The sequence below is a fragment of the Inquilinus sp. 2KB_23 genome (genome assembly GCF_052115705.1).
GTDB classification, from domain to species: domain Bacteria; phylum Pseudomonadota; class Alphaproteobacteria; order DSM-16000; family Inquilinaceae; genus Inquilinus; species Inquilinus ginsengisoli_A.
Map to the genome: position 1 here is coordinate 166983 of NZ_JBFRHF010000010.1, position 55324 is coordinate 222306.

53 protein-coding genes (2 of these 53 only partly in view) are annotated in these 55324 nt (G+C 70.4%); 28 read left to right on the top strand and 25 right to left on the bottom strand.

The annotated features are described in order from the left end of the window. Nucleotides 1-205, top strand: the final stretch of a protein-coding gene (gene asnB / locus AB4112_RS15040) for an asparagine synthase (glutamine-hydrolyzing) (RefSeq protein ID WP_441720706.1). It extends 1565 nt beyond the left edge of the window; only the last 205 of its 1770 coding nucleotides appear in the window; the start codon falls outside the window, past its left edge; the stop codon is at nt 203-205. 102 nt (nt 206-307) lie between these two features. Beyond that, on the top strand, nt 308-1321 hold the full coding sequence (locus tag AB4112_RS15045; RefSeq protein ID WP_441720707.1) for a lysophospholipid acyltransferase family protein: 1014 nt from the start codon (nt 308-310) through the stop codon (nt 1319-1321). A 16-nt stretch (nt 1322-1337) separates the two neighbouring features. Here AB4112_RS15045 and AB4112_RS15050 read toward each other — a convergent pair whose 3' ends face one another. Beyond that, the gene (locus AB4112_RS15050) at nt 1338-2390 is read right to left on the bottom strand and encodes a hypothetical protein (protein WP_441720709.1); all 1053 of its coding nucleotides are present in this window, start codon (nt 2388-2390) and stop codon (nt 1338-1340) included. A 151-nt stretch (nt 2391-2541) separates the two neighbouring features. Between AB4112_RS15050 and AB4112_RS15055 the strand changes: the two genes are divergently transcribed. Continuing rightward, on the top strand, nt 2542-4158 hold the full coding sequence (locus AB4112_RS15055; protein WP_441720711.1) for a calcium-binding protein: 1617 nt from the start codon (nt 2542-2544) through the stop codon (nt 4156-4158). 23 nt (nt 4159-4181) lie between these two features. Here the strand turns inward: AB4112_RS15055 and AB4112_RS15060 are convergent, their stop codons facing one another. The 5 genes from AB4112_RS15060 to lgt all read right to left on the bottom strand — a co-directional run bounded on the left by AB4112_RS15060 (nt 4182) and on the right by lgt (nt 9433). Further along, nucleotides 4182-5114, bottom strand: coding sequence for a ribose-phosphate pyrophosphokinase (locus tag AB4112_RS15060; RefSeq protein ID WP_309794292.1), 933 nt, complete (start codon nt 5112-5114; stop codon nt 4182-4184). Nucleotides 5115-5303: 189 nt separating this feature from the next. Beyond that, complete coding sequence (gene pgeF, locus AB4112_RS15065; protein WP_441720713.1) at nt 5304-6080, bottom strand: peptidoglycan editing factor PgeF; 777 nt, start codon at nt 6078-6080, stop codon at nt 5304-5306. Nucleotides 6081-6136: 56 nt separating this feature from the next. Continuing rightward, a complete protein-coding gene (locus tag AB4112_RS15070; RefSeq protein WP_441720715.1) occupies nt 6137-7465 on the bottom strand; it encodes an NAD(P)/FAD-dependent oxidoreductase in 1329 nt (442 codons plus the stop codon). A 47-nt stretch (nt 7466-7512) separates the two neighbouring features. Further along, nucleotides 7513-8595 (bottom strand): class I SAM-dependent methyltransferase, encoded by a 1083-nt coding sequence (locus AB4112_RS15075; protein ID WP_309794288.1) that lies wholly within the window; start codon nt 8593-8595, stop codon nt 7513-7515. Nucleotides 8596-8605: 10 nt separating this feature from the next. Further along, entirely contained in the window at nt 8606-9433 is an 828-nt protein-coding gene (gene lgt, locus AB4112_RS15080; RefSeq protein WP_309794286.1) for a prolipoprotein diacylglyceryl transferase, read from the bottom strand. A gap of 129 nt (nt 9434-9562) precedes the next feature. On the opposite strand from lgt, the gene AB4112_RS15085 reads away from it, so the two are divergent. Further along, nucleotides 9563-9964 (top strand): accessory factor UbiK family protein, encoded by a 402-nt coding sequence (locus AB4112_RS15085; RefSeq protein WP_309794284.1) that lies wholly within the window; start codon nt 9563-9565, stop codon nt 9962-9964. 181 nt (nt 9965-10145) lie between these two features. Then, nucleotides 10146-10655, top strand: coding sequence for a YbjN domain-containing protein (locus AB4112_RS15090; protein ID WP_309794283.1), 510 nt, complete (start codon nt 10146-10148; stop codon nt 10653-10655). A 72-nt stretch (nt 10656-10727) separates the two neighbouring features. Here the strand turns inward: AB4112_RS15090 and AB4112_RS15095 are convergent, their stop codons facing one another. Further along, complete coding sequence (locus tag AB4112_RS15095; protein ID WP_309794282.1) at nt 10728-11651, bottom strand: LysR substrate-binding domain-containing protein; 924 nt, start codon at nt 11649-11651, stop codon at nt 10728-10730. Between the two features lie 176 nt (nt 11652-11827). Here AB4112_RS15095 and AB4112_RS15100 point away from each other — a divergent pair, with 176 nt between their 5' ends. The 5 genes from AB4112_RS15100 to AB4112_RS15120 all read left to right on the top strand — a co-directional run bounded on the left by AB4112_RS15100 (nt 11828) and on the right by AB4112_RS15120 (nt 18667). Beyond that, complete coding sequence (locus AB4112_RS15100; protein WP_309794280.1) at nt 11828-13126, top strand: aspartate aminotransferase family protein; 1299 nt, start codon at nt 11828-11830, stop codon at nt 13124-13126. Nucleotides 13127-13414: 288 nt separating this feature from the next. After that, a complete protein-coding gene (locus AB4112_RS15105) occupies nt 13415-14230 on the top strand; it encodes a response regulator transcription factor (RefSeq protein ID WP_309794278.1) in 816 nt (271 codons plus the stop codon). Next, on the top strand, nt 14223-15149 hold the full coding sequence (locus AB4112_RS15110; RefSeq protein WP_441720719.1) for a LuxR C-terminal-related transcriptional regulator: 927 nt from the start codon (nt 14223-14225) through the stop codon (nt 15147-15149). Before AB4112_RS15105 ends, AB4112_RS15110 begins: the two co-directional genes overlap by 8 nt. 359 nt (nt 15150-15508) lie before the next feature. Then, entirely contained in the window at nt 15509-16138 is a 630-nt protein-coding gene (locus tag AB4112_RS15115) for a sugar transferase (RefSeq protein ID WP_309794275.1), read from the top strand. A gap of 255 nt (nt 16139-16393) precedes the next feature. Then, nucleotides 16394-18667: a beta strand repeat-containing protein gene (locus AB4112_RS15120; RefSeq protein WP_309794274.1), complete on the top strand. Its 2274-nt coding sequence runs from the start codon at nt 16394-16396 to the stop codon at nt 18665-18667. 33 nt (nt 18668-18700) lie between these two features. Here AB4112_RS15120 and AB4112_RS15125 read toward each other — a convergent pair whose 3' ends face one another. Beyond that, entirely contained in the window at nt 18701-19165 is a 465-nt protein-coding gene (locus tag AB4112_RS15125) for a GNAT family N-acetyltransferase (RefSeq protein ID WP_309794272.1), read from the bottom strand. A gap of 89 nt (nt 19166-19254) precedes the next feature. On the opposite strand from AB4112_RS15125, the gene AB4112_RS15130 reads away from it, so the two are divergent. The 3 genes from AB4112_RS15130 (at nt 19255) to pseH (ending at nt 23405) form a co-directional block, all read left to right on the top strand. Further along, nucleotides 19255-20541: an amidohydrolase family protein gene (locus AB4112_RS15130; protein WP_309794271.1), complete on the top strand. Its 1287-nt coding sequence runs from the start codon at nt 19255-19257 to the stop codon at nt 20539-20541. Between the two features lie 139 nt (nt 20542-20680). Then, entirely contained in the window at nt 20681-22720 is a 2040-nt protein-coding gene (locus AB4112_RS15135; protein WP_309794270.1) for an elongation factor G, read from the top strand. A 130-nt stretch (nt 22721-22850) separates the two neighbouring features. Continuing rightward, the gene (gene pseH / locus AB4112_RS15140; protein WP_309794269.1) at nt 22851-23405 is read left to right on the top strand and encodes a UDP-4-amino-4,6-dideoxy-N-acetyl-beta-L-altrosamine N-acetyltransferase; all 555 of its coding nucleotides are present in this window, start codon (nt 22851-22853) and stop codon (nt 23403-23405) included. A gap of 4 nt (nt 23406-23409) precedes the next feature. Here pseH and AB4112_RS15145 read toward each other — a convergent pair whose 3' ends face one another. Continuing rightward, complete coding sequence (locus AB4112_RS15145; RefSeq protein ID WP_309794268.1) at nt 23410-24258, bottom strand: hypothetical protein; 849 nt, start codon at nt 24256-24258, stop codon at nt 23410-23412. A 119-nt stretch (nt 24259-24377) separates the two neighbouring features. Next, nucleotides 24378-25508 carry a serine hydrolase domain-containing protein gene (locus tag AB4112_RS15150; protein ID WP_441720722.1) on the bottom strand — a complete coding sequence of 377 codons (1131 nt, stop codon included), beginning with the start codon at nt 25506-25508 and terminating at the stop codon, nt 24378-24380. A gap of 181 nt (nt 25509-25689) precedes the next feature. Between AB4112_RS15150 and AB4112_RS15155 the strand changes: the two genes are divergently transcribed. Genes AB4112_RS15155 through AB4112_RS15165 form a run of 3 tightly spaced genes read left to right on the top strand, consistent with a single transcriptional unit; the run spans nt 25690 to nt 27728 of the window. Then, nucleotides 25690-26550, top strand: coding sequence for a hypothetical protein (locus AB4112_RS15155; protein WP_441720724.1), 861 nt, complete (start codon nt 25690-25692; stop codon nt 26548-26550). A 42-nt stretch (nt 26551-26592) separates the two neighbouring features. After that, nucleotides 26593-27174, top strand: a complete 582-nt coding sequence (locus tag AB4112_RS15160; protein WP_441720726.1) for a helix-turn-helix domain-containing protein — start codon at nt 26593-26595, stop codon at nt 27172-27174. 8 nt (nt 27175-27182) lie between these two features. After that, nucleotides 27183-27728: a GNAT family N-acetyltransferase gene (locus tag AB4112_RS15165; protein ID WP_309794262.1), complete on the top strand. Its 546-nt coding sequence runs from the start codon at nt 27183-27185 to the stop codon at nt 27726-27728. On the opposite strand, the gene AB4112_RS15170 is transcribed toward AB4112_RS15165, so the two are convergent. Continuing rightward, nucleotides 27712-28599, bottom strand: coding sequence for a LysR family transcriptional regulator (locus AB4112_RS15170; protein ID WP_441720728.1), 888 nt, complete (start codon nt 28597-28599; stop codon nt 27712-27714). The two genes, AB4112_RS15165 and AB4112_RS15170, sit on opposite strands and share 17 nt — an antisense overlap. A 103-nt stretch (nt 28600-28702) precedes the next feature. On the opposite strand from AB4112_RS15170, the gene AB4112_RS15175 reads away from it, so the two are divergent. The 3 genes from AB4112_RS15175 to AB4112_RS15185 all read left to right on the top strand — a co-directional run bounded on the left by AB4112_RS15175 (nt 28703) and on the right by AB4112_RS15185 (nt 32544). Beyond that, a complete protein-coding gene (locus AB4112_RS15175) occupies nt 28703-29164 on the top strand; it encodes a DUF3237 domain-containing protein (RefSeq protein ID WP_441720730.1) in 462 nt (153 codons plus the stop codon). A gap of 64 nt (nt 29165-29228) precedes the next feature. Then, the gene (locus tag AB4112_RS15180; RefSeq protein WP_441720732.1) at nt 29229-31103 is read left to right on the top strand and encodes an adenine deaminase; all 1875 of its coding nucleotides are present in this window, start codon (nt 29229-29231) and stop codon (nt 31101-31103) included. 64 nt (nt 31104-31167) lie between these two features. Beyond that, a complete protein-coding gene (locus AB4112_RS15185; RefSeq protein WP_441720734.1) occupies nt 31168-32544 on the top strand; it encodes an NCS2 family permease in 1377 nt (458 codons plus the stop codon). Nucleotides 32545-32595: 51 nt separating this feature from the next. On the opposite strand, the gene AB4112_RS15190 is transcribed toward AB4112_RS15185, so the two are convergent. Both AB4112_RS15190 and AB4112_RS15195 read right to left on the bottom strand, forming a co-directional pair. Beyond that, complete coding sequence (locus tag AB4112_RS15190; protein ID WP_441720736.1) at nt 32596-34173, bottom strand: alkaline phosphatase PhoX; 1578 nt, start codon at nt 34171-34173, stop codon at nt 32596-32598. Nucleotides 34174-34480: 307 nt separating this feature from the next. Continuing rightward, nucleotides 34481-36481 (bottom strand): hydantoinase/oxoprolinase N-terminal domain-containing protein, encoded by a 2001-nt coding sequence (locus AB4112_RS15195; RefSeq protein WP_441720738.1) that lies wholly within the window; start codon nt 36479-36481, stop codon nt 34481-34483. A 161-nt stretch (nt 36482-36642) separates the two neighbouring features. On the opposite strand from AB4112_RS15195, the gene AB4112_RS15200 reads away from it, so the two are divergent. Beyond that, nucleotides 36643-37647, top strand: coding sequence for a hypothetical protein (locus AB4112_RS15200; RefSeq protein ID WP_309794248.1), 1005 nt, complete (start codon nt 36643-36645; stop codon nt 37645-37647). Here the strand turns inward: AB4112_RS15200 and AB4112_RS15205 are convergent. The 9 genes from AB4112_RS15205 to AB4112_RS15245 form a co-directional block, all read right to left on the bottom strand. Further along, nucleotides 37642-37974, bottom strand: coding sequence for a hypothetical protein (locus AB4112_RS15205; protein ID WP_309794246.1), 333 nt, complete (start codon nt 37972-37974; stop codon nt 37642-37644). The two genes, AB4112_RS15200 and AB4112_RS15205, sit on opposite strands and share 6 nt — an antisense overlap. 208 nt (nt 37975-38182) lie before the next feature. After that, nucleotides 38183-39013, bottom strand: a complete 831-nt coding sequence (locus tag AB4112_RS15210) for a carbohydrate ABC transporter permease (RefSeq protein ID WP_309794244.1) — start codon at nt 39011-39013, stop codon at nt 38183-38185. Between the two features lie 14 nt (nt 39014-39027). Next, nucleotides 39028-39960: a carbohydrate ABC transporter permease gene (locus AB4112_RS15215; RefSeq protein WP_309794242.1), complete on the bottom strand. Its 933-nt coding sequence runs from the start codon at nt 39958-39960 to the stop codon at nt 39028-39030. Between the two features lie 4 nt (nt 39961-39964). Beyond that, the gene (locus AB4112_RS15220; RefSeq protein WP_309794240.1) at nt 39965-41296 is read right to left on the bottom strand and encodes an ABC transporter substrate-binding protein; all 1332 of its coding nucleotides are present in this window, start codon (nt 41294-41296) and stop codon (nt 39965-39967) included. 64 nt (nt 41297-41360) lie between these two features. Beyond that, complete coding sequence (locus AB4112_RS15225) at nt 41361-42029, bottom strand: GntR family transcriptional regulator (protein ID WP_309794238.1); 669 nt, start codon at nt 42027-42029, stop codon at nt 41361-41363. Continuing rightward, nucleotides 42026-42925: a dihydrodipicolinate synthase family protein gene (locus AB4112_RS15230; protein ID WP_309794236.1), complete on the bottom strand. Its 900-nt coding sequence runs from the start codon at nt 42923-42925 to the stop codon at nt 42026-42028. The genes AB4112_RS15225 and AB4112_RS15230 overlap by 4 nt, the downstream gene beginning before the upstream one ends. Before the next feature lie 121 nt (nt 42926-43046). Beyond that, nucleotides 43047-43973, bottom strand: coding sequence for a homocysteine S-methyltransferase family protein (locus AB4112_RS15235; RefSeq protein ID WP_309794235.1), 927 nt, complete (start codon nt 43971-43973; stop codon nt 43047-43049). A gap of 60 nt (nt 43974-44033) precedes the next feature. Beyond that, nucleotides 44034-44699 carry a response regulator gene (locus tag AB4112_RS15240; RefSeq protein WP_441720742.1) on the bottom strand — a complete coding sequence of 222 codons (666 nt, stop codon included), beginning with the start codon at nt 44697-44699 and terminating at the stop codon, nt 44034-44036. Continuing rightward, on the bottom strand, nt 44696-46084 hold the full coding sequence (locus AB4112_RS15245) for a histidine kinase (protein ID WP_441720744.1): 1389 nt from the start codon (nt 46082-46084) through the stop codon (nt 44696-44698). The genes AB4112_RS15240 and AB4112_RS15245 overlap by 4 nt, the downstream gene beginning before the upstream one ends. A 188-nt stretch (nt 46085-46272) precedes the next feature. Between AB4112_RS15245 and AB4112_RS15250 the strand changes: the two genes are divergently transcribed. Genes AB4112_RS15250 through AB4112_RS15260 form a run of 3 tightly spaced genes read left to right on the top strand, consistent with a single transcriptional unit; the run spans nt 46273 to nt 48238 of the window. Then, a complete protein-coding gene (locus tag AB4112_RS15250; protein ID WP_441720746.1) occupies nt 46273-47010 on the top strand; it encodes a MotA/TolQ/ExbB proton channel family protein in 738 nt (245 codons plus the stop codon). Next, on the top strand, nt 47007-47642 hold the full coding sequence (locus AB4112_RS15255) for a hypothetical protein (protein WP_441720748.1): 636 nt from the start codon (nt 47007-47009) through the stop codon (nt 47640-47642). The genes AB4112_RS15250 and AB4112_RS15255 overlap by 4 nt, the downstream gene beginning before the upstream one ends. Further along, nucleotides 47639-48238 carry a hypothetical protein gene (locus AB4112_RS15260; protein WP_441720750.1) on the top strand — a complete coding sequence of 200 codons (600 nt, stop codon included), beginning with the start codon at nt 47639-47641 and terminating at the stop codon, nt 48236-48238. Before AB4112_RS15255 ends, AB4112_RS15260 begins: the two co-directional genes overlap by 4 nt. A gap of 28 nt (nt 48239-48266) precedes the next feature. Here the strand turns inward: AB4112_RS15260 and AB4112_RS15265 are convergent, their stop codons facing one another. From AB4112_RS15265 to AB4112_RS15275, 3 genes are all read right to left on the bottom strand, one after another. Next, complete coding sequence (locus AB4112_RS15265) at nt 48267-48725, bottom strand: YcgN family cysteine cluster protein (protein WP_441720751.1); 459 nt, start codon at nt 48723-48725, stop codon at nt 48267-48269. Then, nucleotides 48722-50122, bottom strand: coding sequence for an amidase (locus AB4112_RS15270; RefSeq protein ID WP_441720752.1), 1401 nt, complete (start codon nt 50120-50122; stop codon nt 48722-48724). Before AB4112_RS15270 ends, AB4112_RS15265 begins: the two co-directional genes overlap by 4 nt. A gap of 94 nt (nt 50123-50216) precedes the next feature. Further along, the gene (locus tag AB4112_RS15275) at nt 50217-51386 is read right to left on the bottom strand and encodes a hypothetical protein (protein ID WP_441720754.1); all 1170 of its coding nucleotides are present in this window, start codon (nt 51384-51386) and stop codon (nt 50217-50219) included. A 138-nt stretch (nt 51387-51524) separates the two neighbouring features. Between AB4112_RS15275 and pxpB the strand changes: the two genes are divergently transcribed. The 5 genes from pxpB to AB4112_RS15300 all read left to right on the top strand — a co-directional run. Beyond that, the gene (pxpB, locus tag AB4112_RS15280) at nt 51525-52232 is read left to right on the top strand and encodes a 5-oxoprolinase subunit PxpB (protein WP_309794223.1); all 708 of its coding nucleotides are present in this window, start codon (nt 51525-51527) and stop codon (nt 52230-52232) included. After that, complete coding sequence (locus tag AB4112_RS15285; RefSeq protein WP_441720756.1) at nt 52229-53236, top strand: biotin-dependent carboxyltransferase family protein; 1008 nt, start codon at nt 52229-52231, stop codon at nt 53234-53236. Before pxpB ends, AB4112_RS15285 begins: the two co-directional genes overlap by 4 nt. A 46-nt stretch (nt 53237-53282) precedes the next feature. Then, nucleotides 53283-54143: an alpha/beta fold hydrolase gene (locus tag AB4112_RS15290; RefSeq protein ID WP_441720758.1), complete on the top strand. Its 861-nt coding sequence runs from the start codon at nt 53283-53285 to the stop codon at nt 54141-54143. Nucleotides 54144-54331: 188 nt separating this feature from the next. After that, nucleotides 54332-54805 carry an NUDIX domain-containing protein gene (locus AB4112_RS15295; protein WP_441720760.1) on the top strand — a complete coding sequence of 158 codons (474 nt, stop codon included), beginning with the start codon at nt 54332-54334 and terminating at the stop codon, nt 54803-54805. A 6-nt stretch (nt 54806-54811) separates the two neighbouring features. Beyond that, nucleotides 54812-55324, top strand: partial view of an HD domain-containing protein gene (locus AB4112_RS15300; RefSeq protein ID WP_441720762.1) — the 5' portion only. 114 nt of this gene lie beyond the right edge of the window; 513 of the gene's 627 nt are visible here — the first part of the coding sequence; its start codon is at nt 54812-54814; the stop codon falls past the right edge of the window.

Below are 55324 nucleotides of genomic sequence, written 5' to 3' on the forward strand. Positions count from 1 at the left end.
TCTTCGGGCGCTGCTGCCACGCCAGCCCGGCCTTGCCGCCTTCGTCTCGCCCGACCTGGTCCGCCATGTCTGCGACACGGCGTCCGAGCGGCCGCAGCAGGCCTGGAGCCTGCTGTTCTACGCCCTGTGGCACAGCCATCACGTCATGGGCCTGCCGCCGGACGGGTCGGTCAGCGACGTGTTGGCGCAGGCCGCCCGGAATTGACGGTTTGCCCTCTTGAGTTGGCGCTGGATTTGACCCAAATCCAGGACACGGGCAGTCACCCCGATGAACCGAATGGGGGACCGGGCCAGCCACGAGGAGTCGATGCCGTTCCCGCTCTTGCATTCGCTGACCCGCCAGAAGAGGAAAGCCCCGGCCTGGCCAGTGTTGCGCCGCCGTATCCTTGATCTTGCCGTCGCGACCCCGGTCTATCTGCTGTTCGCGATCTTCCGGCTGCTGCCGATCGGCGCCGCCTCCGCCCTCGGCGGCTGGATTGGCCGCTCGATCGGGCCGGGCACCGGCGCCTCGCGCCATGCCGACGCCAATCTGCGGTTGGTGCTGCCCGACCTCTCCGCCGCCGACCGGCTCCGGATCGTGACCGGCATGTGGGACAATCTCGGCCGCATGGTGGGCGAATTTCCGCATCTGGCGGCGCTGCGCCGCCGCGAAGCCCGGGCGCCGAAGCGCATCCGGGTCGAGGGGTTCGAGCACCTGGAGGCGGCGCGCGCGGGCGGCCGCGCCGTGGTCTTCGCCGTCGCCCATTTCGGCAATTGGGAGATCTCGCCGATCGCGGCCGCCAATCTGGGGTTGTCGCTCACCGCCTTCTACCGGCCGCTGCGGAACCGCCTGATCGACGCGCTGCTTCGCCGCATCCGCGAATCGCTCGGCACCCGGCTGCTGGAGAAGCGGATGGAGGGCAACGGCGCCAAGCAGGCCCTGTCGATCCTGCGCGAGGGCGGGGTGCTCGGCATGCTGGTCGACCAGCGCTACACCGGCGGGCTGGCGGTGCCGTTCTTCGGCCGCGACGCGCTGACCTCGCCGGCCGCGGTGGCGCTTGCCTACCATGTCCGCTGCGACGTTCTGCCGGTCCGCTTCGAGCGGCGCGGCGGGGCGTATTTCGACGTCGTGTTCGAGGCGCCCCTGCCGTTGGCACGGACCGGGGACCGCGCCGCCGACATCGAAGCCGGAACCCGGGCCCTCAACCAGCGGGTCGAGGCCTGGGTCCGGACCAAGCCCGAGCAGTGGCTGTGGTTGCACAAGCGCTGGTACCACCCGCCGCCGCGCAAGCCGAAATACCGCAACCTGCAGCGCGAGCAGGCCCTGCCGCCGACCGGGTAGGCCGATCCCCGCCTTCTCAGCGCGGCCAGTCCGCCATCGGCACGGTGGTCTCGACGATGTGGGCGCCGAGCTCCGCCCAGCGGGCGAAGACCTCATCGGCCTGGGGCGTGAAATCCAGCTCCGGGATCGGCCGTCCCGCCGCATCCAACCCGACGACGGCCGACATGCCGTCGCGCAGGATATAGACCCGGCGCGGCAGCGCCGGGTCGAGCGCGCGCATCCGGGCCAGCAGGTCGTCGACCGACCAGCGCACGCAATGGCTCGACGCCTGGCCGGCGACCACGATCCGGTCGGCGCCAAGCAGGTCGTGCAGCGCCGCGTCGTCCTGCGGCTTCACCAGCCGGCCGCCGTCCCAGCGGTCCGGCACCTCGGCGCCGAAAGCGGAATAGCTCTCGCTCCAGGGATCGTCGCCCTTGACGATGGCCGGCGTCGCCGCGCCGCGCAGCAGGGCGTGGAACAGCCATGCCTCCTGGATCAGCCCCGGCATGGCATGGCCTTCGGACCCGATCAGGCAGTGGTCGGGCCAGACGATCAGGACGTTGCGGCCCTGCCGCGCCAGGCTGCGGACATAGTGCAGCAGCTGCCGTTCCACCCAGGCCAGGCCCTGCGCCGCGACCTCGGGCGGCAGCAGCGCCATCACGCCGGGGCTCGGCCGCAGCGCGCCGCCGGCCAGAATCTCCTCCGAGATCAGGGTGAAGGGCGGCGGCGGGGTGCCGTCGGCATCGATCCAGAACGAGCGGTGGAAGATCTGCAGCGGCGTGTGGGTGTCGAAGGTCGGCACGATGCGGTCGATGGCGCCGAGGTTGCGGTGGATGAAGGCTGCGATCCGCGCCGTGTCCTCGACCGCGCCGCGGCCGGACCGGCCGCCGACATAGAGCGCGCCCTCGGGCAGGCAGAAGTCGCGCTGCAGGTCGACCAGCAGCAGGTCGGTGCGCCCGCCCTCCACCCGCTTCAGCCGGCCGCGCCGGGCCTCGGCCGCGGCGCGCAGCCCGGCGGCGTCGGGCCGATATGACCACTCCCCGGCCCGGGCCGGATCGAAGAAGGGCGGAAGCTCCATCGTCTCGTTCATGCCGTCTCCGCCCCCTAATACTCGGGGATTGCTGGCCGGATGGGTTTTCAACACTCTGCCGCGAAGTTCGGGACGGGCCTGTGCCGCGGGTCAGGGGCTGAAAGCGCGCTGCGGACAGGTCTCACCGTCCTCAATCCTTCAGGAGACCTTGATGGCGTATTTCGAGGGTGACGACAACGACAACCAGATTCCCCAGCCGGACCAGAACACCAGCGGCGACGACACCATGTATGGCCGCGGCGGCGACGACTATCTCGATGGCGGTGGCGGCAATGACACCCTGGTGGGCGGGACGGGCGGGGACACGCTGATCGGCGGCGCCGGCATCGACACCATCAGCTATTGGGACAATCGCGGGGCCGGCGTCGTGGTCAACCTGACCACCATGACCGCGTCCGGCAACGGCTCCGACGCCCAGGGCGACGTGATCTCCGGCTTCGAGAACATCGAGGGTTCGGACTACACCGCGGGCAATGACGTCCTGACCGGATCGGCCGGAGTGAACTCGATCTGGGGCCTGGGCGGCGACGACCGCATCTACGGCATGGCCGGCGACGACATCCTCAGCGGCGGCACCGGAAACGACCTCATCGATGGCGGCGACGGCAACGACTCGATCCGGGACCTCGACCAGAACAACCAGCTCTATGGCGGCAACGGCAACGACACGATCGTGGCCGGCGGGTTCAACGACACCCTCGACGGCGGGGCGGGCAACGATTCGCTCAGCTGCGACACCGGCAGCTTCTACACCGACGAGATCAATGTGCTGCGCGGCGGGGCCGGCGCCGACCGGATCGAGGGCAGCGGCGCCAAGAACGACATCGCGACCTATTCTGAAGGCATCGTCGGCGTCACCGTCAACCTCACCACCGGCGCGGCCAGCGGCGGCAACGCCCAGGGCGACGTGCTGATCGGCATCGAGCATCTCATCGGGTCCGCCGGCAATGACCAGCTGACCGGGAGCGTCGACGTCAATTCGCTCAGCGGCGGGGCGGGGAACGACATCCTGCACGGGATGGACGGGAACGACCGGGTCGACGGCGGCGCCGGCGCGGATGCGCTGTACGGCGATTTCGGCTCCGACACGCTCACCGGCGGCGCGAACGCCGACACGCTGGATGGCGGGATCGGCAATGACAGCCTGCTGGGTGGCGACGACAACGACATCCTGCGCGGCGGCATCGGGGCCGACCGGCTCGATGGCGGCGCCGGCACCGACTCGGTGATGTACACCGAGAGCACGGCCGCGGTGACGATCAACCTGGCCAGCGGCGCCGGCAGCGGCGGCACTGCCCAGGGCGACGTGCTGGTGGCGATCGAGACCGTCTATGGCAGCAGCCACAACGACACGCTGGTCGGCAATACTGCGGCCAACGGCCTGGTCGGGGGTGCCGGCAATGATGTGCTGGCGGGCCAGGGCGGCAAGGACACCCTGATCGGCGGGGTGGGGGCCGACCGCTTCTACTATGGGGTCCTGTCGGACAGCCCGGTCGGGGCCAATGCCGATCGGATCACCGATTTCAGCCACGCCCAGGCCGACCGCATCGACCTGCACGGCATCGATGCCAACACGGGGGTGGCCGGCGACCAGGCCTTCCACTTCATCGGCAGCGGCGCCTTCACCCACCATGCCGGCGAACTGCGCGAGAGCGTGGCCGGCGGCGTCACCACGGTCAGCGGCGACGTCAACGGCGACGGCGTGGCGGATTTCAGCGTCACCCTGACCGGGGCCATCACCCTGCAGTCCGGCGACTTCCTGCTGTAGGCGGTGTCGCTTCTGCTACGGCCTTACTGGAACAGGCTGGAGACCGACTTTTCCTCGGCGATACGCAGGATGGCCTCGGCCATCAGCGGCGCGATGGTCAGCTGGCGGATGTTGTGGCTGCCCTGCACCGCCTCGGTCGCCAGGATGCTGTCCGTCGTCACCATCTCCTTGATCGGGGAGGCGCCGACGCGGGCCACCGCGCCGCCCGACAGCACGCCATGGCTGATATAGGCGAAGACCTCCGACGCGCCGCGCTCCATCAGGGCGGCGGCGGCGTTGCACAGCGTGCCGGCGCTGTCGGCGATGTCGTCGATCAGGATGCAGCGGCGGCCGTCGATGTCGCCGATCACGTTCATCACCTCCGACACGCCGGCCTTCTCACGCCGTTTGTCGATGATGGCGAGGTCGGCATCGAGGCGCTGGGCGATCTGCCGGGCGCGGACCACGCCGCCGACATCGGGCGAGACGATGACCAGGTTCTCGCTGGAGAAGCGGCTGCGGATGTCCTTCACGAACACCGGCGACGCCACCAGGTTGTCCAGCGGGATGTCGAAGAAGCCCTGGATCTGGCCGGCATGCAGGTCCAGCGTCAGCACCCGGTCGGCGCCGGCGCGGGTGATCAGGTTGGCCACCAGCTTGGCCGAGATCGGCGTGCGCGGGCCGGTCTTGCGGTCCTGCCGGGCATAGCCGTAATAGGGCATCACCGCGGTGATCCGGCGGGCCGAGCCCCGACGCAGCGCGTCGATGGTGACCAGCATTTCCATGAGATTGTCGTTGGCGGGGAAGCTCGTCGGTTGGATGACGAACACGTCCTCGCCGCGGACGTTCTCGAGGATCTCGACGAAGACCTCCATATCCGCGAAGCGGCGGATCTGGGCCTTGGTCAGCGGAATTTGCAAATAGGCGGCGATCGCCTCGCAGAGCGGGCGATTGCTGTTGCAGGCGATGATTTTCATGAGGGCGGCTCGGTGGTCTCGGGCGGTGGGGCCGGGGCCGGATGCGGCTGCGTATATCCCGCGCGCACCGGGGTGTAAACGGCCTTGACGCAACCCTGTCCCCGAATTGTCACATCATCATGAAGACGCAGCCGCCCAGCATCGCCACGATGATGAACAGGAACAGGGTGATCAGATGCGGCATCGGCGTCAGTCCGTCAGCAGGATGGCCGAGATCTGGCGGCCATAATCCGCCTCTTTCCGCAGGGTGGTGCGGCGATAGCTGAAGAACTGGTCCTCGCGCGCCAGCGTGTCCAGCCCGGTGACCGTGACGTCGCGCAGCCCGGCGCGGCGCAGCCGCTGGGCGACGTAGCCCGGCAGGTCGAAATGCGGTCGAGTGGTCTTACCGTTGGTGGCGGCCGGCATGTGGAAGAATCGGGCGCTGTCGGGATCCTCGGCCAGGAAGCGGTCGCGGAATTCGGGGCCGACCTCGTAGCCCTCGGGGCCGATGCAGGGCCCGACCGCGGCGGCGATCCGCTCCGGCACCGCGCCCAGCGCCCGCATCGCCGCGATGGTGGCGTCGGTGACGCCGCCCAGCGCGCCCTTCCAGCCGGCATGGGCGGCGCCGATCACCCCAGCCTCGGCGTCGGCGAACAGGATGGGGGCGCAGTCGGCGGTCAGGATGCCCAGGGCCAGCCCCGGCCGGTCGGTGACCATGGCGTCGGCCTGCGGCGCGGTCTCCGGCGTCCAGGCCGCGGTCACGGTGACCACGGTGGGACTGTGCACCTGGTGCACGGTCAGCAACGTCTCGGCCGGCCCCAGGTCGCGGCGGCAGCGGTCGCGGTTCTCGGCCACCGCGTCGCGCCGGTCGCCCGAACCGAAGCCGCAGTTGCGCGAGGCGAAGATGCCTTCGCTGACGCCGCCGGTGCGCGGGAAGAAGCCATGGGCGAGGCCGGGCAGGGCGGACAGGGCGTCGACGGTGATCACGGGCGGCTCCGGCAACTGCGGATGGGGACGGAATAGCACTGCAACTGCGGTCGCGACTAGAACCCGGCCTCGACCCGGATCAGCGACCCGTCGCTGAATCGGCCGAAGCGGTAGGGCGTCGGGTCGACCACCGGCGGCGCACCGGTGACCAGGTCGGCCACCAGCCGCCCGGCCCCCGGGCCGATGCCGAAGCCGTGGCCGGAGAAGCCGGTGGCGACGAAGAAGCCGGGCACCGTCTCGACCGGCGAGATCACCGGCACCGCGTCCGGGGTCACGTCGATCAGCCCGGCCCAGTCCTGCGCGCCCGGCACGCCACGGAACAGCGGGAAGGCGGCGTCGAGCCGGGCCCGGGCCGCCCGGACCACCGACGCCACCGGCGCCGGGTCGAGGATCCGCACCCGCTCATAGACCGAGACCTGGTCCGGCGCCGCCTGCTTCGGCAGCTGCCATTCCGTCAGGAAGCGGTCGCCGACGCGCAGCCGCAGCGACCGCCACTGCGACCGCAGCGCCGGCAGGAAGTCGAAGAAGAAGCGGAAGCTGTCCGGCACGATGTCGACGATGTTGGTGCGGGCGTCGGCCACGCTGTAGCCGCCGTCCAGCCGCTTGCGGAAGGCGAAGCCGGAGGTCGCGGCCGCCGCCTCGGGCCCGCCCGCGACCGGCGCGGTGCGCTGGACGGAGGACAGCACCTTCAGCTGCGGCAGGCGCAGGTCCAGCGCCCGGCAGAACAGGCCGGACCAGGCGCCGCCGGCCAGCACCACGGCGTCGCAGGCGACGCGGCCCTTCTCGGTCACCACGCCGGAGATGCGGCCGCCCGCGGTGTCGACCGCGCGCACGGCGCAGTTCGTCATGATGCCGGCGCCCAGCCGGCGGGCGGCGCGGGCGATTGCCGGGGCGGCCAGCTGCGGCTCGGCCCGGCCGTCGGTCTCGGTGTAGAGCGCGCCCTGGAAGCGCGTCGCCGCCCCGGGCAGCAGCCGCGCCACCTCGTCGGACCCGACCAGCCGGGTGCTCAAGCCATGCGCCCGGGCATGGACCATCCACTTCTCGTGCCGGGCCATCTCCGCCTCGGTCTCGCCGACATAGAGGATGCCGGCCTGGCGGTAGCCGGTCTCGGCCTCGACCGTGGCGTTCATCCCGCGCCACAGCTTCAGGCTTTCCTGCACCAGCGGGATCTCGCGCGAATCGCGGCCCATCACCCGGCACCAGCCCCAGTTGCGGCTGGACTGTTCGGCGGCGATCTCGCCCTTCTCGCACAGCAGCACCGAGACGCCGCGCTGCGCCAGGGTCAGGGCGGCGCTGGTGCCGATGATGCCGCCGCCGATGATCACGACATCGGCGCGGGCGGGCAGGGCAGGGTCCGACGGGACCGGTTCGATCGCAGGTCCCATGGGGCCGCTCCGCTGTGAGGAGGGGCGACGCTAGCGCGGCGTCGGGGTCAGGGGAACCCCGCCGGCGCGCCGGGCTGGCGCGCGGTCAGCGCCAGGGCCTTGAACAGCATGCCCATCCCGTCCGGGCCGGCCAGCCGCTCGATGGCGGCGTCGATCTCCGCGGCGCGGGCCGGCGATGCCTGCTTGAGCTGGGCGGCGCGGGCGCGCAGGCCCAGCGCCTCCAGGAACGCGCCCTGCGGCACCGGCCCGTGCGCCGCGGCGCCGGCCTGGACAGCAGCGAGGGCGAGGGCCTGGAAATCGACATGGGCGGTCAGGTCGGCCTCGCCCGGCGCCGCCAGCGGGTCGGCGAAGGCGTGGTGGCGCATCGCCTGGAAGCTGTCACCGGCTGCGCTGCGGGCCGGGCCGTAGTCGACGATCAGCGCCGCGCCGCCCTGCTGCGCCAGGCGCCGGCCCAGCATCGCGGCGTGGGACAGCCCGGCCGGGCAGGCCTCGGCGATCGACCCCTCGGGCGCGCCGCGGACGGCGTCGGGGATCAGCGCCAGCCCGGGATCGGTTTGGGCCGACAGCTCCCAGCGCAGCGTGCCCGCCGCCTCGTCCCAGCCGACCAGCCGCTCGTGCCAGCCGCCGGCGCCGCGCTGCCACTGCCGGATCGGCAGGGCGTCGAAGAACTCGTTGGCCACCACCAGCACCGGCCCGTCGGGCAGGTCCGCCAGCCGGTCCAGCCACACCGGGTCGGCCGCCGCCAGACGCGCCGCCTGGGCCGCACGCAGGGTGGGGCTGGTCTCGACCAGATGCAGCCGCAGCGCCTTGCGGAAGCCGGGGGCGGCCCGGCCGATGGCGCGCAGCGCGTCCTGCATCAGGGTGCCCCGGCCAGGGCCCAGCTCGACCAGCAGCGCCGGGTCGGGCGCGCCCATGCGCTGCCACTGGTCGGCGCACCACAGCCCGACCAGCTCACCGAACACCTGGCTGATCTCCGGCGCCGTGGTGAAGTCGCCGGCCGCGCCCAGCGGGTCGCGGGTGATGTAGTAGCCGTGGCGGGGATGGCCCAGCGCCTCGGCCATGTACTGCGCCACGGTCAACGGTCCGTCGACCGCGATCCGCCGCCGCAGCAGGTCGAGCAGCGTGGTCACACCGCCGCCGTTAAGCCGCCGCCGAGGAGGCCGGGGCGGTGGCTGGTGCGGCCATCGCCGGCCGCCGGGCCGCCCAGATCACCACGGCGATGCCGATCACGATCATCGGCAGCGACAGCTCCTGGCCCCGGGTGAACCAGTCGGTGCCCATGAGGTAGCCCAGCTGGGCATCCGGTTCGCGCACGAACTCGACCAGGAAGCGCGAGACGCCGTACCAGGTGATGAAGGTGCCCAGGATGATGCCCGGCTTGGAGCGGATGCGCGCGCTGGCGGCCAGGGGCAGCAGGACCAGGAACAGCAGCAGGCCTTCCAGCCCGGCCTCGTAGAGCTGGCTGGGGTGGCGCGGCAGGGGCCCGCCGCTGGGGAACACGAAGGCCCAGGGCAGGTCGGTCGGCCGGCCCCACAGCTCGCCGTTGATGAAGTTGGCGATGCGGCCGAAGAACAGGCCGATCGGTGCGGCGGCCGCCACCACGTCGCCCAGCAGCAGGGGCGAGAAGCCGCGGCGCCAGGCGAACAGGATGATCGCCGCGGTGACGCCCAGCATGCCGCCATGGAAGGACATGCCGCCCTTCCAGATCTCCAGGATCGTCGCCGGGGCCTGCAGGTACTCGTCGAAGTTGTAGAACAGGACATAGCCCAACCGGCCGCCCAGGATGGTGCCGACCACGGCCCAGGTCAGGAAGTCGTCCAGCGCCAGCCGGTCGGGCGGCAGCGTGGTGCGGCGCGTCAGCCACAGGGCGTAGCGCCAGCCCAGCACGAAGCCGGCGATGTAGGCGAGCGCGTACCAGCGGATCGCGATAGGGCCGATCTGCAAGGCGACCGGATCGAACCAACCCATGACTATTCCCGTCCGCGGAGGGCGAAGCAAAAAGCGAGCCCTTATAGGCGCGGCATCCCGGACGTTGCAACGCAAGGCCTTGGCGGCCATATTTGCAATGATGCCTGTCATTTGTGGATATGCCTTGCGATGCCCTTCGACACCAAGCTGATCGACGATCTGGTCCGGGTTGCGACCGGGGCCTTCGGTGCCGTCGCGGGCGTGCGCGAGGAGGCGCGGTCACGCCTGCGTGAGCAGTTCGAGCACGTGCTGTCGCGGCTGGACGTCGTCACCCGCGAGGAGTTCGAGATCGTCCGCGCCCTGGCCCAGCGCGCGCGGGAAGAGCAGGAGTTGCTGGTCGCGCGGGTCGCGTCGCTGGAAGCCGCAGCCCAGCCGGCCGCCGCGAAGCGCAGCGCCCCGAAGCCTGCGGCCGCGAAGCTGCCGGTGAAGGCCGCTGCTGCGGCTGCGAAACCGGCCCGCCGGGCCGCGTCGGCGCCCGAAGCGGCCCCCGCCCCGAAGCGCCGCGGCACGCGGACGAAAGCGTCGGACTGAATTCCGTCACAAATCATCCACAGCTTTTATCGTAACGGCGGTGCATACCGGTTGCACCCAACAAGCCCTTGTGCGACCGTTGTTCAGGAAAGGCCGTAATGGACGACACTACTACATCTTGGGTATTTACCGGCCGCGGACCCTATAATTGCGTTTCGCGGCGGCATGGGAGCGGAGGATCATGACCACAGCGTCCGAGGTCTTCGAAGAAGCCGCCTTCACCCAAAACCCCCTCGACACGCTCGAGGAAATCGTCAGCGCCAATGACTGGAGTTTCGAGCGGGCGAGCAACGAAGAGATGCTTGCCGAGGTCGCCGGCCGGTGGTGCAGCTACCGCCTGTTCTTCTTCTGGCAGGAAGAAATCAGCGCGATGCAGTTCTCCTGCCAGTTCGATCTCAAGGTGCCGGAGAAGAAGCGCCGCGACGTGGCGGAACTGCTGGGCATCATCAATGAGCGGATGTGGCTCGGCCATTTCGATGTCGACTCCGAGGAGCTGACGCCGATGTTCCGGCACACCACGCTGCTGCGCGGCGCCCAGGCGGCGAGCGTGGAGCAGCTGGAGGACCTGGTCGACATCGCGCTGACCGAATGCGAGCGCTTCTACCCCGCCTTTCAGTTCGTCCTTTGGGGCGGCAAGAGCGCCAGCGAGGCGGTGTCCGCGGCGATCCTGGACACGGTCGGCGAGGCCTGAGCCGACCGGTCCCGGCGATGATGCAAGCCCGGCTTCCCAGGAAGCCGGGCTTTTTCATGGCTGACAGCTGTTCTACGCCTCGATGGTGCGTGCCGCGCTATCGACCAGCCAGGCGCGCACCGCCTCGACGCTCTCCCGGCCCGACGCCGTCTTGGCGACGACCAGCCAGTACGATGTCGAGGTCTGCCCCGATCCGGCGAAGGGCGCGACCAGACGGCCGTCGCGCCGTTCATCCTCGGTCAGCAGGTCGCTTTCCAGCACCACCCCGAGGCCCTTCGCCGCCGCATCGATCGCGACATGCGACGGGTCGAGCTGGAGGGTGCGGGCGAAGCCGTCGTCGAGCGAGACGCCCTGGCGCCGGAACCAGTCCTCCCAGGACACCAGATTGTCCCGGGTCACGATCAGCGGCAGGGCCAGCAGGTCGCGCGGCGACCGGATCGCGCCGCCGGCGGCCAGGGCAGGGGCGCAGAGCGGCCGGATCCTCTCCGTCAGCAGCGGCGCGGCCCGGGACCGCCATCGGCTGCCGTCGCCATAGGCGATGGCCAGGTCCACGGCGTCGGCTTCGATGCCGGGCGTCTCCGACACCATCGGCAGGTCGGCGTCGACCCGGATGTCGATCGTCGGGTGCTCGGCCAGGAAGGCAGGCAGGCGGGGCAGCAGCCAGCGGCCGGCCAGCGACGGCGGGGTTCGCAGCCGCACCACCTCCGCCCGCCGGGCGCGCCGTCCGCGACGCGCCGTGGTCTCGATCGCATGGGCCAGGGTGTCGAAGCAGTCGTGGATCTTGCCGAAGAACTCGGCGCCCTCGGGCGACAGCCGGACGCCGCGGCCGACCCGGTCGAACAGCGGCAGGCCCAGCCGCGCCTCCAGGATCCGGATCTGGTGGCTCACCGCCGACGGGGTCAGCGCCAGCTCCGCCGCCGCCGCGCGGAAGCTCTCCAGCCGGGCGGCGGCCTCGAAGGCCACCAGCGCCCGCAGCGGCAGGCTCGGTCGGTTCATCGTCGATCCCTCAGGCGTGCCCGGGCGCGGGTTCAGAATGATGAATCCATCTCACGAGTCCAGCGAGTTCTCTGCGGTTGTGGGCTCTTCGGGCCGGGCGAATGATGATGGTGGGCAGCGCGCCACGCCTGCCCATGGATCGCCTTCCCGCCAGGAGCGTGGCTTCGGAGCATCCCATGGACCATCTCCCGGCCGGTCTCGACGACGCTTTCTGGACCCGCGCGCGGCGCCACCTGCTGCGCTATGGCGGCGATTTCGTGCCCTTCGTCCCGGTGCGGGCCGAGGGCGCGTTCCTGTGGGATGCCGGCGGCCGCCGGGTGCTCGACTTCACCTCCGGCCAGATGAGCGCCATCCTCGGCCATTCCCATCCCGAGATCGTGGCCACGGTGCGCGACGCGGTCGGGCGACTGGACCACCTGTTCTCCTCGATGCTGTCGGCGCCGGTGGTCGACCTGGCCGAGGCCCTGGCCGGGCTGGTGCCGCAGCTGCCGCGGTCGATGCTGCTGTCGACCGGCGGCGAGTCGAACGAGGCGGCGATCCGGCTGGCCAAGCTGGTCACCGGCAAATGGGAGATCGCGGCCTTCACCCAGTCCTGGCACGGCATGACCGGCGCGGCCGCGGCGGCGACCTACAAGGCCGGGCGCCGCGGGATCGGGCCTCTGATGCCGGGTCAGTACGGCATCCCGGCGCCGAACCCCTACCGCCCGCGCTTCCCCGGCGTGGACTGGCGGCAGGAGCTGGACGATGCCTTCGACCTGCTGGACCGGCAGAGCACCGGCAACCTCGCCGCCTTCATCGCCGAGCCGATCCTGAGCAGCGGCGGCGTGCTGGACCTGCCGCTGGGCTATCTCGCGGCGCTGCAGGCGCATTGCCGGGCCCGCGGCATGCTGCTGATCTTGGACGAGGCCCAGACCGGCATCGGCCGCACCGGCCTGATGTTCGCCTTCGAGCGCGACGGCGTGGTGCCCGACATCCTGACCCTGTCGAAGACGCTGGGGGCCGGCCTGCCGCTGGCGGCGATGATGACCACCGCGGCGCTCGCCGACGAGGCCGAGGCGCGCGACTTCCTATTCTACACCACCCATGTCAACGACCCGCTGCCTGCTGCGGTCGGGCTGAAGGTGCTGGAGATCGTGGTCCGCGACGGGCTGGCGCCCCGGGCGCAGCAGATGGGCGCGCGGCTGGCCGAGGGCCTGCATGGGCTGCAGCGGCGCCACGCCTGCATCGGCGACATCCGCGGTCGCGGCCTGCTGCTGGGACTGGAATTCACCGCGGCCGGCGGCCGGGACGCGGCAGCGATCTCGGATGCGGTGACCGATGTCGCGCTGGAACTCGGCCTGTCCGCCAACATCGTGCGGGCCGGCTTGTCGGGTGGCACCATGCGCATCGCCCCGCCCCTGACGGTCACCGACGCCGAGATCGATCTGGGGGTGGAACTGCTGGACGCGGCGATATCGCGGGTGATGGCCGGCTGAGGCCTGCCGGCGCCCGACAAGGCGGGCCGGAAGAAGTTTACATAGTTCCTTATGCGGGATTTAAGCTAATGTCCTGAAGACGCTTCCACTTTTCATCCGTCGGCTTGAATGATCCGGCCCCGCCTTTCACGCTCTGCCGGCATGGCGCGGTGGGCATCGCCCGTTGCACCGGCCCGTGAAGGTGTGCGCGCCGTCACCGCGACAACAACCGGTCCAGTCCACCATTCTCTCGCTGCGGGGGGTCTGCAGCTGCCGGCCATTCCGGCCCGCGATGAGAGAGGGGACATCATGACAGGCCGTTTCATCGGCGGTTCGGCGGTTCGGCCGATGGCTGGTGTGCAGTCTTCCGCCCAGCCGGATGAATCCACCCTGGCCCATCTGGTCGGCCAGATCTACGACGCCGCGATCGGCCAGGAGGAGTGGGCGGTGGTGCTGCGCCGCCTGTCCGCGATGTTCGGCGGCACGGCCGCGGTGCTGCACCGCTTCCGGTCGCCGGCGCGGGCAGGTGCCAGCCGGGCGATCAACACCGATCCGATCAACATCCAGCTCTACGACACACACTACCACAAGACCGAGCCGAAGCTGGCCGTTCTGTCGCAACTGCCGGCCACGGGCGTCTTCATCGACCGCATGCTGGTGCCGGAGGCGCGGTTGACGCGGACGGAGTACTACAATGACTTCCTGGTGCCGCAGGATCTGCACAGCAGCCTGAACTGGTTCGGCCAGCGGCACGGAATTCCCGAAGCCGGCCTGTCGCTGTGGCGGCCTCGGCATTGGGCGGATTGGGGTGAAGAGCAGGCCGCGGTGCTGAGCTATCTCAGCCCGCATGTCCGTCGGGCGATGCGGCTCGAACAGCGGCTGGCGACGGCCGATGTCCCGACCGTGGCCGTGTCGCTGGCGCCACGGAAGCCGCTGACCGCGCGCGAACGGGATTGCCTCCGCTGGATCGCCCGTGGCGCCTCGAGCAAGGAGGCCGCCCGCCGGCTGGAGCTGTCGGCCTACACCGTCAACGAATACGTCGCGTCGGCGATGCGCAAGCTGCAGGCCGCCAGCCGCAGCGAAGCCGTGGCGATGGCGCTGGCCCAGGGCCTGATCGATGGCTGACCCGGCGCTGCGGGCCGCCCGTGGCAGACGTGCCCTCCCCGGGGCAGGGGCTGCTGCAGCCGTCGTGATCCCGCCGGAGGTCCGGCCCGGTGCGCGGGCCGCACCGGGCCAAATCCTCGACGCCGGCCCCCGCCTGCGGCCGGATCCGCGGCTATGGGCTTCGCCCTCGCCGGACGAGCCCCGGATTCTGGGGCTGATCGACCAGATCTATGATGCCGCCGTCGGCAGCGAGGATTGGGCCGTGGTGCTGAAGCACCTCGCCGAGATGCTGGGCGGGGAGGCGGTGGTGCTGCGCCGGATCGGTGCGGCCATGTCGCTGCCCCCCACCCTGGCGACCGAGACCGATCCGGCCTATGTCCAGGACTATCAGGCGCACTACCACAAGCTGCTGCCGATCCTGCCGCTGCTGTCGCACCTTCCGGCCGGGCCCGTCTTCGCCAACTCGATGCTGATCCCGGAGGCGGAGTACCGGCGCACCGAGTTCTACAACGACTTCATGCGACCCCAGGGCAAGGACCATGGGCTGTACTGGGTCGATTTCGACCAGAGCGAACTGTCGGCGATGCTGTCGCTGTGGCGGCCGCGGAGCCGACCCAACTGGGATGAGACGCAACTGCGGGTGCTGCGCGTCCTCGGCCCGCATCTCGGCCGGGCGCTGCGGATCGAACGCAGCTTGATCAGCACGGGAACGCCCGGTGCCGCAACGCCGCCGCAATTGCCGACAATATTGACGCCGCGTGAGCAGGACTGCCTGGGCTGGGTCGCCCGCGGCGCGTCGAGCAAGGAGGCCGCGCGCCAGCTGTCGCTGTCGGTCTACACCGTCAACGAGTATATCGCCTCGGCGATGCGGAAGCTGGGCGCGTCCAGCCGCACCGAGGCGGTGGCCATGGCACTCGCCAGCGGCGCGATCGGCGGTTGACCCCCCAATCCTTGGGGGTTGAGCCCTCCCGCTCCGTCCGGGAGACTGGGTGGGATCCGGGCGGTCGTGCCCAAGGACAGCGATCGGGTGCGCCGACCGCTGGGCAGGGAACCTGATCGACGTTCCGGGGCTTTGTGTTGCAGGGGATGATGTAAGTCGCTTGGGGGACACACATTGGCCCTCCCAAATGGGGCCCTCCCAAATGGGGGTATGTGCCGTTCCCGTCTTCCGGTTAGGGAGGATGACCAGGTGGTTCCGGCGACGGAACCGGGTCGTCGAGCGTGTCTGTCGTGTCTTTCGTGGGGGTTCAAGCGATGCCGTCCGATGTTCCGGTCAACACCATGGCCGCCGAGTCCGTGATGCCGATTCGTGACGCCCGCGTCGCCGTGGCCGCCAAACGGGTGACCGATATCGTGCTGTCCGCCCTGCTGCTGGTGATGTTCGCGCCGCTGTTTCTGGTCTGCGCCGTCCTGATCCGGCGATCCGGGGCCGGGATCTTCTACAGCGACCGGCGGGTCGGCCGGAACGGCCGGATCTTCTACTGCCACAAGTTCCGGACCATGGTGCCCAACGCCAACGCGCATCTGTCGGCCCTCCTGGCGCGGGACCCGGAACTGCGGCGGGAGTGGGAGACCAGCTTCAAGCTGAAGCACGACCCGCGGGTGACGGCGATCGGCCGCTTCCTGCGCAAGACCAGCCTCGACGAACTGCCGCAGCTGCTCAATGTGCTGAAGGGCGAGATGAGCCTGGTCGGCCCTCGTCCGATGTTCGAGGAGGAGCAGGTGCGCTGGGGCGCGGCGATCCACTACTACTACAGCACCCGGCCCGGCATGACCGGCGTCTGGCAGATCTACGGCCGCAGCGACACCGACTACGAGACCCGGATCCGGCTGAACGTCGAGTATGTGCGCCACTGGTCCTACTGGCGCGACATCGTCCTGCTGGCGGTGACCCCGCGCGTCTTCTTCGTTCGCTCCGGAGCTTACTGAGGCGGGGTCCGGCCGCCCCTGGCCCCGGGCAGGCCGGGATCAGCCGCACCAGCTCGGCCCGCCGGTGCGTGCTCGACTTTTCCGTCACCGCGCGGAGACGCCCGGGCGGTGAGTCCCGGCCGACCCATATCTCCCGAAACCATTTGACATTTATGCGGCAATTCCCACAACGATGGGGCCGCCGGAAACCCATTGTGACCCTCGTTCGGTGCCGATCTGACTGAGGGATAAATTCATATTCGAACAGGATTCGTCATGGCGGTCATCAATGGCGACAACGCCAACAACACCATCAACGGCACGACGGGTGACGATACGCTCAACGGCCTGGGGGGCAACGACGCGCTGCGCGGGGACGCGGGCGTCGACACGCTGAATGGTGGTGACGGCGACGATTCCCTGCGCGGGGGCGCCGGCGCGGATGTGCTGAACGGCGGCGCCGGGATCGACACCGCCGACTATGCCGTCAGCGCCGCCGGCGTGATCGTCACGATCGGGGCCATCGGCAGCGGCGGCGAGGCCCAGGGCGATACGGTCAGCGCCGATATCGAGAACATCACCGGTTCGAACTCCAGCGACACGCTGACCGGCTCGGCCGGGGCCAACACGCTCCTGGGCGGCCTCGCCGCCGACGTGCTCAACGGCCTCGCCGGCAACGACATGCTGGATGGGGGTGTCGGCAACGACATCCTCCATGGCGGTCTCGGGAACGATACGCTGAACGGCGGCGCCAGCGGCCTCAACGGCAGCAGCGGCAACGACGTCCTCGATGGCGGGGCCGGGGCCGACGTGCTGATCGGCGGCGCCGGCGTCGACACCGCCCATTACGACGGCCCGGCCGGGGTGACGGTGACCATCGGCGCGATCGCCCATGGCGGCGACGCGGAGGGCGATTCGGTCGGCGCCGACATCGAGAACATCGAAGGCACCGCCACCTTCAATGACGTCCTGACCGGCTCGGCCGTCAGCAACCTCCTGTCCGGCTTCGGCGGCGATGACCGCCTGATCGGCCTGGCCGGCAACGACACGCTCGACGGTGGGGCCGGCAACGACATCCTCCAGGGCGGCGCCGACGGGGACGCGCTGATCGGCGGTGCCGGCAGCGACACCATCCTGTACGGCGGCACGGCCGCGGTGACGGTGGATCTGACGGCGTTCACGGCGTCGGGCGGCGAGGCCGAGGGCGACACGATCGGCAACGACATCGAGAATGTCATCGGCACCGGCTTCAACGACGATCTCACCGGCTCGGCCGTGGCCAATGCGCTGACCGGCCTTGGCGGACAGGATTCGCTCGTCGGCATGGCCGGAAATGACACGCTGAACGGTGGGGACGGAGACGACTTCCTTGATGGCGGGGCCGGGGCCGACCGGTTGATCGGCGGCGCCGGCATCGACACCATCAACTATGACGGCCTCGCCGGAGTCACGGTCAACCTCACGACGCTGACAGCGACGGGGGGCGATGCCCAGGGCGACGTGATCAGTGCCGACATCGAAAACATTCTGGGCACCGGCAGCTTCAACGACGTGCTGACCGGCTCGGCCGCGGCCAACGTGCTGGTCGGCTCCGGCGGCGCCGACACCCTGTCCGGCATGGACGGCAATGACCGGCTGGATGGCGGCACCGGCAACGATGTGCTTCGCGGCGGGGCCGGGGCCGACATCTTGCTGGGCGGCGACGGGATCGACGTCGCGGTGTACAGCGAAAGCGCCGTCGGCGTGACGGTGAATCTCCTCACCGGCACCGGCGCCGGCGGCAACGCCCAGGGCGACACCCTGACCGGCATCGAGAACGTCATTGGCGGCAGCGGCAACGATGTCATCACGGGCAACGACGCCAACAACAGCCTGGCGGGCAACGACGCCAACGACACCATCGGTGGCGGCAACGGCGCCGACACGCTGGTCGGCGGCGCCGGGAACGACGTGCTGCGGGGAGAGGCCGGGGCGGACGCATTGCAGGGTGGCGACGGCATCGACATCGCCATGTACACCGAGAGCGCCGTGGCTATCACGGTCAACCTGGCCCTCGGCACCGGTCTCGGCGGCAATGCCCAGGGCGACACGCTGACCGGCATCGAAGGCGTCTACGGCGGCGGCGGCGGCGACATCCTGATCGGCGACGCCGCGGCAAACACACTGGTGGGCAACGCCGGCAACGATATCCTGCAAGGGGCGGGCGGCAAGGACACTCTGGCGGGCGGGGCCGGGGCCGACCGCTTCGTCTATGCGTCGGTCGCCGACAGCCCTGTCGGCAGCGGCGCCGATCTGATCACGGATTTCAGCCATGCCCAGGCCGACAGGATCGACCTGAGGCTGATCGACGCGAACACCGGCGTGGCCGGCGACCAGGCGTTCGGCTTCATCGGCTCGGGCGCCTTCACCCACCATGCCGGCGAACTGCGCGAGGTCATCTCCGGCAGCCAGACGGTGGTCAGCGGCGATGTGAACGGCGACGGCGTGGCCGATTTCAGCGTCGTGCTGACCGGGGCCATCACGCTGGTCGCCGGCGACTTCCTGCTGTAGGCGGCATCCGGAAGACGGGCCGAGGCGCCGGGGTCAGCCCAGCACCTTGGTCATGTGGATGATGGTGAACTCGCCGCGCTGCTCCTGCCGGCTCTCGCTGTAGCCGCGGGCGGTGTAGAGGGCGCGGTTCTCCGACATCTTCGCGTTGGTGTAGAGCCGCAGCTCGGCCAGGCCGCGGCGCAGCGCCTCGCGCTCCGCGAAGTCCAGCAGCCGCCGGCCGAGGCCACGGCCCTGATGGCTCGGGTCGACCGCGACGTTGACGATCAGCAGATGGTCCGGCTCGGGCTTCAGCTCGATCAGCGCGATGCAGCCGGCTATGCCGTCGATCGCCCAGATCTCGTGCTCGGCCAGGGCGCGGTCGTAATCCGCCCGCATCGGCAGCGGTTCGGCGCCGACGGAGATGATCCATTTCGCATAGGCGCGCCGGACCAGGGTGCGGATCGTCCCCGCCTCGTCGGGCCGGGCCCGGCGGATTTCACCCCATGTCGCGATCATCATGGGTGCTCTCCTGTCTTTCGCTCTTCGGGCCGCATGCTATCGTCCGCGGCACCATTCCCTCAGTGAATTTCAGGAAAGTCAGCCCCGCCATGGATCTTGTCCTGCGTCATGCCAACCTGCCCGACGGCCGGACGGGCATCGATATCGGCATCGAAGGCGGGCGGATCGTGGCGGTGGAGCCGCGCCTGGCGGCGGAAGCACGGCAGGAGATCGACGCCACCGGCCGGCTGGTCACTCCGCCCTTCGTCGACCCTCATTTCCACATGGATGCGACGCTGTCGCTCGGCCTGCCCCGGATGAACCGGTCCGGCACGCTGCTCGAAGGCATCGCCCTGTGGGGCGAGCTGAAGCCGCAGCTGACCCAAGGTGCGGTGATCGCACGGGCCCTGGCCTATTGCGACATGGCGGTGGCGCAAGGGCTGCTGGCGGTGCGCAGCCATGTCGATGTCTGCGACGACCGGCTGCTGGCGGTCGAGGCGCTGTTGGAGGTCAAGCGCCAGGTCGCGCCCTATCTCGACCTGCAACTCGTGGCCTTCCCGCAGGACGGGCTGTACCGCTCCGCCACCGCCGAACGCAACCTGCTGCGCGCGCTCGACCTCGGGGTTGAAGTGGTAGGCGGCATCCCGCATTTCGAGCGCACCATGGCGGACGGCGCCGCCTCGGTGCGCCGGCTGTGCGAGATCGCGGCCGAGCGGGGGCTGCTGGTCGACCTGCATTGCGACGAAAGCGACGACCCGCTGTCGCGCCACATCGAGACGCTGGCGGCGGAGACCCATCGGCTGGGCCTCGGCGGGCGGGTGACGGGGTCGCACCTGACCTCGATGCATTCGATGGACAACTACTACGTCTCGAAGCTGATCCCGCTGATGCGCGAGGCCGGGGTCGCGGCGATCGCCAACCCGCTGATCAACATCACCCTGCAGGGCCGGCACGACACCTATCCCAAGCGCCGCGGCATGACCCGGGTGCCGGAGCTGATGCAGGCCGGGATCACCGTCGCCCTGGGCCAGGATTGCGCCATGGACCCGTGGTACTCGATGGGGTCGGGCGACATGCTCGAGGTGGCGCATATGGCGGTGCATGTCGGGCAGATGACCGCACTGGACGCCATCGGCCAGTGCTTCGCGGCGGTGACGACGAATGCCGCGAAGATCATGCATCTCGACGGCTACGGCCTGGCGCCCGGCTGCCGCGCCGACCTGGTGATGCTGCAGGCCGCCGACCCGTTCGAGGCGGTGCGGCTGCGGGCCACCCGGCTGCTGGTACTGCGCGCCGGCCGCGTGATCGCCCGCACGCCGGAGCGCCGGGCCATCCTGGACCTGCCGGGCCGCCCGGCCGCCGTGGTTCCGACCTTCACCCCCGGCTCGATCGCATAGCACGAGCCGCTGCGCCGCACCTCCAGATCGGGGCTGGGCCGATCGTCTTGGAAGTGTCATCCTGACCCTCTAAAGGCGCCCGCATCCCATCGGGCATTCGCCCGATCGGCACGGCGGGCCGTGCAGAGGGAGGATGCGCATGCCGCAGGAACGCCCTGCCACCACCAGACATCGGAGTGCGGCCCTGGTCGGGCCGTATTCGAGCGGCAAGACCACGCTGCTGGAGGCGCTGTTGCACAGCGCCGGCGCGATCCCGCGCAAAGGCAGCGTGGCTCAGAAGAACACGGTCGGCGACGCCTCGCCGGAATCCCGCGCCCGGCAGATGACGATCGAGCCGAACCTGGCTTCCTGCCGCTATCTCGACGAGGATTGGACCTTCATTGACTGTTCCGGCTCGGTCGAGCTGGCGCAGGACGCGTTTGCCGCCCTGATGGTGGCCGACATCGCCGTGGTGGTGGCCGAGGCCGATCCCGACCGCGCCGTGATCCTGGCGCCGCTGCTGCGCTTCCTCGACGAACATGCCATCCCGCACGTCCTGTTCATCAACAAGCTGGACCGGGCCGCCGTTCGCATGCGCGACCTGCTCGCCGCCCTCCAGCAGGTCTCGGCCCGGCCGCTGCTGCTGCGCGAAGTCCCGATCCGCGACGGCGACAACGTCTCCGGCTATGTCGACCTGGTCAGCGGCCGTGCCTACAAATGGCGGGAGAACCAGTCATCCGACCTGATCGAGGCGCCCGCCGGCATCAAGCCGCGGCAGGATGAAGCGCGCCAGACCCTGCTGGAATCCCTGGCCGATTTCGACGATGCGCTGCTGGAGCAGCTGCTGGAGGACAAGATCCCGGCGCCGAAGGAGATCTACACCCAGCTGACCCGAGACCTGCAGCAGGACCTGATCGTGCCGGTGTTCTTCGGCTCGGCCGAGCACGGCAACGGCGTCACCCGGCTGTGGAAGGCGCTGCGCCACGAGGCGCCGTCATCCGACGTGGCGGCGACGCGGCTCGGCTACGACGCCAAACGCGGCTTTGCCGCGACGGTGTTCAAGACCCTGCACCAGCCGCACACCGGCAAGCTCAGCCTGGCGCGGCTGTGGAGCGGCAAGCTGTCCGACAACAGCAATCTCGGCAGCCGCCGCATCTCCGGCCTGTACCGCCTCAAGGGCGGCGACAACCAGAAGCTAGCCGAGGCCGGCGCCGGGGAGATCGTCGGCATCGCCCGGATCGAGGACCTCGCCACCGGCCAGACCCTGCGGGCCGACGGCACCGCCGATGCCACCTGGAACTGGCCTGACGTGCCCGAGCCGGTGCATGCCGTGGCGCTCTCGTTGTCCGACCGCAAGGACGACGTCAAGCTGACCACGTCGCTGGCCAAGCTGTGCGAGGAGGACACGACGTTGTCGGTCCACCATCTCGAAGCGACCGGCGAGCTGACGCTGGCCGGGCAGGGCGACATCCAGCTGCAGATCGCGGTCGAGCGGCTGAAGAGCCGCTTCAACATCGCGGTCACCACGGAGCCGACGCGCACCGCCTACCGCGAGACCATCCGCCGGCCGACCAAACAGCATTCGCGCTTCAAGCGCCAGACCGGCGGCCACGGCCAGTTCGCCGACATCCATGTCGAGATCCGGCCGCAGCCGCGCGGCAGCGGCTTCGCCTTCGAGAACAAGGTGGTGGGCGGCACCGTGCCCAAGAACTTCATTCCCGCGGTGGAGGCAGGGTCGCGCGAGGCGCTGGCGCGTGGACCACTGGGCTTCCCGGTGGTCGACATCGCCATCGCCCTGACCGACGGCCAGCACCATGCGGTCGACAGCTCGGACCAGGCCTTCCGCACCGTGGCGCAGATGGCGATGGCCGAAGGGTTGCCGAATTGCGATCCGGTGCTGCTGGAGCCGATCCAGGCGGTCACCATCGCGGTGCCGGCCGAATACACCGCCAAGGTCCACGCCCTTGTCTCCAGCCGGCGGGGCCAGATCCTGGGCATGACCGCGCGCGAGGGCTGGACCGGCTGGGACCTGATCGACAATCTGCTGCCGGAATCCGAGATGCACGGGCTGGCGGTCGAATTGCGCTCGGTCACGCTCGGCGTCGGCAGCTTCACCGCCCGCTTCGACCATCTGCAGGAGCTGACGGGCCGTCTCGCCGACCAGGTGGTGGAGGACCGCAAGCGCGCCCAGGCCGCGTGAACGACCCGGCGGCCGGGCGGTGCCGGGGGCTGGATGCTCCCGTGTCGCCCGGCCGCCACGTCGTCATCTTGGCAACACTTTCTGGGCGGCTTATGACGGACGGGAATTGCGAGAATTCGGGAGTGCGGAGATGTTGAGCCTGAGGCGTGCGGAGCCGGCGGATTCCGACCGCATGTTCACCTGGCGGAACCTGCCGCATGTCGCGGTCCACCAGTACAGCGACCATGTCATCTCCCGGGAAGAGCATGATGCCTGGTTCGCCCGCGCCATCGCGGATCCGCGTCGGATCTACTGGATCATCCAGGATGACGGCGATCCGATCGGCCTCGCCAACCTCGTCGACATCGATGAGAAGAACAGCAAGTGCTCCTGGGCCTTCTACCTCGGCGCCGGCGACCTGCGCGGCAAGGGCATCGGCAGCTGGGTCGAGCTCAAGGTGCTCGACCACGTCTTCCTCGAACTCAAGCTCAACAAGCTGTGCTGCGAGGTGCTGACCAGCAATCCGGGCGTGGTGCGGATGCATCGGCGCTTCGGCTTCCAGGAGGAAGGCCTGCTGCGCCACCATGTGCGCAAGCAGGGCCAGTTCCTAGACGCGCATGTGCTGGGCCTGTTGCGCGACGACTACCTGCAGCAGCGCGACGCTCTGGTCACCATGCTGCGCGAACGCGGGGTGCAGGCGGAGTAGGGGATCACCGGGCCTGCGCCGTGGCCCCGGAGCCCTCGGCCGAATCCACGATCACCAGCATGTTCCCGGCCAGCGGCGTCGGCGTCCGGTCGGGACGCAGCACCGCGTCATAGCGGGCGTCGGACTTCGCCGCCGCCTCGTAGTCGACATCGAGGATGCCGTGGCGGTCGAGGAAGACGTTCATCGGCCCCGGCACGCGGACGCATCCCTTCGACGCCGGCTGGCCGAGGCGCTGCTCAAGCGTCGCCGGATCGGTGGCGTGGACCAGCAGCCGGATGGTCGATTCCCGGCCCTCGTCCTCCCAGCCCCGTTCAGCGGTCTGCCAGCCGAAATCCCACACCCGCATGCCCTTGAGGCCGAGGCCGCGGATGCCGTTGGCGTTGAAAGTGCCTTCGGCGCGCCAATCGAGGATCTCGTCGGTGTGAGGGAATACGCCGGTCGGCGTGATGAAATAGCCGTGGCGGCCTTCCTGGCCGGTCGAGACTGTCGATCCGCCCAGGCTCCGCCAGGTGCCGGACGGCTGCGCCAGCAGGATGCGCATCTGCTGCACGGCCGGGTTCCGGTCCACCACCATCACCAGCTGCGGCCGGCGGATGGCTTGGCCGCGGGCCGTGATCGCGCGCTGCGCCAGGGCGGCCCAGCGCTGGCCTGCTTCGGGCGCATCCGTGATCGCCATTGGCACCTCCCGCACCAGCTCGGCCTGCAGCCGGGCGAATTCGGCGTCGATCGGCGCGCCCGTGGCGGCTGTGCCGCGGTCAGCAGACGCTGCAGACCCGGGATGTGGGGCCGGGCCGCACCCAAGCGCCAGCAGCGGCAGGATGATGGCAAGGAGGAAGCGCACGGACATCGACATCTGGACAATCGCAATCGCGACAGTTCAAGAGATCAGGTTGTCTTTGCTCCGCTTCCGTCTGTATTCATACCATATCATGCGCCATTATTCACCGATCGATTTTACCGGATCGGCTGGGGCTAGGGCCGCGTCGCCGCGGGCAGGACATAGCGCTCCAGCACGGTGCGGCCGAGTGCGTCCTGCTGGTCGGGCTGGTCGTAGAGGCCGGCGGTGACCACCACCAGCAGGTCGCGGTCCGGCACCAGGAACAGCCGCTGTCCGCCCCAGCCGACGCCGGCACTCCAGCGCAGATCCTGGCCGTCGACCTGTGAATGGCCGAGCCACCATTGGAAGCCGTAGTCGATCTCGTCCTCGGCCGCGATCTGCTTCGTCGTCGACTGCTCGATCCAGCCGGCCGGGACGATCTGCTTGCCCTGCCAGGCGCCGTGATCGAGCACCAGCCTGCCGATCTTGGCGATGTCGCGCGGCAGCAGCCGCAGGCCGGAGGCGGCGACCGGGTCGCCGTTCGGATAGCGCACCCATTCGACGTCGTCGATGCCCAGCGGCGCAAACAGCATCTCCCGCGCCATCACCTCGAGCGACCGGCCCGAGACCTGCTTCAGCACCGCCGACAGCAGCGCCGTCGATCCGCCGCTGTAGACCCAGCGCTCGCCCGGCATCGTGGCGAAGGGCTGCTCCAGCACGTAGCGGTATGGGTCCGGCGCGTCCGACATCAGCCGCTCGCTGTTGCGCGGGTCGCTGTAGGGCAGGTCCTCGCTCCAGGCCAGCCCACTCGACATGGTCAGCAGATGGCGCAGGGTGATGCGGTCCTTCTCCGGCGAGCCCAGGTCGGCGTATTGCGGCAGCAGCGACAGCACGGGCGCGTCGATGTCCTTGATCCAGCCATAGTCGACGGCAATGCCGACCAGCAGCGAGGTCACGCTCTTGGTGATCGAGCGCAGATCGTGCCGGGTCGCGGCGTCGTGCGGAATGCGGCCGAGCGGCTGGCCCCAGCGCTGGTCCTCGCCGGCGAAGTAGCGCTCATAGACCAGCTTTCCGTGCCGCACGACCAGCACGGCATGGGCGTTGCTTTCCTCCAGCGCCGGGCCGACGGCGCACAGCGTGGCGGGGTCGAAGCCCTCATCCGCCGGGGCGGCAACCGCCCAGCCATCGTCCAGCACCGCCGGTGCGCGGCAGTCCGGCGGCGCGCCGGCAGCCGCGGCGGGAGAGGTGAGGAGGGCGATCAGGGGCAGGGCACGGCGAAGCGGCATGGATGTCTCCGTCTGGGCGCGACCGGGTGCGCCATCGATCCGTAACAGGGCCGATCGGTAGCAGGGACGCCGGGCCGCCACTGTACCGGGATTGCTCGGCCGCCGAATCACCTCCGCCCCGCCACGGCTTCGCCGTAGAGCAGGATCGACCATGTCTCCAGGTTATCCTGGGGGAGAGATCATGCGCGTCTTGCTGAAGATCCTGTTGGCCGGCCTGCTGCTGGCCGTGGCCGCCTGCGTGTCGAACCGGCCTGCGGAACCTGTCGTGTCAGGGGTCGTGTCCCAGGAGATGTATCAGGCGGATGCCCTGGTTCCCGGCGGCGGGGTGAACCGGCTCGCGGCACCGCAGAGCCAAGCGTGGCCGGACAGCGGTGCCCGCATCGCGCCGGCCCCGGAGCCCCGGCTGGGCACGCGCTGGGGCGAGACCATCGCCTCGTCCATCCGCTTCGTCCATCTCGAGCGCCTGTGGCCGGACCGGCCGGAGGGGCAGGTGACGATCCGCTACGACGGACGCTGGGATGCGGCCGGCCCGCCCGCAGGCACGATCCAGATGCTGCCAGTCGCCTATGGCCGGATCGAGTGGGCGGTGCTCGACGCCCGAGGCCGGGCGATGCCGCTCACGCCGGGCCGTGGAGGCGACCTCCGCCTGCACGGCCGGAACGGCGACCTCTATCGGCTGAGCTTCAGCAATCGCGGCCGACAGACGGTCGAGATCGTGGCGACGGTGGACGGGCTCGACGTGCTCAGCGGCCAGCCCGGTACCATCGCCAACCGTGGCTATGTGGTGCGGCCGTACGAACTGCTGGTGATCGAGGGATTTCGCCAGAGCGAGGATGCGGTCGCGGCGTTCCGCTTCTCGTCGCCGGGCGCGGCCTATGCCGCCAACACCCCGCAGGGCGACCCGCGCAACATCGGGGTCATCGGCATGGCGGTGTTCACCCTGGACGACCCGGCCAATGCGGTCGGGCCGGCCGATGGCGCCCAGCCATTCCCCGCCGATGGCGCGCGCGACCCGCGCTTCGCCCCGCCGCCGACGCCGTGAGCCGCTTGCGTTATCTCTCATGATCGGGATAATTTCCCGATCATGAGAAATGAGATCGCCATCGTCGCCGAGCCGGTGGACGCCCGGCTCGCCGCCCGGCTTGCGGCCCTCAGGGCCGAACAGGGCTGGTCGCTGGACGTCCTGGCCGAGCGCAGCGGCGTCAGCCGGGCGACGCTGTCGCGGTTGGAGCGGGGGGAGACCAGCCCGACCGCCTCGCTGCTCGGCCGCCTCTGCACCGCCTATGGCCGCACCATGTCCGGCCTGATCGCGGAGATCGAGACCGAACCGGCGCAGCTGCTGCGCCGGGCCGAGCAGACGGGTTGGACCGACCCCGAAACCGGCTTCGCCCGCCGCAGCGTGTCGCCTCCGGCCGTAGGGCTGCGCGGAGAACTGGTCGAGGGCACGCTGCCGGCCGGCGCGGTCGTCAGCTACGACACGCCGCCGATCCACGGGATCGAGCAGCATGTCTGGATGCTGGAGGGCACGCTCGAGCTGATGGTGGACGACGTCGTCCACCGGCTTGGGCCGGGGGACTGCCTGCGCTACCGCCTGTTCGGCCCGACCCGCTTCGCATGCCCGGGACCGCGGCCCGCGCATTACCTCATCGCCCTGTGCAAGCCGTGAGCACCGCCATGCTGTCGACCGCAACCGATCCGGCTTCCCTGACCATCGCCGAGGTCCAGGCCGAGGACCTGCCCTTGGTTCTCGACGATCTCGCCGGCGTGCTCCACGCCTCTGTGCTGGACGGCGCCAGCGTCGGCTTCGTGCTGCCCTTTGCCATCGACGAGGCCCGCGGGTTCTGGCAGGGGCTGGAGCCGGCCTTCCGCAGCGGCGCCCGCCGTCTGCTGGTGGCGCGGCTGGAGGGGCGGGTGGTCGGCACGGTGCAGCTGGTTCTTGGCATGCCCGCCAACGGCATCCATCGCGCCGAGATCGCCAAGCTGCTGGTGCATCCCGCCGCGCGCCGCCGCGGCATCGCCCGGATGCTGATGGTGGCGGCGGAGGCGCTGGCCCGCCGGCACGACCGCAGCCTGCTGCTGCTCGACACCCGGCGCGGCGACAGCGCCGAGGGGCTCTATGAGAGCCTGGGGTTCCGCCTGTTCGGCATCGTGCCCGGCCACGCCCGCTCCACCACGGGCGTGCTGGAGGACACCAGCTACATGCTCAAGCAGCTGGCATAGGGCTATCCAGCTGGCGGCGCGCCTCGTCCTGCAGCCAGTCGCGGAAGCGCAGCACCACGGGCCGCGCTTCGCCCGGCTGCAGCAGGATGTGGTGGGCGGCCGGGCCGCGGATGATGTGCGGGAAGGGCTGCACCAGCTTGCCGTCGCGCAGCAGCGGCCCGAAGAACCGCGGCGAGAGCAGCGCCACGCCTGCGCCCTCGATGGCGGCCGAGGCGTCCAGCTCATGCGTCGGATAGTCGTCGGCGTAGAAGCGCAGGCCGGACGCTTCCGCGCCTGCCTCGTGGAACCAGCGTTGCCAACCGTCATGGGGCAGCAGCGGCAGGGCCGCCAGATCGGCGGGTGACGACAGCCCGACTGTGGCGGCCAGCGCCGGGCTCAGCATCGGCGTCGCCTCGACCGGCATCAGGGCGACGGCGTCGAACCCCGGCCAGTCGCCGGAGCCGGTCCGGATCGCGATGTCGAAGCGCTCTCCCGGCCGCAGCTCGGCGGAGACGTCGAGCCGGATCGGAACGGCGTCGGGCAGCGCATGATACCCGGCCAGCCGGGGCGTCAGCCAGCGCATGGCGAAGGTCGGGACGGCGGTCACGCACAGCGGATCGGCCGTATCCCGGCAGTTGTCGACCGCCGAGCGGATCACGCTCAGGGCCTGGGCCATCCGCCCCGCCAGCGCCACGCCGGCCTCGGTCGGGGTCACCTTCGGGCCGGAGCGGCGGAACAGCGTCACCTCGAGCTCGGCCTCGAGATCGCGGATCCGCAGGCTGACGGCGGCCGGGGTCACGCCGAGTTCGGCCGCCGCCCGGGTGAAGCTGCCATGGCGGACGCAGGCTTCGAGGAAGCGCAACGATTCCAGGGCCGGCAGGCGTTTCAACATGCACGATGTTAAGGACAGCTTGAGATGACTGACAAGATCGCTCGCTTTGGATCGGCAGGTTTCCCTGCGTTCAATGCGGCCTGTCCAATGACCGGAGGCCCCCATGACCGAGCTGAAATCGCGCCCCCTGTTCGCCCTTTCGATCGCCCTCCATCCGATCCACGAACTGGGGCCGACCCCGGCCGGTGAGCGCCGGGTCGTGCCCGTGTCGGGTGGACGGTTCGACGGCGAGCGGCTGGCCGGCGAGGTCCTGCCGCATGGCGGCTCGGACCTGCTGCTGACCCGCGCCGACGGCTCGTTCCAGCAGGATGTCCGGCTGACGCTCCGGACCCATGACGGGGCGCTGATCCTGATGACCTATCGCGGCGTGCGGCATGCCGCGCCCGAGGTGACCGACCGGATCGCTCGGGGCGAAGCCGTCGGGCCGTCCGAATACTACCTGCGGATCGCGCCCTTCTTCGAGACCGCCGCGCCGGCCTATGCCTGGCTGAACCGGATCGTGGCGGTCGGCGTCGGCGAACGCCGCCCGGGCGGTGCGGGCTATGAGGTCTTCGAGATCCTGTGAGGCCTTGCCGGGCGGTCCGGTCCGGCGCTAAAGGTCGTACATTATCTCGATGGAGAACCGGCCGATGGCGACCGCCCCAGCCCTGCCCGACGACCTGCTGATCGGCGCCGAGGACGAGGTGGCGATCCGCCAGGATCTGGTGCTGACCGCGCTGGGCAAGCGGCCGGCGGACACGCTGCTGCGGGTGGGCCGGCTGTTCGACGTCCACACCCGGACCTGGCGCGACGACCAGGAGATCGCGATCAAGGGCCGGCGCATCGCCTGGACCGGCCCGGCCGGGACCTTTCCGGGCGAGGCGGCGCAGCGCGTCGACAGATCCGGGCTGGCGGCCGTGCCCGGCTTCGGCGAGGTGCACAAGCACATCGAGAGCACGCATCTGACGCCGGAGTGGGAGGCGGCGCTGGTGCTGCCGCGCGGCAACACCTGGACCTGCGAGGCCAGCCACGAATTCTCCAATGTCGACGGCCCCAACAACCTCGCCTTCTGGTTCGAGGCCCGGCGCCTCGGTTCGCCGCTGAAGATCTTCCCGCTGCCGGGCTCGGCAGTGCCGCCGACCGCCTATGAATGGGGCGGCGGCTGGTACGGCTATGACGAGCAGAAGGGCTTCCTGAAGCAGAGCCTGATGGTCGCCGGCCTCGACGAGGTGATGGACTGGCCGGCGGTCTGGAACCCGGAGAACCCGTCCTATCCGCGCCTGTGGGGCATGATCCGCGCCACCTTCGAGCAGCGCGGCGTGGTCGAGGGCCATGGCGCCGGGCTGCGCGACACCGCCGCGATCAGCGCCTTCGCCGCCGCCGGCCTGGCCTCCGACCACGAAGCCTGGACGCCGGAGGAGGTGTGGGAGAAGCTGGCCCACGGCATCTTCGTCGAGCTGCGGCCCTATTCGATGCCCGAGGTCATCCCCTGGCTGATCGAAAAGGGCCTCGCCGACTGGTCGCAGCTGGCCTTCACCACCGACGACCGCAGCGTTTCCGACACGTTCAGGCTCGGCGCCACCGACCACAATGCCCGGCTGGCGATCCGGCACGGGCTGGCGCCGGAGACCGCGATCCAGTGCATCACCCTGAACCCGGCCCGGCACATGCGGCTGACGCCCTGGGTCGGCAGCCTGGCGCCGGGACGCTACGCCGATGTCGTGCTGCTGTCGGATGTCGCCGGCCTGGAGATCGCCGAGGTCTGGGCAGACGGCCAACCGGTCTCGGACGGCAAGCGCTACATCGGCCCGCAGCCGGCGATCGACTGGCCCGCCTGGGCGCGACAGACGGTCAACATCAAGCGCGACCTGACCGCGGCGGATTTCGCGCTGCCCGCGGTGCCGGGCCGCGACACCATGCAGGCGGCGCTGCTGCGCCCCTTCCATTGGGCCGATGGCTTCCTCACCGCCGAACTGCCGGTGCGCGACGGCGCGGTGCAGCGCGAGCCGGAGCGGAACATCACCAAATTCGCCATCATCGACCGCTTTTCCGGCGACGGGCGGGTGGCGAAGATGTTCTGGCTCGGCTGCGGCCCGCGCACGCCGGACACGGCCCTGGCCTGCTCGGTGGCGCATGACAAGCACAACATCTGGGCGGTCGGTTCGTCCGACGCGGCCATGGCGCTCGCGGTGAACACGCTCGTTGAACAGCAAGGCGGCTGGGCCCTGGTGCGCGACGGCGAGGTGCTGGCCACGGTGCGCTACGAGATCGGCGGGCTGATGAGCTGTCGGCCGCCAGAGGAGCTCCATGCCGAGATGCAGGCGCTCTACGCCGCGGCCGAGGGCATCGACTGGATGTACGAGCCGACCTTCCACCCGCGCTGGTTCCCGGGCTTCCCGGAGCGGCTGATCTTCGCCACCCTGACCTGTGCGCCCTGGCGCTGGGTGCTGGTGGCGCCCTGTGAGCAGGCGCCGCAGGGCTTCGTCAATGTGCAGAGCGGGGAGACCCACCCCGTCGTCTGGTAGGGGGACGCGCTTTCCGATCAATCCAATCCCGCGGCAGCAAAGACCGCGGGCGGAAGGGGGCTTCATGACCACATCCGAGCCGACGAGCCTGCCGGCGGCCAGTGGCGGCTGGCTGGACCGGCGCTTCAAGTTGTCGGAGCGCGGCAGTTCGCTGCCGCAGGAGGTGATCGCCGGCATCACCACCTTCGCGGCGATGGCCTACATCATCGCCGTCAACCCGGCGATCATGTCGGCCGCTGGGATGGATCGCGGCGACCTGGTGATCGCCACCGCGCTGGCCGCCATCTTCGGCAGCCTGATGATGGGGCTGACCGCCAACCTGCCGCTGGCGGTGGCGCCCGCCATGGGGTCCAACATCGTCTTCGCTTATGTCATGGTGAAGCAGATGGGCATCCCCTGGCAGGGGGCGCTGGCCATGGTCGCCGTCACCGGCGTGATATTCCTGGCCCTCAGCCTGTCGAAGCTGCGCGAGAAGGTGGCGAAGGAGGTGCCGGACGCGCTGAAGATCGGCATTCAGGCCGCGGTCGGCACGCTGATCGTGTTCATCGGCCTGCGCGGCGCCGGCTTCATCGTCGCCAACCCCAACACCTATGTGGCGATGGGGTCGCTGGCCAGCCCGCCGGTGCTGCTGACCCTGGCCGGCATCCTGGTCACGCCGGTGCTGGTCGCGCGCAAGGTGCCGGGCGCCCTGATCCTGTCGATCGCCGTCCTCACCGTGATCGGCCTGTTCGTGCCGCTCAAGGACGACGGCACCATGGTGACGACGCTGCCCTCGGCCTTCTTCGCCCTGCCGAAATGGCCGGCCAGCACCTTCCTGGCGCTCGACTTCAGCTACCTGGTCTCGCATTTCCTGGTGACGCTGCCGCTGCTGTTCTACTTCCTGTGCGGCGAGTTCTTCAGCACGCTGGCGACGCTGATCGGGGTCACCGGCGCGGCCAACCTGCGCAAACCGGACGGGTCGATCCCCAACGCCACCGCCGCCTTCGCGACCGATGCGACGGCGACCATCGTCGGGCCGCTCCTCGGCACTTCGGTCGTCACCGCCTTCATCGAATCCGTCACCGGGGTGCAGGCCGGCGGCCGCACCGGCCTGACCTCGATCGTGGTCGCGGTCGGCTTCTTCCTGGCGCTGTTCATCTGGCCGGTCTTCGTCATCATCCCGGCCCAGGCCACCGCGCCGGCGCTGGTGGTGGTCGGCATCTTCATGCTGCAGGGGCTGGCGCGGATCGACATGGGCGACCTCGCCAACGCCGTGCCGGTGGTGCTGATGCTGCTGGTCACGGTGCTGAGCAACAACCTGATCAACGGCATGGCGATCGGCACCTTCGCCTACATCCTGCTGTGCCTGGCGCTTGGCCGCAGCAAGGCCGTCACCCCCGTGGTCTGGGGCCTGGGCGTGATCTTCGTGCTGTATTTCGTGGTCACCAGCCGGCTGATGTGACGCCGGAAGATCCGGGGGATCCAGCCGGATCCCCCGGATTCCTTGGTGCGGCTACAGCGGCCCGCGCTCCCACGGGCCGGTGATCGCCATGGTGATGCCAGGGGTCTGGATGTTGACGAACAGGGTCCGGCCCTCCGGGCTCCAGCAGGCGCCGGCGAACTCGCTGGCGCGGTAGTCGCCCTCGGCGATGGTCTTGCCGGCGTCGGCGATCTGGCCGGCGGTCAGCTCGGCATTGTTCTTCAAGAGGTAGAACGGCGCGCCCTGGCGGGTCAGCGCGACCAGCCGGGTGCCCGGGCCGTAATTGTCCGGGCTGCCAGCCGGCGCCGCGTCTGGGTCCTCGCACAGCACCACGCCGCCGCGCGGGCTGACGGTGACGTTGTCCGGGTTGTGCGCCGCGATCTGGCCGTCGCTGACGAACAGCGCCCGCAGCCGCTGGGTCAACAGGTCCAGCACCCAGACCGCGCCGTAGCCGCGCCCGAGCCGGCCGCTCGGCTCCCTGCCCGTGCTGGTGTCGACGATGAACATGCGGCCGTCGGCGTAGAAGATGCCTTCACCGCGGCTCATCCGCAGCCCGCCCTCGGCCCAGCTCTGCGCGAAGGGGCCGCTCAGCGTTTCGCCGACCCCGATGTCCGGGAAGCCGATCGGCGCGGTGACCGCGTCCATGTCCGGCTGCTCGATGTCGATCCACTCCAACTGGTACTCGTCGCCGACATGGGCGACCACCAGGTCGGCATTGGGTCGGCGGCGGACGCGGGCCGCCTGCAGCCGCCCGCCATGGTCGAGCGCGCCGTGCCGGCCCGAGCGGTCATCGGGGATGAAGCGGTACAGCCCCGACTTGTTGCGGTCGTCCTCGGTCAGGTAGATGACGCCGGTGCGGGGATCCACCGCCACCGCCTCGTGGCTGAAGCGACCCATCGCCACCAGCGGGCGGCCGGTGGTGCGCTCGGCCTCCGGATGCACCTCGAACACATAGCCGTGGCGGCGGCCTGCCGTCGACTTGGCGTTGGTCTTGACCTCCTCGCAGCTCAACCAGGTGCCCCAGGGCGTGCGGCCGCCGGCGCAGTTCTGCGTGGTGCCGGCCAGGCTGGCTTCCGCCGACACCCAGCGCCCGTTGCGGAAGCGCAGCGTGGTGGTGCCGCCGCCGGCGCGCGAGCCGCTGGTGTCGATCGTGCCGGTGTCGTAGGTGCCGGGCGCGGTCATCGACGTGGGCGCGGCGCTGATCTCGTGGTTGCGGACCAGGATCAGCTCGTCCTCACGGCCACGCCCACGCCCACGCCCATGCCCATGGCCGAAACCGAAGTCGAACCAGCGGCCGCCCTTGCCGTGCATCACCGCCATGCCGTCATGCTTGGCCGGCACCGGCTGGCCGTCGGCCATGCGGTCGCCGGTCCAGGAGAAGGAGCTGTAGCGGAAGCCCGGCGGCAACAGCAGCAGCGGCAGGCCGGTGCTCTCGTCGGCGGTCGGGGCAAGGGGGCCGTAGGGGCTGCGGACCGGGGCGGTCCAGTTCTCGCCGGTGGCGGCGGCCTGGGCCTGGCGCTGGGACAGGGCGCCCAGGCTGCCGATGGCGCCGAGGGCGAGGGCGGCGCCACCGCCCTGGAGGGCGAGGCGGCGGGAGGGGGTGAGGGACATGGTTGCGGCTCCTGCTGGCTGTCCGTCGACCTGGGCAGTCCGGGCCGCGTCGATCCGCGAACGCCTCAGGCGCAGAATGGCCTTTCCCAAGTCAATGGAATCACTGACCGGGACAGTCATACAGAGCGAATAATGAATTTTTGTTAAGGAGACGCGGCTTCCGAGAGGAAATATCGACGAGTCTCATGTTTTCTTGGTTTCATTGCAGTAATGTTAAGTAAAGGATTCGAATATAAAATTATACTAATTCTTTGATATTTACGTCAATTCGGGCTGCCTCAGTGCAGCGCCGAGGCCGGCCCGACAATCATCCCATCCGCGGACGGCCGGCGGCGGTGGCGGTGATGATGCTCTCGACGAACATGTCCAGGCCGCCGGCCATCGCCACCACCCGGTCGGCCCGCGCCACGGTCACCGCCACATCCTGGCCGCCGGCCTCGCGGGCCAGGGTCTCGGCATGGCCGCGCGCCTCGGCCTCGGCATGGGCGGCCGCGTCCTCCAGGCTGTCGAAGGTGCGGATGCCGCCGGCGGCATGGACGCGGAAGCGGCCCTCCTCCGGCGCGGTGATGGTGACCGTCACGGCCTGCAGCACGCCGCTGGCCACGGCACCGATGGCGTTGGTGACGCCGGCATGCTCCGGCACCACGCTTTCGGTGCCCAGGCGACGCGCGATCTCCGGATAATAGGTCGCGGCCGAGGCGCCGATCCCGACCAGCGGCAGGCCGAGGGTGAGGGCAGGGCGCAGCAGCGCGGATGCGGCGGCCCACCCCGACCCTGGGCCCGCCACGGCGCGGCGCGGCAGCAGGCCGCGCGCCTCCCGCGCCGGGTCGGCCACGCCGTCCCGCGCCAGCGCCGCCTCGACCAGCGCCAGCGCGCTGTCGGCGGTCAGCCGCTCCAGCACCGACCGGGCGAAGGCCTCGCCATCCCTCGGCGCGGCCCAGCCGGGTTCGGCCGGGCGCTTGGCCCACAAGGCGGCGCCCAGCAGGGCCGCGTCGCGTGACCAGCCGTCATGCAGCCCCAGCACATGGGCAGCATCGGTCGGGGTGAAGCCGGACAGGATCACCAGCCCGCGCGCCACCAGCCGCTCCAGCGGCCGGTCCAGCAGGTGGCTGGTCAGCACCGATTCCAGCGGCTGCGGCCCGTCGGCCAGTGCCTCCCAGATCCGCCGCTCCGGCGCCGACAGGGTGTCGGCCTCGGTGTCCAGCGCGCGCAGGCGCAGGGCGAAGCGGCCGTCCAGGCTGGTCCATTCGCCACGCTCGGCCTGGCGCCGCAGCGCCGTCAGCATCTCGGGATGCTGGTGCACCAGCAGGCTCAGCGGCACCGACCGGCGCGGCCCGACGGCCAAGCCGAAGCTCGGCTCGATCCGCACCTCGCTGTCGCCGCCCAGGCCGAAGGTGCGGATCTCCACCGCCTCGACCATGGTGCGCCAGCCGCCGACCTGGGCGCCCTCGCGGTTCAGCAGCGGACGGCCGTCCTTCAGGATGGCGATGTCGGTGGTGGTGCCGCCGATGTCCGAGACGAAGCAGTCCTCGCGCCCGGTCAGCCAGCGGGCGCCGACCACGCTGGCGGCCGGGCCGGACAGCACGGTCTCGACCGGCCGGGCCAAGGCGAAGCGGTCGGCGATCAGCGATCCGTCGCCCTTCACCACCATCAGCGGCGCCGCGATGCCGCGGGCATCCAGCCGGCCGCGCACCGCCCGGATCAGCGATGCGGTCAGCGGGATCAGCCGGGCGTTCAGCAGCGCGGTCAGCGCCCGGCGCGGCGCGTCGAGGCCGGAGGTCAGCTCATGGCCGCAGGTCACCGGCTTGCCGGTCAGGTCGCGGACCAGGTCGCGCACCGCCTGCTCATGCGCCGGGTTGCGCACCGCGAAATAGCCGGCGACGGCGAAGGCGGTGACGGCGGGCGCGTGCCGCAGGATGGCCGCGCGCACGGCCTCGAGGTCCAGCGGCGCCTGCTCCTCGCCCGACGGGCGGTGGCCGCCGGCGATCGCCACCACCGGGTCGGCGCCCAGTGCCTCGCGCAGCCCGGCCCGGTCCAGCGCCGCCTCGGGATAGCCGATCAGGATCAGGCAGGCCGGGTTGCCCTGGCCCTCGACCACGGCGTTGGTGGCCAGGGTGGTCGACAGTCCGACGAAGCCGATCTCGGCGGGGTGCTGCTCCAGCACCGCGTCGATCGCCGCGCCGATGCCCAGCGCCAGGTCGTGCTTGGTGGTCAGCCGCTTGGCCGCGGCCAGCACGCCGCGGTCGGGGTCGAACAGGACCGCGTCGGTGAAGGTCCCGCCGGTGTCGATGCCGAGAGAAATGGACAAGGCGATCCCTCTGGAAATGCAGGTTCGGATTAGGCCAGGAGGCTCGCCGACGGCAAGAGCGAAGGCGCAGCCCGGTCATGCAGTTGGGGCTGCGTTTCGCCGCGTTGACCTCCTCGCGCCGGCCGGCGAAGGTGCCGGCTTCCGGGGGAGGGCGAGGCATCGTGGCATCGGACGACGACGACAAGGATGTGCCACGCAACTGGCGCCGGCGGCTGTTCCCGGCCGTGCCCATGGCGGTCGTCTACGCGCTGGTGCTGTGCCTGCTGGCGGAGGCTATCGACTGGGAGGTCGGCGGCGGCGGCGCGATGATGCTGGTGGTCGCCTTCCTGTTCGGCGTGCCGGCGGCGGCGACCAGCGTGGCGGTGATGATCGCCGATCCCAGGGGGCAGATGCGGGGCGGCCGCCATGCGCTGATCGGCTTCTACGTCACCTCGGTCTTCCTGTTCGCCGCCGTGGTGCTGCTGCGCGAGGGCGGGATCTGCGTGATCATGGCCGCGCCCCTGTTCTACCTGGCGTCGATCGTCGGGGGGCTGATCACCGGGCTGCTGCTGCGCCGCACCCGCGGGCGGGCGACCGCCCTGGTCCTGGTGCTGGCGCCGGTGCTCGGCATGCCGCTTGAGGCCGGGACGTCGTATCCCGAGCGCACCGGGTCGGTGATCACGGTGGTCGAGATCGCGGCGCCGCCCGAGGCGGTGTGGCGCAACACCGTCGCCATCCCCGACATCCGGCCGCGGGAGCTGAGCTGGACCTTCAGCCACGCCATCGTCGGCGTGCCGCGGCCGGAGGATGCGCGGCTGGAGGGCGAGGGCGTCGGCGCCGTGCGCTATCTGCACTGGGGCGGCGGCATCCATTTCCAGGAATGGATCACCGCCTGGGACCTCAATCGGTCGCTGGCCTGGACCTTCCATTTCGCGCCGGATTCGATCCCGGCCGCGGTCGAGGGCCATATCCGGGTGAACAGCCCCTATCTCAAGCTGACCGGCGGGCACTACACGCTCGACCCGCTGCCGGGCGGCCGTACCCGGCTGACGCTGCAGACCGACTACTGGATCGCCACCCCGATCAACGCCTATTGCGCCTGGTGGGGCGACGTCTTCCTGACCGACTTCCACCGCATCGTGCTGGGCGTGATCAAGGAGCGGTCGGAGCGCGCGGCCAGCCTATGACGGGGCGCCGGCGACCAGCCTTTCCGCATCGTCGAGATCGGCGTCGAAATCCACCAGGTCGTATCCGACATCATCCGCATCGTCGGCCTCGAACGCGGCGCCCGGCATGTCGACCAGCAGCGACAGCAGCTGGCCGGCGGCGGCGATCCGGTCGATCCCGTCCCCCGACGTCGGATTGCGGCTGACCGTCAGGCACTGCAGGATCTGGCGCAGCACCCAGCGCTCCTGCGCCGGCGGCACGTCGCTGTCGGCCCAGGTTTCGCGGACGTACCGCAGTTTGCCCAGGATGTCATAGGCATCCTGCCGCAGGGAGAGGATGGCATCCATCTGCCCGATCGGCGACTCAAGGATGGCGGTCTCAGGCGCCGCCGCCGGCAGATTTATGTAATTGATGAATTGGCTGAATGACATGGTACACCCCTGATCCGGCAGGTGTCTTGTGATAATGACTATATACCTACAAACTACGGCATTTTATCCAATTTGCAAATGATCCAATTGGGGTAGGGTTGGACGATTCGGGTGAAGGGCCGGCTCAGCCGCCCTTCACGGCCCCCGAGGTCAGCCCGGCGACGATCTGCTTCTGGGCGACGATGGTCAGCACCAGCACCGGCAGGATCACCACCAGCGCCGCGGCCGAGAGCGGGCCCCAGCTGACCTGCTCGAAGGTCAGCGAGTTGTAGACCGCGACCGGCAGGGTGCGGGTGGTGCGCCCGGCCAGCACGATGCCGAAGACGAAGTTGTTCCAGGAGAAGATGAAGGCCAGCAGCATCGCCACGGTCAGGCCCGGCCGGGTCAGCGGCAGCACGACATGGCGGAACACCTGCCAGCGGTTGGCACCGTCGATCCGCCCGGCCTCCTCCAGCTCGATCGGCAGGGCCTCGAAGTAGCTGATCAGGACCCAGATCACGATCGGCAGGGTGATCACCAGATGGGTGATGATCTGCGGCCACAGCGTGCCCATCAGCCCCAGCCAGCGGAACATCAGGAACAGCGGGATCAGGTAGCTGAGGCCCGGCGTCATCCGCGCGATCATGACGACGACGGACAGCTTGGTGGCCTTGGCCCGGGCGATGCCGTAGGCGGCCGGGGCGCCGATCACCAGGCCGATCAGCGTGGCGCTGCCGGTGACGATCAGGCTGTTGATGAAGTAGCGGCCGAAGGAGTTCTCGGCGAAGACCTGGGCGTAGTTGCTCCAGGCCAGGGTGGTCGGGATCAGCACCGGCGGATAGCTGATGTTGTCGACCTCCGGCTTCAGCGACAGCGACAGCATCCACAGAAAGAACAGCAGCGCCGGCGACACGATCACCAGCACGGTGAAATACAGGGCGGCGCGGCGCAGGATCTTCGAGAGGGGGCGGGACATGATCTGGGGCCTCCTCAGGTGGCCGCAAGCTTGGCGCGCTGGCGCAGCCACAGCAGCGCCAGGGACATGGCGACGACGATGCCGAAGAACACCACCGCGATCGCCGAGCCGTAGCCGATGTCGTAGAAGCTGAAGGCCTGGGTGTAGAGGTAGATGTTGATCGTCTCCGACGCCGTGCCCGGGCCGCCCTGGGTGATGGCGTAGATGATGTCGAAGCTCTTCAGCGCGTCGATCGAGCGGATGATCACCGCCACCATCAGGAAGGGCGAGATCATCGGCAGGGTCAGGTAGCGAAACTGCTGCAGCCAGCTGGCGCCGTCGATCTGGGCGCTCTCATAGGGCTCCGTCGGCAGGGCGGACAGGCCGCCGAGCACGATCAGCATCACCAGCGGCGTCCACTGCCAGGTCTCGACCAGCACCAGCGACGGGATCACCGTGGCCTGGTCGAACACCCAGAGCGAAGGCGGCAGCCCGACCAGGCTGAGCAGGTAGTTCAGCACGCCGAGCTGCGGGTGGAACATCATGGTCCAGACCAGGGCGATGGCGACCGGGGTTGCCATCATCGGCATGATCACGATGCCGCGGGCCAGGCCGCGCAGCGGGAAGCGCTCGTTGAACACCAGCGCCGCCGCCAGCCCGAGGACCAGCGGCAGCAGCACCGACAGGACGGTGTACAGCAGGGTGTGCCACACCGCCTCGCCGAAGCGGGCATCGGCGAATAGGCGGGCATAGTTGTCGAGGCCGATGAAGCCGCCGGCGCCGGTGGCCTGCCAGTCATGCAGGCTGACCCAGCCGGTGAAGGCCCAGGGGAAGATGATCACCGCCCCGACCACCACCACCGCCGGCAGGATGAAGGGCAGGTAGGTGCGCAGGGTCGGCGCGACGGCATTCGGCCGCCGCGCCCGCACGCGTTGTCTCCGTCCCACCTCGGCGTCGGCAGCGGTCATCGGCTCAGGCCTCGCTCTTGGCCAGGATCGGCTTGAACTGCTCGGTCGCCTTGGCCAGCTCGGCCGCCGGGTCGGCCCCGCCGGCGATGTTGGTCAGGGCAATGCCGAAGATGTCGCGGAACTCGGTGACCGGCACGATCACCGGCAGGCCGAGCTTGCTGACCTTGGACGAGCCGACGACGGCGTCGATCCAATCGGCCGGCAGGGTCACGCCCTTGCGCACCTCGGCATCGTCCAGGATCGAGGTGCGGAACGGCACGCCCGAGCCGCTTTGCAGCAGGTCGGCCTGCACCGTGCGGGATACCGCCCATTGGCAGAACAGGAACGCGGCCTCCTTGTTCTCGCTGGCCGCGGCCACGCCGATGCCGTCGCCGAAGGTGGCGGAGGCCTGGTCCTTCGGGCCTTTCGGCATGACGCCGTAGCCGGTCTTGCCGACCACGCGCGACAGCTTCGGGTCCTCCAGCGGCTTGGCGAAACCGACGCCGTCCAGCCACATGCCGACCTTGCCCTGCAGGAAGGCCGACTGGCACTCGTTCCAGTTGAAGCCGGCGACGCCGGGAGGGGCCGCCTTCGTCAGCAGGCGCTGATACAGCTTTGCTGCCTCGAGCGCGCCGTCGGAGGTGGTGGCCAGGCTGCGGTCCGCGGCGAGCGGGGCGACGCCGTTGCCGAGCATGAACGAGGTCCAGACCGGGACATTGGCGTTCTTCATGCCGCGGGCGACGAAGCCGTAGGTGCCGGCGGCCGGGTCGGTCAGCGCCTCGGCGGCGGACACCAGCTCCTCGAAGCTAGCCGGGTATTTCAGCCCCTTGGCCGCGAACAGCTCCTTGTTCCAGTAGATGATCCAGTAGTCGACGCTGAGCGGCAGGCTGCCGATGGCGCCGTTATCGGCGGTGGCGTAGGCCAGGCCGGCGCTGGAGAAGTCGGTCAGGCTGACGGCCGGATCGGCCAGGGCCGGGTCGGCCAGGAACGGCCGCAGGTCGGCCAGCCAGCCGCCCTTCTCGAACATCCGCTTCTGCACATGGTAGCTGAGATGGATGACGTCGAAGCTCGGCGCGCCGCTGTTGAACTCGATCACCGCCTTCTGCCGCTGCTGCTGCTCCGGCGTCTGCTCCAGCCCGACATCGATGCCGGTCAGGTCGGTGAATTCCTTGAGGTTCCGGGCGATGGTCTCGCTGCGCGGGCTCTTGACCAGGTTCACCTCGATGTGGGTGCCGGCATACTTCTTCCAGTCCGGCGCGGCGAAGGCCGGACGGATCCGGGGCAGGGCGGCCGCGGCGGCGAAGGCCGCGGTGCCGGCCAGCAGCGACCGGCGGCTGAGGGGTGACGAGAACGCCATGGTGTGATCCTCCCTGGATCTGATTGCGCCGGGCTTCCTGCCCGGCGGTTCCGATGCGCCTACGCTATAGCCCGAGGGCGCGGTTGCGGGCATTGGCGATGTGCGCGGCGATGGCCTCCGCCGCCCGGGCCGGGTCGCGGCTTTCGATCGCGTCGAGGATGCCGAGATGCTCCCGCATCACCGGCACCACCAGCCCGGCGATGCCGACCAGCTCGCGCCGGATCAGCCGGATCTTGATCGAGTTGACGCGATAGGCCTTGGAGATGATCTCGTTGCCCAGCGCGTCGATGATGGTGTCGTGCAGCCCCCAGTCCGTCGCCTGGGCGGCGTCCACCACCTCCGGCGTCGTGCCCTCGCGCTGCGCCCGGGCGATGATCTCCTCGTGCTGCGCCCGCAGCGCCGCCAGCGTCGAATCCGGCGCCGTCCGGGTGAAGGCGGCGGTCGCCTCCTTCTCCAGGAACAGGCGGAACTGGTAGGCGTCGCGGATCATGGTCAGGTCGATGTGCATGATCTGCATGCCGCGCTGCGGCACGGTCTTGATCAGGCCCTCGGCCTCCAGCCGCGGCACCAGCTCGCGGATCGCGCCAAGCGGCATCTGGGTCAGCTCCACCAGCTCGCGCTGCGAGATGAACTGCCCGGCGTGCAGGCTGTTGGCAAGGAGATGCTGCGTGAAGCTGTCATACGCCTTCTCGCGCAGCTTCAGCGGTTCGCGCTCCTCCGCCAGCCCGCTCATCCGGCGGCCGCCCGGTCGGTGAACAGGCCGTCCGCCACCGCGCCGAGCCGTGCCGCGGCGTCGGCCGACAGCGGCACCAGCGGCGACCGCACCGCCAGCCAGGCCGGGTCGCCGCTGCGATGGGCGACCAGGGCCTTGACCGCCGGGATCACCGGATGGGCCAGCACCGCGTCGACCAGCCGCCGGATGCGGTCGTCGTCGCGCCCGTCCTGCACCATCGGCAGCATCGCCTGCGGATAGGCGTTGGCGAGGCCGGAGATCGCACCCTGGCCGCCGAGCCGGACGCCGGCGGCGAGGCAGCGCTCGTCGCCGATCAGGATGGCGAGGTCGCGATGCGCCGCCAGCAGCTGTTCGGCATAGGCCCAGTCGCCGGAGGAGTCCTTCACGCCGCGGATCACCTCGGGGAAGGCGGCGCGCAGCCGGCCGATCAGCTCGATAGACAGCGGCACCTGGGTGACCGACGGGATGTGATAGAGGATGACGTCGCGCGCGGCGCCGCCCAGCAGTTCGAACACCCGGGCGAACCAGGCGAACAGCCCGTCGTCGCTGACGCCCTTGAAGTAGAAGGGCGGCGGCAGCAGCACCGCGTCGGCACCGAAATCGAGGGCCAGGCGCGCCTGCACCGCCGCATCCTCGGCCGAGGAGGCGGAGACTCCGCCGACCACCTGCCGCCCGTCGATGCCGACCGCGGCGAAGGCGCCGAACAGCTGCTCGCGGTCGGACAGCGAAAACGAGGCACCCTCGCCGGTGGTGCCGAAGGCGGTGACGGTGCGGCAGCCATGCGCCAGGCACCAGCGGGCATGCGCCACCAGGCGCAGGAGATCGACCACCCCGTCCGGCCGGAACGGGACGGTCAGGGCCGCGGACAGGCCGAAACGCTCGCGAGGTTGGGGCACTTTCGCTTCCTGCGGCTGCCGCGCGGCGATCGCGCGGTCAAGTTGCTGTAACTGACATGTCAGTCGTACCGCACGACGTTGCCCGTCGTCAACATGTCGAACAAAAACGACTGAAAGTTGGTCAGCGTGCCGTGGCGGCGGCCAGGTCCGGCAGCGCCGCCCGCAGGCGGGCGATGTGCTCCGGCCCGATGCCGCAGCAGCCGCCGACCAGCGAGGCGCCCAGCCCGGCCCAGCGCCGGATCCAGCCGAGATAGCTGTCGGGATCCAGGTCGGCCCGCAGGTCCGACAGGCCGTCATTGGCGGCGGCATCCTCCGGCTGGGGCGGGAAGGCATTGGCATAGACGCCGATCCGGGCCGCCGAGCCGGCGTTGCCGACGACGCGGACTGCGGCGGCGATGGCATCGCCCATCGCCTCGGGCTGGCTGCAGTTGAACAGCACGGCCGCCGCGCCGAGATCCAGCGCCGCCCGAACCGCTGCCGCGGCCGGTTCCCCGGACCGCAGGCGCGGCGCGCCGGGCTCGGGGCGCTCGTCCTCGATGGTGTAGGAGATCCAGAGCGGCTTGCCGTGCCCGGCCACGGCGGCCGCCGCGGCGGCCGCCTCGCCGATCGAGCTCTGCGTCTCGGCCAGCCAGAGATCGACATGCGGCGCCAGCCCAGCGACCAGGATCTCTGCGATCTCCGGCGCGCGCTCGGGCTGGAACAGGTCCGGGCGATAGGACCCGAACAGCGGCGGCAGCGATCCCGCCACGCGCACCCGGGCCGGCGCCCCCGCCGCGGCCCGGCGGGCCAGCCGGCCGGACAGGTCGGCCAGATCCAGGCCCCGGGCGGCGAAGCGGTCCTCGCCGATGTGGAAGGGCACCAGCGCATAGCTGTTGGTGGTGATCACCTCCGCCCCGGCGGCGATGAAGGCCTCATGCGCCGCCTGCACCGTCTCCGGCGCCTCCATCAGCGCCAGCGCCGACCATTCCGGCTGCCGGAACGGGGCCCCCATCCGGGCCAGCTGCCGCCCCATGCCGCCATCCAGCAGCGTCACCCCGAGTCCTGACATGTCGAATCCTTCGAATCCGCAACCGGCATGCTTGTACCCGGAATCCGCGACGCCGCGGGATTACCGCGGTGGCCGCGCGCCCTGCTGCTCCGCCTGAACCAGGCCCATGCCGATGGCGAGCCACACCAGATGGGCGTCGGTGCGGGCGCCGACCTTGGCCTTGATCTGATAATGGTAGTTGCGGACCGTCTTGAGGCTGAGATGCAACGAGGCCGAGATCTCCTCGTCCGACCAGCCCGAGGCGACGAGGCGGAGGATCTCGGTCTCGCGCGGGCTGAGCTCGTCCAGCAGGGAGCTCGGGCGGGCAAGGCGTTCGGCGGCGATCTCCCGGGCCACGTCGTCGCTCATGGCCCGGCCGCCCCGGGCGACGACCGCGATGGAGCTGACCAGCTCGGCGGCGTCGCTGCCCTTGGTGACGTAGCCGGCAGCGCCCGCCTCGAACGCTTTCAGGGCGAAGCCGGCGCCGCTGTGCATGGTGAAGATCAGGATGCGTGCGTCGCGGTCCCATTGCCGGATGTGACGCAGCGCCTCGATCCCGCCGATTCCGGGCAGCGAGAGGTCCATCACCACCACGTCGGGCCTGGACCTCTGATAGGCCTGGTAGGCGGACGTGGCGTCATGGGCCTCCGCCACGACCTTGTAGCCCGGGGTCCGCTCCAGCAGCCGGCGATAGCCCTCCCGCACCACGGGGTGGTCGTCGACCAGCAGGATGGTCAGCTCGGTCATGCCGGGGCCGACGCCTCGCGGGTGGGCATCAGGGGGATCAGGGCGGCAACGCGCACGCCCCACCGTGCCTGGCTGATCGACAGGCTGCCGCCCAGCGCCGTGACCCGCTCACGGATGCCGAGGATGCCGTAGCCCGGGGCCCAGCCCAGCCGGGACAGGGTGCCGCCGCCATCATCCTCGACACTGACCGCGACGGCGTCGCGTCCTTCCGCATCCACACGCTGCACCTGCAGGCGGACATCGCGCGGCTTGCCGTGGCGGGCGGCGTTGGTCAGGCATTCCTGGGCGATGCGGTAGATGCTCAGGCTGGTCGCCTCGGGCAGCCCGGCGAGGTTGCCGACGATGTCGAGATGGAAGGCCGCCTGTCGGTCCTTCTGCGCGTTCCACCCGGCGACGAGCTGGGCCAGGCTGGCCTCCAGGCCGAGTTCCTCGACCTCCTGCGAGCGCAGCCGGGCCAGGGCGCCGCGCAGCGTCGCCGTCATCCGCTTGCTGGTCTCGCGGATCGAGCGCGCGTCCTTGGCGAGGTCGGGGCGGTCCGCCGCCTCCAGCTCGATCACCGTGGCCAGGGCGCCGACCGCGGCGAGGCACTGGCCGAACTCGTCATGCAGATCCCGCGCCAGCGCCCGGCGCTCCTCCTCCTGCACCTGGAACAGGCGGTTGGTCAGCGCCATGCGCTGCGCCGTCGTCTCCGCCAGGCGGGAGGTCAGGTCGTTCACCGCGCGGGAGATCCGGTCGAACTCCGCCGTGCGATAGCCGGGCAGACGATAGCTGTAGTCGCCGCGCTCCAGCCGCCGCAGGCCGGCGACGATGGTCCGGGCCGGCATCAGCGATTGCCCGATGACCGCGGCGGCCAGGACGCCGATCCCGGCGGCGAGCAGCGCCGCGACGCTGAGCACGACATCGGTGCGCTGCCAGGCCTGGCGCACCGCGGCGCCGCGATCCGGTTCGGCGGCAACCACCCCGGCCATCGGCTGCCGCGCCGTCAGGGGCCGCTCGACCCGCGCATAGGCGCCGAAGACATGGTCGTAGAAGGCCTGGAACCAGGCCGGTGCCGGGTCGCTGATCGTCTCCAGCTGGCTGCACAGGCGCCGCGGCGCTTCGTTGCCGGGAGTGACGGTGATGCAGACGCCCGGCGAGATGACCTTCATGGTCGCCATCGTTTCCCAGTCCGGGATGGGCACCAGATGCTCCCGGCTGAGCCCGCCGCGCCACAGCAGTTCGCGCCAGTAGAGCGTCTCCAGCGTGTTGGCGACCCGGTCGGCGGATGCCGACGCCTCCTTCTCGATGGCGCGATGGGTGTCGATCAGCACCCAGCCGACGGCACAGGCCAGGCAGACCAGAACGACGCCGGCGAGACGCAAGACGAGATGAACGAATAGGTTCATTTTTCGCTCTCGCCCGAATGGATCTTGCTCATACTGGTCATTCCGCTCCCCGGCTGGCAAGCGCGGAGGCACCTTGCGGCGCGGCTCGGGCATATTGCCCAAGGCGGTTCGGGATCGATGCCCAGGCCCTTTGCCTTGCCGATCGATAGGCTCCGGATGTCGTCCATGAGCCGCCGGGGCCTATCCGCATGAGCGAGCGCACATTCGAACTGCCCGGGCGCGATCCGCTGCTGCCCTGGCTGATCTTCACCGGCGTCAGTCTCTTCGCGTTCGTCCTGCTGTGGTATTTCGGCCTGATCGGGCGGATGGTCGCCAGCGACCGGACCTATATCTCGTCGATCATCGGGCTGCTCTATGTCGCCAGCAGCCTGCATTGCCTGTGGCGCATCCTGATCATCTCGCGGGAAGGCGACGCCGCCCTCAGGACGGCCCGGGCCATCGCCCGGAACGGCGGCCCCATCGGCAACGCCGAGGGAGACGGCCGGCCAGCTGGCCTGGTCGCGGTCCACATCCGCGATCTCGTCACCAAGGCCGCGCTGCAGGGCGCCGAGCGCCTCGACCAGACGCTGCTCCTGCGCGTCCTCGCCGGCCGGTTGCGCGGTTCGAACCCGTTCGGCGCCTTCGCCAGCGACACGCTGATGAAGCTCGGCCTGCTGGGCACGATCATCGGCTTCATCATGATGCTGGCGCCGATCGCCGGGCTGGACACCGAGAACCGGGAGGCGGTCCGGTCGTCGATGTCGCTGATGAGCGACGGCATGGCGGTCGCCATGTACACGACGCTGGTCGGCCTGGCGGGCTCCATCCTGCTCAAGGTCCAGTACGCGCTGCTGGACAGCGCCACGGCGAAGATCTTCGCCTTCGCGGTCGACCTCACCGAAGTCCATGTGGTCTCGGCGCTCGAAAGCCGGGCGCCCGCGGAATGATCGACGACTTTGACCTCCTGCCGCGCGACGAGCCCTTCGACCCGTTCAGCGTGGTGCTGTTCAAGGCGCTGCAGGTTCTCGCCTTCCTGTTCTTCGTCGCGCTGCTGATCGTGGCGCCGGAAGCGAAGGAGGGGAAGGTCGACAGCAAGGCCGAGTTCCTCATCAGCGTGGACTGGCCGGACAACCATCCCGACGACATCGACACCTTCGTCCAGGATCCGATCGGCAATGTCGTCTGGTTCCGCCGGCGCGAGGCCGGCTTCATGGTGCTGGACCGCGACGACCGCGGCGGCCTCAACGACTTCGTCCTGGTCAACGGCCAGAAGGTGCTGACGGCGACCCGGGAGGAGCTGGTCAGCCTGCGCGGCGTGGTGGCCGGCGAGTACACGGTGAACGTCTATCACTTCACCGCGCTGACCAGCCAGGCGGTGCCGGTGACGGTGACCGTCCAGAAGCTCAACCCGGTGGTGAAGATCGTCGCCAAGGAAACCATCCAGCTCGACCAGGGCGGGACGGAAAGGACCGCGGTGCGCTTCACCCTGGATGCCGCCGGCGCGGTCACGGAGACCAGCCACATCGAGAGGTCGATCCTGCAGACCTTCCACAGCACCTGGCGGAACGGCGCGCCATGATGGCGCTCGAGACCAGCGTCCTCGGCCTGTCGCTGGCCTATGTGCTGCTGAGCGTGCTGCTGCTCGTGGCGATGATATGGCTGCCGATCCGGCGGCGGTTCAAGATCGCTGCGATCCTCGCCGCCAGCGTCTTTTATGTCGTGGTCTTCTTCGCGACGCAGGGGCTGCTCGGCTGGTCGGCGCCGGTGGCGGTGCCGGACCGCTTCCAGGTGCTGTGGACGCGGGTGATCGAGCCGAACCCGTCCCGCCGGGAGCCCGGCGCCGTCCATCTGTGGCTGGAGGAGCTGGACGATTCCAACCTGCCCAGCGGCGTGCCGCGGGCCTATCTGCTGCCCTATTCGACGGAGTTGGCGCGGCGCGTGTCCGCGGCGCAGGCGGAGATCGAGAAGGGCCATCCGCAGGGCGGCCGGGCCCAGGCCTTCGGCAGCCCGTCGCATCAGCCGATCGGCACCGGCCCCGTGGACACCACGGCACCTCCGGGCGGTGACCCCTCGGGTGGCGGGCTGCTCGATCCCGCCTTCCTCGGCGGCCAGTCGAAGTCGGTCGACCTGGTGCCGCTGCCGAAGCCGGTGCTGCCGCCCAAGGACATCCCCTGACGCCAACGCCGTCCCGGCCGGCTTCCGTTCAGGCCGGCCAGTCGACGATGTGGTCCTCGAACTCGTCCTCCGGGACCTCGTCCTCCGACACCACCTTGTCGCGCACGCTGATGCCGGCCTCGTGCACCGTCTCCGGGTCGCCGGAGACCAGCGGGTGCCACCAGTAGAGGTCGTGGCCCTCGGCCAGCAGGCGGTAGGCGCAGGTCGACGGCATCCAGCCGAGCTCGTCGACATTCTTGACCGTCAGCGCCACGCAGTCGGGCACGAAGGTCTTGCGGGTGGGGTAGTGGGTGCAGCGGCAGCTGTGGGTGTCCAGCAGCTTGCAGGCGATGTCGGTGTAGTCGACGTTGGGCGTGTCCGCCGGCTCGTCGGCATTGCGCAGCTTGTGCAGGCAGCAGCGGCCGCAGCCGTCGCACAGCGACTCCCATTCCGGCCGGGTCATCTGGTCCAGGCGCTTGCGCTGCCAGAAGGGCTTTTTCTCGGTCATGAGGTCGCCAGCGGCGGCAGGGCCCAGGGCTGCGCCGCCTCGAAGGCGCGGGCGGCGCGCAGCACCAGCCCGTCCTGGAACATCGGGCCGATGATCTGCAGCCCGATCGGCAGCCCCCCCGAGGTCAGGCCGCAGGGCACGCTGGCCGCCGGCTGCTGGGTCAGGTTGAACGGGTAGGTGAAGGGCGTCCAATTGGCCCAGTAGGACCCGTCCGGCGCCAGTGGCAGGTCCTGCCCGGCGGTGAAGGCGGGGATCGGCAGGGTCGGCATCAGCAGCAGGTCCCAGTCCTGGTGGAACTGGTTCATGCGCACCCCCATCCGGCCGCGCGCCATCACCGCGCGGGTGTAGTCGAGCAGCGGGATCGCCGTGCCCTCGGCGGCCGCACGGCGCAGGCCGGGGTCGATCAGCGCCTGCTTCTCCTCCGAAATCCCGGTGAACAGCGTGGCCGCGCCGACGAACCAATGGGTGCGGAACACCGGCCCGGTGTCGGGCAGGTCCAGCGTCACGGTCTCGACCCGGGCGCCGAGCCGGGCGAAGATCTCCGCCGCCTTCGCCACCGAGGCGGCGATCTCGGGGTCTACCGGGGCGCCGTCCAGGGTCGGGGCGTAGGCGACGCGCAGGCCGCGCACGCCGTCCTCCAGCCCCTGGGTGAAGTCGGTCGGCGGGAAGGGCAGGGCGGTCCAGTCGCGCGGGTCGGGCTGGGCCAGCACCGACAGCATCAGCGCCGCATCGCGCACCGTCCGGGTCATCGGGCCGAGATGCGAGACGGTGCCGAAGGGGCTCAGCGGAAACGCCGGCACCCGGCCGAAGCTGGGCTTGTGCCCGAAGATGCCGGTGAAGCCGGCGGGGATGCGGATCGACCCGCCGCCATCGGTGCCGATGTTCAGGGCGGCCATGCCGGTCGCCGCCGCCACCGCCGCACCGCCGGAAGAGCCGCCGGGCGTCTTCGAGAGGTCCCAGGGGTTGCGGGTGATGCCGGTCAACGCCGAATCGGTCACGCCCTTCCAGCCGAATTCCGGCGTGGTGGTGCGGCCCACCAGTACCGCCCCGGCCTCGCGCAGCCGCGCCACCGCCGGCGCGTCCTGGTCCCAGGGGCCGGCCGGATCGATAGTCCTAGACCCGCGCAGGGTCGGCCAGCCGCGCGTCAGCAACAGGTCTTTAATGGTGGTCGGCACGCCGTCGATCGGGCTCAGCGGCCGTCCCTCGCGCCAGCGCGCCTCGGACTGGCGGGCCGAGGCGAGCGCTTCTTCGGGGTAGACCCCGCAGATCGCGTTGACCCGGGCGTCCAGCCGCTCGATCCGGCCGAGGCTGGCCTGCGTCGCCTCGACCGGGGACAGGCGCCCCGAAGCATAGAGGCCGGACAGCTCGGCTGCCGACAACAGGGCCGGATCGGTCACGCGGGGTCTCCTGGTCGCGAAGGCGGGGCACGGCACATCGGCACCGCGCCCCTATCATCACCGCCGCGGCGGCACGATCAAGAGGCGTGGCGGATCAGGGCTTCGGCGCGCGCCCGACCTGCAAGGGCGACAGGGCGCGATTCCAGGTCAGCTGGACCAGTTGCAGGAACGGCGGCGCCGCGGCCGGGKCGGTCCCGGTGACGCGGCCGAGCAGGACGCAGCCGCCGTCGACCGGCACCGACGACCAGGCGGGCGAAAGGCGGCCGAACACCATTTTCGCGCGGTTCTGCGCGTCGCCGGCCGCCACCTGCCACTTCGCCGCGGCGACCTTGCCGGCGGCGTCGGCGATGGCGCAGTCGGACCACAGCAGGGCGAGGATCCCCTGCGGGCCCCGGCTCTTGGCCCGCAGCTCGCCGATCAGGAGGGCGGGATAGGATGGGATGCCGTTCGCCCCGGTGAAGGCGTCCTTGACCGCGGCGGGCCCGGCGGCGCCCGGCTGGGCCATGGCGCCGGTTGCCGCCTCGAAGGCCGCATCGCCGGCCGCATCCGGCGTCATCAGCAGCCGCAGCTGGGTCAGCGTCTCCGTGGGTTGCAGCGTCTTGTCGAGGCCGTCGAGGAGTCGGCGGATATCGATGCGGCCGCCGACGCCGGGAGGGGCGGACTTCATGAGCTCGAGCGAGGATACGTCCGGCGCCAGCAACAGCAGGGGGCCGTCGAGGTCCAGCGCCGAGGAAACCCCGAGCCTGTTGCGGAACGGATCGGCGGGATCCTGCTGATCCAGCTGGAGCTGGCCCGGCGTCCCGCGGATCCAGGCATGGAAGGGCCCGTGGCTGTCCTGGACATAGCCGCGCCGGACCCAGATCCTGGTCAGCGCATCCGCATCCACGTCCTTCAGGCGCAGCACGGCCGGTGCGGGGCCGGGGGCCGAGTCCTCGAAGAAGGCGATGCGTTCGATCCGGTCCGGGCCGAAACCAGCCCGTTCGCCGAAGCCGCCGGGCTGCTGATCCTCCATCGCCAGCGGTGTCTGCAGCATCTCGGGTGGCGCGGCCGTCCGCAGCGCGATGGCCAGGCTGGGGCCATCGACCGCCAGGGCCGTGACGTCGAGATAGCCGACGATCGAGGGCTTGCCGCCGGGCGGTGTCATCGGCAGGTGGCTCAGCAGCTCGCGGACCGCCGCGGTCGGCGAATCCTGTGCGATGGCCGGCGCGGCGAGCAGCATGGATGCCACCAGCAGCGTTGCGGCCTGATACGGTCTGCGGATCACGGGATTCTCCTCGTATCGCCAGGACATTCGCCGTTTAAGCGCCCGATCGTGTCAGAAAGATGGGCCGGGCCGGCTCCGCGGGCGCTTCCGCCGGCCATCCGGCCGCGCTATGGCTTGGGGAGCCTCGAGGAGAAGCCCGTGCCCGCTGCGTCGATTGCCGTGATGACCGAGACCGCGATGGTGGTGCGCTTCGGCACGACCATAGACCCGGCGATCGCCGACGCCATCCAGGCCCTGGCGGCATCGCTGGACGCCGATCCGTTCCCGGGTTTCGTCGAATCCTCTCCCGGCTTCGCCACGCTGGCGGTGTTCTTCGACCCCGACGCCGTGCCGCGCGACCGCGACGAGCCGCCGGCCGCCTCGGTGCAGCGGCTGCTGGAGGCGCGGCTGGCCAACCTCGACCCGGCGGCGCTGGGCGAACCCCGGCTGGTCGAGATCCCGGTCGCCTATGGCGGCGCCTTCGGCCCCGACCTGGCCGAGCTGGCGGCGCATCACGGCCTGACCGAGGAGGAGGTGATCGCGCTGCATTCCGGCGGCGAGTACCGCGTCCACATGATCGGCTTCACCCCGGGCTTCCCCTTCCTCGGCGGGCTGCCGGAGCGGCTGGCGACGCCGCGCCGGCCGTCGCCGCGGCTGAAGATCCCGGCCGGCACGGTCGCCATCGGCGGGCCCCAGACCGGGATCTATCCGGTCGAATCGCCCGGCGGCTGGAACCTGATCGGGCGCACCCCGGTGGCCCTGTTTCTGCCGGACGGCGACCCGCCCAGCCTGCTGGCGGCGGCCGACCGCATCCGCTTCCGCCCGATCACGGCCGAGGAATACGTGGCGCTGGGAGGCCGGCCATGATCGTCGAGATTCTGGATCCCGGCCTGCTGTCGACGGTGCAGGATCTCGGCCGCATCGGCCATCGTCGCCACGGCGTGGTGGTCGGCGGCGCGATGGACCGGCGCTCGCACATCGTCGCCAATGTCCTGGTCGGCAACGATCCCGGCGCGGCGACGCTGGAGATGACCATGCTGGGCGCCACCCTGCGCTTCGCCGCCGAGACGCTGATCGCGCTGGCCGGCGGCGGCATGCGCGGCACCATCGATGGCGAGGTGCTGCCGGTGCGGCGCCCGGTGCTGGTGCCGGCGGGGGCGGAGCTGCGCTTCACCCCGACCAATATCGGCTGCCGCACCTATCTCGCCCTGGCCGGCGGCATCGACGTGCCGCCGGTGCTGGGCAGCCGGTCGACCTATCTGCGCGCCGGCCTCGGCGGGCTGCAGGGGCGGGGGCTGCGGGCTGGCGACAGGCTGGCGGCGGGAAGACCGACCGCGCTGGGCGACCGCTTGGCCCGGACCCTGGCGGCGGAGCGGGCTGACCGGCCCTTCGCCACCACGATCTGGACCGCCGGCGCCGACCTCGACCCGTCGCTGCGCCAGTCGCCGCATGTCCATGTGCTGCCCGGGTTGCAGGCGACCGAGTTCGACCAGGACAGCCTGGCCGCCTTCCACAATGAGCGCTTCACCCTCAACCCGCGCTCCGACCGCATGGGCTACCGGCTGGACGGGCCGGCGCTCAGCCTGATGAATCCGCGCGACCTGCTGTCCGAGGCGGTCACATCGGGCACGGTGCAGGTGCCGCCCGAGGGCCGGCCGATCGTGCTGATGGCCGACGCCCAGACCACCGGCGGCTATCCCCGCATCGCTCAGGTGATCGAGGCCGACCTGCCGGTGCTGGGCCAACTGCGCCCCGGCGACGCCCTGCGCTTCGTGCCGGTCGGCCTGGCCGAGGCCGAGGACCGCCGCCGCCGCACCCGGCTCGACCTCCGGCGGCTGGCCGCCGGGGTCGCCGTCCACGCCGGGGGCTGACCGCACCGCTTCGAAACCGCACCGCTTCGAAATCGAGGACGACCGCATGCGCGCCCGGATCCGCGACACCGAGATCTATTTCGACATCGACGGCGCCGGGCTGGTGCCGGATGGCGGCGCGATGCGCGAGCGGCCGACCGGCTTCCTGATCCATGGTGGCCCCGGTTCCGACCACAGCGGCTTCAAGCCGAGCATGAGCCCGCTCGCGGAGCACATGCAGCTGGTCTATTTCGACCATCGCGGCCAGGGCCGATCCGGCCGCGGCGACCCGGCGCGCTACACCCTGGACGAGAATGTCGAGGATATGGAGGCGCTGCGCCGCCATCTCGGCCTCGGCCCCATCGCCAGCATCGGCACCAGCTATGGCGGCATGGTCGCCATGGCGCATGCCGCGCGGTATCCGCAGTCGGTGTCGCGGCTGGTGCTGATCGTCACCGCGGCGCAGGGCGGTTTCATCCTGCGGGCGCAGCAGATCCTGCGCGAGCGCGGTAATGCCGAGCAGATCGCGGCCGGCGACACGCTGTGGGCCGGCGGCTTCCGGGACGAGGAGCAGCTGCAGCGCTACTACGACGCGATGGGGCCGCTCTACGCTGTGCGGCACGATCCGGTGGCGGCCGCGGCGACGCGCGGGCGGGGCATCGGGTCGCCGGACGCGATCAACCGCGCCTTCGGCCCGGACGGCTTCCTGCGCCGGCTCGACCTGCGGCCGGAGCTGGCGCGGATCACCGCGCCGACCCTGATCCTGGCCGGCCGCCACGACTGGATCTGCCCGCCCGAATTCTCCGAGGAGATCCACCGCCTGATCCCGGGCTCGACCCTGCGCATCTTCGAGAACAGCAGCCACTCCATCCGGGTCGACGAGCCCGAGGCCCTGCGCCAGGCGATCGCGGCGTTCGTGGCGGGGTAGGGGGCAGCCTGCGCTCGGCACTCTCCCTCGTCATTGCGAGCGTAGCGAAGCAATCCATGGAGCCGCCTGGCATGGATTGCTTCGTCGGCTACGCCTCCTCGCAATGACGGCGTTAGGGGTGACGGTGTCGCGTCAGCCCTGTCTCCGGTGCGGTTGACACCGAAGCCTCCCACCGCTCATCTGCGACCATGACTCCGGCCAGCCGCACCCTGCCGCGCCTGCTGCACCGCGCCCACAACGCCTATCTCCGGCTGCGCAAGCCGCTGACCCTCGGCGCCCGCATGGTGGTGCGGGACGGGGAGGGGCGCTTCCTGCTGGTGCACCACACCTACCGCCCCGGCTGGTTCTTCCCCGGCGGCGGCGTGAAGAAGTGGGAGAGCTTCGAGGCCTGCGCCGTGCGCGAGGCGCGCGAGGAGGCGGCGGTCGAGGTCGAATCGGTGGCCGGGCTGTTCGGCGTCTACGCCCATTTCGACCAGCTGCGCTGCGACCATGTCGCCCTGTTCGTGGCGGATCGCTGGCGCCCGGCCGGCGGCCGCCTGTCCTTCGAGATCGCCGAGGCCCGGTTCTTCCCGGCCGACGCGCTGCCGAGCGACATCCACGGCGCGACTCACCGCCGGATCCAGGAGATCCTCGGCCTCCGCAGCATCGACCCTGTCTGGTGACGCCCCATGACTGAAACGCCCGCCGCCCCGCCCGTCGATCGCCTGGCCCGGATCCAGGACTTCCTGCTGGTCTGCGACCAGTTCAAGCAGATCACCCGGCAGAACTACCTGACCGACGGCAGCCGGCGCGAGACCGACGCCGAGCACACCTGGCACATGGCGCTGTACGCCCTGCTGCTGAAGGACGAGATCGGTTTCGTGGTCGACATCGCCAAGGTGCTGTCGCTGGTGCTGACCCATGACCTGGTCGAGATTCACGCCGGCGACACCTTCGCCTATGACGATGTCGGCCGGCAGGACCAGGCGGCGCGCGAGGCCGCGGCGGCGGTGAAGCTGTTCGGCCTGCTGCCGCCGGATTTGCGCGACAAGGTGAATGGCTGGTGGACCGAGTTCGAGGCCGGCGAGACGCCCGAGGCGCGCTACGCCCGCGCGCTGGACCGGCTGCAGGCCTTCGCCCAGAACGTCGCCAGCGGCGGCAAGTCCTGGCACCAGCATGGCGTGACCCGGACCCGCACCTTC

Bases quoted from the DNA above. Each gene is read 5' to 3' on its own strand.
- AB4112_RS15045 (WP_441720707.1), top strand. From the start codon at position 308: ATGCCGTTCCCGCTCTTGCATTCGCTGACCCGCCAGAAGAGGAAAGCC.
- AB4112_RS15050 (WP_441720709.1), bottom strand. From the start codon at position 2,390: ATGAACGAGACGATGGAGCTTCCGCCCTTCTTCGATCCGGCCCGGGCC.
- AB4112_RS15055 (WP_441720711.1), top strand. From the start codon at position 2,542: ATGGCGTATTTCGAGGGTGACGACAACGACAACCAGATTCCCCAGCCG.
- AB4112_RS15060 (WP_309794292.1), bottom strand. From the start codon at position 5,114: ATGAAAATCATCGCCTGCAACAGCAATCGCCCGCTCTGCGAGGCGATC.
- AB4112_RS15070 (WP_441720715.1), bottom strand. From the start codon at position 7,465: ATGGGACCTGCGATCGAACCGGTCCCGTCGGACCCTGCCCTGCCCGCC.
- lgt (WP_309794286.1), bottom strand. From the start codon at position 9,433: ATGGGTTGGTTCGATCCGGTCGCCTTGCAGATCGGCCCTATCGCGATC.
- AB4112_RS15085 (WP_309794284.1), top strand. From the start codon at position 9,563: ATGCCCTTCGACACCAAGCTGATCGACGATCTGGTCCGGGTTGCGACC.
- AB4112_RS15090 (WP_309794283.1), top strand. From the start codon at position 10,146: ATGACCACAGCGTCCGAGGTCTTCGAAGAAGCCGCCTTCACCCAAAAC.
- AB4112_RS15095 (WP_309794282.1), bottom strand. From the start codon at position 11,651: ATGAACCGACCGAGCCTGCCGCTGCGGGCGCTGGTGGCCTTCGAGGCC.
- AB4112_RS15100 (WP_309794280.1), top strand. From the start codon at position 11,828: ATGGACCATCTCCCGGCCGGTCTCGACGACGCTTTCTGGACCCGCGCG.
- AB4112_RS15105 (WP_309794278.1), top strand. From the start codon at position 13,415: ATGACAGGCCGTTTCATCGGCGGTTCGGCGGTTCGGCCGATGGCTGGT.
- AB4112_RS15110 (WP_441720719.1), top strand. From the start codon at position 14,223: ATGGCTGACCCGGCGCTGCGGGCCGCCCGTGGCAGACGTGCCCTCCCC.
- AB4112_RS15115 (WP_309794275.1), top strand. From the start codon at position 15,509: ATGCCGATTCGTGACGCCCGCGTCGCCGTGGCCGCCAAACGGGTGACC.
- AB4112_RS15120 (WP_309794274.1), top strand. From the start codon at position 16,394: ATGGCGGTCATCAATGGCGACAACGCCAACAACACCATCAACGGCACG.
- AB4112_RS15125 (WP_309794272.1), bottom strand. From the start codon at position 19,165: ATGATGATCGCGACATGGGGTGAAATCCGCCGGGCCCGGCCCGACGAG.
- AB4112_RS15130 (WP_309794271.1), top strand. From the start codon at position 19,255: ATGGATCTTGTCCTGCGTCATGCCAACCTGCCCGACGGCCGGACGGGC.
- AB4112_RS15135 (WP_309794270.1), top strand. From the start codon at position 20,681: ATGCCGCAGGAACGCCCTGCCACCACCAGACATCGGAGTGCGGCCCTG.
- pseH (WP_309794269.1), top strand. From the start codon at position 22,851: ATGTTGAGCCTGAGGCGTGCGGAGCCGGCGGATTCCGACCGCATGTTC.
- AB4112_RS15145 (WP_309794268.1), bottom strand. From the start codon at position 24,258: ATGTCGATGTCCGTGCGCTTCCTCCTTGCCATCATCCTGCCGCTGCTG.
- AB4112_RS15150 (WP_441720722.1), bottom strand. From the start codon at position 25,508: ATGCCGCTTCGCCGTGCCCTGCCCCTGATCGCCCTCCTCACCTCTCCC.
- AB4112_RS15155 (WP_441720724.1), top strand. From the start codon at position 25,690: ATGCGCGTCTTGCTGAAGATCCTGTTGGCCGGCCTGCTGCTGGCCGTG.
- AB4112_RS15160 (WP_441720726.1), top strand. From the start codon at position 26,593: ATGAGAAATGAGATCGCCATCGTCGCCGAGCCGGTGGACGCCCGGCTC.
- AB4112_RS15165 (WP_309794262.1), top strand. From the start codon at position 27,183: ATGCTGTCGACCGCAACCGATCCGGCTTCCCTGACCATCGCCGAGGTC.
- AB4112_RS15170 (WP_441720728.1), bottom strand. From the start codon at position 28,599: ATGTTGAAACGCCTGCCGGCCCTGGAATCGTTGCGCTTCCTCGAAGCC.
- AB4112_RS15175 (WP_441720730.1), top strand. From the start codon at position 28,703: ATGACCGAGCTGAAATCGCGCCCCCTGTTCGCCCTTTCGATCGCCCTC.
- AB4112_RS15180 (WP_441720732.1), top strand. From the start codon at position 29,229: ATGGCGACCGCCCCAGCCCTGCCCGACGACCTGCTGATCGGCGCCGAG.
- AB4112_RS15185 (WP_441720734.1), top strand. From the start codon at position 31,168: ATGACCACATCCGAGCCGACGAGCCTGCCGGCGGCCAGTGGCGGCTGG.
- AB4112_RS15190 (WP_441720736.1), bottom strand. From the start codon at position 34,173: ATGTCCCTCACCCCCTCCCGCCGCCTCGCCCTCCAGGGCGGTGGCGCC.
- AB4112_RS15205 (WP_309794246.1), bottom strand. From the start codon at position 37,974: ATGGATGCCATCCTCTCCCTGCGGCAGGATGCCTATGACATCCTGGGC.
- AB4112_RS15210 (WP_309794244.1), bottom strand. From the start codon at position 39,013: ATGTCCCGCCCCCTCTCGAAGATCCTGCGCCGCGCCGCCCTGTATTTC.
- AB4112_RS15215 (WP_309794242.1), bottom strand. From the start codon at position 39,960: ATGACCGCTGCCGACGCCGAGGTGGGACGGAGACAACGCGTGCGGGCG.
- AB4112_RS15220 (WP_309794240.1), bottom strand. From the start codon at position 41,296: ATGGCGTTCTCGTCACCCCTCAGCCGCCGGTCGCTGCTGGCCGGCACC.
- AB4112_RS15225 (WP_309794238.1), bottom strand. From the start codon at position 42,029: ATGAGCGGGCTGGCGGAGGAGCGCGAACCGCTGAAGCTGCGCGAGAAG.
- AB4112_RS15235 (WP_309794235.1), bottom strand. From the start codon at position 43,973: ATGTCAGGACTCGGGGTGACGCTGCTGGATGGCGGCATGGGGCGGCAG.
- AB4112_RS15240 (WP_441720742.1), bottom strand. From the start codon at position 44,699: ATGACCGAGCTGACCATCCTGCTGGTCGACGACCACCCCGTGGTGCGG.
- AB4112_RS15245 (WP_441720744.1), bottom strand. From the start codon at position 46,084: ATGAACCTATTCGTTCATCTCGTCTTGCGTCTCGCCGGCGTCGTTCTG.
- AB4112_RS15250 (WP_441720746.1), top strand. From the start codon at position 46,273: ATGAGCGAGCGCACATTCGAACTGCCCGGGCGCGATCCGCTGCTGCCC.
- AB4112_RS15255 (WP_441720748.1), top strand. From the start codon at position 47,007: ATGATCGACGACTTTGACCTCCTGCCGCGCGACGAGCCCTTCGACCCG.
- AB4112_RS15260 (WP_441720750.1), top strand. From the start codon at position 47,639: ATGATGGCGCTCGAGACCAGCGTCCTCGGCCTGTCGCTGGCCTATGTG.
- AB4112_RS15265 (WP_441720751.1), bottom strand. From the start codon at position 48,725: ATGACCGAGAAAAAGCCCTTCTGGCAGCGCAAGCGCCTGGACCAGATG.
- AB4112_RS15285 (WP_441720756.1), top strand. From the start codon at position 52,229: ATGATCGTCGAGATTCTGGATCCCGGCCTGCTGTCGACGGTGCAGGAT.
- AB4112_RS15290 (WP_441720758.1), top strand. From the start codon at position 53,283: ATGCGCGCCCGGATCCGCGACACCGAGATCTATTTCGACATCGACGGC.
- AB4112_RS15295 (WP_441720760.1), top strand. From the start codon at position 54,332: ATGACTCCGGCCAGCCGCACCCTGCCGCGCCTGCTGCACCGCGCCCAC.